The organism is Actinomycetospora lutea, from assembly GCF_028737205.1.
GTDB classification, from domain to species: Bacteria; Actinomycetota; Actinomycetes; order Mycobacteriales; family Pseudonocardiaceae; genus Actinomycetospora; species Actinomycetospora lutea.
The window spans coordinates 1-57,671 of the sequence record NZ_JAQZAL010000020.1 but is presented as its reverse complement, the minus strand read 5'-3'; the positions used below and the strand labels follow the sequence as shown (position 1 = coordinate 57,671).

Annotated in this window: 46 protein-coding genes, 3 tRNA genes and 2 pseudogenes (1 of these 51 running past the window's edge); 25 read left to right on the top strand and 26 right to left on the bottom strand. The window is 72.2% G+C overall.

The window, feature by feature from the left end; translation table 11 throughout:
• The 4 genes in view from PHK61_RS21190 to PHK61_RS21175 are tightly spaced (at most 11 nt apart) and all read right to left on the bottom strand, a layout consistent with a single transcriptional unit that may run on beyond the window.
• Positions 1-472: the 5' portion of a decaprenylphospho-beta-D-erythro-pentofuranosid-2-ulose 2-reductase gene (locus PHK61_RS21190; protein ID WP_274283004.1), read on the bottom strand. 284 nt of this gene lie to the left of the window's left edge; the window shows 472 of its 756 coding nt (coding positions 1-472); the start codon lies at positions 470-472; its stop codon lies beyond the left edge, outside the window.
• Positions 473-480: 8 nt separating this feature from the next.
• Positions 481-1,851, bottom strand: a complete 1,371-nt coding sequence (locus tag PHK61_RS21185) for a decaprenylphosphoryl-beta-D-ribose oxidase (protein WP_274283003.1) — start codon at positions 1,849-1,851, stop codon at positions 481-483.
• 11 nt (positions 1,852-1,862) lie between these two features.
• Positions 1,863-4,937 (bottom strand): arabinosyltransferase domain-containing protein, encoded by a 3,075-nt coding sequence (locus PHK61_RS21180; protein WP_274283002.1) that lies wholly within the window; start codon positions 4,935-4,937, stop codon positions 1,863-1,865.
• Positions 4,921-8,085: an arabinosyltransferase domain-containing protein gene (locus PHK61_RS21175; protein WP_274283001.1), complete on the bottom strand. Its 3,165-nt coding sequence runs from the start codon at positions 8,083-8,085 to the stop codon at positions 4,921-4,923. The genes PHK61_RS21180 and PHK61_RS21175 overlap by 17 nt, the downstream gene beginning before the upstream one ends.
• Positions 8,086-8,195: 110 nt before the next feature.
• On the opposite strand from PHK61_RS21175, the gene PHK61_RS21170 reads away from it, so the two are divergent.
• Both PHK61_RS21170 and PHK61_RS21165 read left to right on the top strand, forming a co-directional pair.
• Positions 8,196-8,648: a GtrA family protein gene (locus PHK61_RS21170; protein WP_274283000.1), complete on the top strand. Its 453-nt coding sequence runs from the start codon at positions 8,196-8,198 to the stop codon at positions 8,646-8,648.
• 42 nt (positions 8,649-8,690) lie between these two features.
• Positions 8,691-9,680, top strand: a complete 990-nt coding sequence (locus tag PHK61_RS21165) for a glycosyltransferase (RefSeq protein WP_274282999.1) — start codon at positions 8,691-8,693, stop codon at positions 9,678-9,680.
• A 144-nt stretch (positions 9,681-9,824) separates the two neighbouring features.
• Here the strand turns inward: PHK61_RS21165 and PHK61_RS21160 are convergent, their stop codons facing one another.
• From PHK61_RS21160 to PHK61_RS21140, 5 genes are all read right to left on the bottom strand, one after another.
• The gene (locus tag PHK61_RS21160) at positions 9,825-13,403 is read right to left on the bottom strand and encodes an arabinosyltransferase domain-containing protein (protein ID WP_274282998.1); all 3,579 of its coding nucleotides are present in this window, start codon (positions 13,401-13,403) and stop codon (positions 9,825-9,827) included.
• Between the two features lie 69 nt (positions 13,404-13,472).
• Positions 13,473-14,393, bottom strand: a complete 921-nt coding sequence (gene glfT1, locus PHK61_RS21155) for a galactofuranosyltransferase GlfT1 (protein WP_274282997.1) — start codon at positions 14,391-14,393, stop codon at positions 13,473-13,475.
• Positions 14,390-15,187, bottom strand: a complete 798-nt coding sequence (gene wzt, locus PHK61_RS21150; RefSeq protein ID WP_274282996.1) for a galactan export ABC transporter ATP-binding subunit Wzt/RfbE — start codon at positions 15,185-15,187, stop codon at positions 14,390-14,392. Before wzt ends, glfT1 begins: the two co-directional genes overlap by 4 nt.
• A 22-nt stretch (positions 15,188-15,209) precedes the next feature.
• Complete coding sequence (gene wzm, locus PHK61_RS21145; protein ID WP_274282995.1) at positions 15,210-16,148, bottom strand: galactan export ABC transporter permease subunit Wzm/RfbD; 939 nt, start codon at positions 16,146-16,148, stop codon at positions 15,210-15,212.
• Positions 16,149-16,240: 92 nt separating this feature from the next.
• Positions 16,241-16,807, bottom strand: a complete 567-nt coding sequence (locus tag PHK61_RS21140) for a bacterial proteasome activator family protein (RefSeq protein ID WP_274282994.1) — start codon at positions 16,805-16,807, stop codon at positions 16,241-16,243.
• Between the two features lie 118 nt (positions 16,808-16,925).
• Here PHK61_RS21140 and PHK61_RS21135 point away from each other — a divergent pair, with 118 nt between their 5' ends.
• Complete coding sequence (locus tag PHK61_RS21135) at positions 16,926-18,143, top strand: cysteine desulfurase-like protein (RefSeq protein WP_274282993.1); 1,218 nt, start codon at positions 16,926-16,928, stop codon at positions 18,141-18,143.
• A gap of 213 nt (positions 18,144-18,356) precedes the next feature.
• On the opposite strand, the gene PHK61_RS21130 is transcribed toward PHK61_RS21135, so the two are convergent.
• On the bottom strand, positions 18,357-19,367 hold the full coding sequence (locus PHK61_RS21130; RefSeq protein WP_274282992.1) for an NAD(P)H-quinone oxidoreductase: 1,011 nt from the start codon (positions 19,365-19,367) through the stop codon (positions 18,357-18,359).
• Between the two features lie 78 nt (positions 19,368-19,445).
• On the opposite strand from PHK61_RS21130, the gene PHK61_RS21125 reads away from it, so the two are divergent.
• The gene (locus tag PHK61_RS21125) at positions 19,446-19,913 is read left to right on the top strand and encodes a MarR family winged helix-turn-helix transcriptional regulator (protein ID WP_274282991.1); all 468 of its coding nucleotides are present in this window, start codon (positions 19,446-19,448) and stop codon (positions 19,911-19,913) included.
• Between the two features lie 21 nt (positions 19,914-19,934).
• Positions 19,935-20,019, top strand: a tRNA-Ser gene (locus tag PHK61_RS21120).
• Between the two features lie 73 nt (positions 20,020-20,092).
• On the opposite strand, the gene PHK61_RS21115 is transcribed toward PHK61_RS21120, so the two are convergent.
• Genes PHK61_RS21115 through PHK61_RS21085 form a run of 7 tightly spaced genes read right to left on the bottom strand, consistent with a single transcriptional unit; the run spans position 20,093 to position 23,942 of the window.
• Positions 20,093-21,250 (bottom strand): tyrosine-type recombinase/integrase, encoded by a 1,158-nt coding sequence (locus tag PHK61_RS21115; RefSeq protein WP_274282990.1) that lies wholly within the window; start codon positions 21,248-21,250, stop codon positions 20,093-20,095.
• Complete coding sequence (locus PHK61_RS21110) at positions 21,247-21,429, bottom strand: helix-turn-helix domain-containing protein (RefSeq protein ID WP_274282989.1); 183 nt, start codon at positions 21,427-21,429, stop codon at positions 21,247-21,249. The genes PHK61_RS21115 and PHK61_RS21110 overlap by 4 nt, the downstream gene beginning before the upstream one ends.
• Before the next feature lie 3 nt (positions 21,430-21,432).
• Positions 21,433-21,780, bottom strand: a complete 348-nt coding sequence (locus PHK61_RS21105) for a hypothetical protein (protein ID WP_274282988.1) — start codon at positions 21,778-21,780, stop codon at positions 21,433-21,435.
• Positions 21,777-22,007: a hypothetical protein gene (locus tag PHK61_RS21100; protein WP_274282987.1), complete on the bottom strand. Its 231-nt coding sequence runs from the start codon at positions 22,005-22,007 to the stop codon at positions 21,777-21,779. Before PHK61_RS21100 ends, PHK61_RS21105 begins: the two co-directional genes overlap by 4 nt.
• The gene (locus PHK61_RS21095; RefSeq protein ID WP_274282986.1) at positions 22,004-23,257 is read right to left on the bottom strand and encodes a hypothetical protein; all 1,254 of its coding nucleotides are present in this window, start codon (positions 23,255-23,257) and stop codon (positions 22,004-22,006) included. The genes PHK61_RS21100 and PHK61_RS21095 overlap by 4 nt, the downstream gene beginning before the upstream one ends.
• The gene (locus PHK61_RS21090; protein WP_274282985.1) at positions 23,254-23,532 is read right to left on the bottom strand and encodes a hypothetical protein; all 279 of its coding nucleotides are present in this window, start codon (positions 23,530-23,532) and stop codon (positions 23,254-23,256) included. The genes PHK61_RS21095 and PHK61_RS21090 overlap by 4 nt, the downstream gene beginning before the upstream one ends.
• Entirely contained in the window at positions 23,532-23,942 is a 411-nt protein-coding gene (locus tag PHK61_RS21085; RefSeq protein ID WP_274282984.1) for a hypothetical protein, read from the bottom strand. The genes PHK61_RS21090 and PHK61_RS21085 overlap by 1 nt, the downstream gene beginning before the upstream one ends.
• Positions 23,943-24,076: 134 nt before the next feature.
• Between PHK61_RS21085 and PHK61_RS21080 the strand changes: the two genes are divergently transcribed.
• From PHK61_RS21080 to PHK61_RS21070, 3 genes are all read left to right on the top strand, one after another.
• Complete coding sequence (locus tag PHK61_RS21080; protein WP_274282983.1) at positions 24,077-25,297, top strand: helix-turn-helix domain-containing protein; 1,221 nt, start codon at positions 24,077-24,079, stop codon at positions 25,295-25,297.
• Between the two features lie 32 nt (positions 25,298-25,329).
• Positions 25,330-25,809 (top strand): NUDIX domain-containing protein, encoded by a 480-nt coding sequence (locus tag PHK61_RS21075; RefSeq protein WP_274282982.1) that lies wholly within the window; start codon positions 25,330-25,332, stop codon positions 25,807-25,809.
• 178 nt (positions 25,810-25,987) lie between these two features.
• Complete coding sequence (locus PHK61_RS21070) at positions 25,988-26,701, top strand: glycerophosphodiester phosphodiesterase family protein (RefSeq protein WP_274282981.1); 714 nt, start codon at positions 25,988-25,990, stop codon at positions 26,699-26,701.
• Between the two features lie 2,961 nt (positions 26,702-29,662).
• On the opposite strand, the gene PHK61_RS21065 is transcribed toward PHK61_RS21070, so the two are convergent.
• Positions 29,663-30,841: a hypothetical protein gene (locus tag PHK61_RS21065; protein ID WP_274282980.1), complete on the bottom strand. Its 1,179-nt coding sequence runs from the start codon at positions 30,839-30,841 to the stop codon at positions 29,663-29,665.
• 2,638 nt (positions 30,842-33,479) lie between these two features.
• Between PHK61_RS21065 and PHK61_RS21060 the strand changes: the two genes are divergently transcribed.
• The 3 genes from PHK61_RS21060 to PHK61_RS21050 all read left to right on the top strand — a co-directional run bounded on the left by PHK61_RS21060 (position 33,480) and on the right by PHK61_RS21050 (position 35,017).
• Positions 33,480-33,764 (top strand): hypothetical protein, encoded by a 285-nt coding sequence (locus PHK61_RS21060; RefSeq protein WP_274282979.1) that lies wholly within the window; start codon positions 33,480-33,482, stop codon positions 33,762-33,764.
• A gap of 157 nt (positions 33,765-33,921) precedes the next feature.
• A complete protein-coding gene (locus PHK61_RS21055) occupies positions 33,922-34,209 on the top strand; it encodes a hypothetical protein (protein ID WP_274282978.1) in 288 nt (95 codons plus the stop codon).
• A 508-nt stretch (positions 34,210-34,717) separates the two neighbouring features.
• Positions 34,718-35,017, top strand: coding sequence for a hypothetical protein (locus PHK61_RS21050; protein ID WP_274282977.1), 300 nt, complete (start codon positions 34,718-34,720; stop codon positions 35,015-35,017).
• Between the two features lie 8 nt (positions 35,018-35,025).
• Here PHK61_RS21050 and PHK61_RS21045 read toward each other — a convergent pair whose 3' ends face one another.
• Both PHK61_RS21045 and PHK61_RS21040 read right to left on the bottom strand, forming a co-directional pair.
• Positions 35,026-35,271, bottom strand: a complete 246-nt coding sequence (locus tag PHK61_RS21045) for a hypothetical protein (RefSeq protein WP_274282976.1) — start codon at positions 35,269-35,271, stop codon at positions 35,026-35,028.
• A gap of 58 nt (positions 35,272-35,329) precedes the next feature.
• Complete coding sequence (locus PHK61_RS21040; RefSeq protein ID WP_274282975.1) at positions 35,330-36,007, bottom strand: DUF1990 family protein; 678 nt, start codon at positions 36,005-36,007, stop codon at positions 35,330-35,332.
• 83 nt (positions 36,008-36,090) lie between these two features.
• Between PHK61_RS21040 and PHK61_RS21035 the strand changes: the two genes are divergently transcribed.
• The gene (locus PHK61_RS21035; RefSeq protein ID WP_274282974.1) at positions 36,091-36,813 is read left to right on the top strand and encodes a DUF1990 family protein; all 723 of its coding nucleotides are present in this window, start codon (positions 36,091-36,093) and stop codon (positions 36,811-36,813) included.
• A gap of 63 nt (positions 36,814-36,876) precedes the next feature.
• Positions 36,877-37,839, top strand: a pseudogene (locus PHK61_RS21030) (acyltransferase family protein); the annotation flags it as partial.
• 65 nt (positions 37,840-37,904) lie between these two features.
• Here the strand turns inward: PHK61_RS21030 and hisC are convergent.
• Positions 37,905-38,957 carry a histidinol-phosphate transaminase gene (gene hisC / locus PHK61_RS21025; RefSeq protein ID WP_274282973.1) on the bottom strand — a complete coding sequence of 351 codons (1,053 nt, stop codon included), beginning with the start codon at positions 38,955-38,957 and terminating at the stop codon, positions 37,905-37,907.
• A 98-nt stretch (positions 38,958-39,055) separates the two neighbouring features.
• Between hisC and PHK61_RS21020 the strand changes: the two genes are divergently transcribed.
• Together PHK61_RS21020 and PHK61_RS21015 are read left to right on the top strand one after the other, a co-directional pair.
• Entirely contained in the window at positions 39,056-39,808 is a 753-nt protein-coding gene (locus PHK61_RS21020) for a dienelactone hydrolase family protein (RefSeq protein WP_274282972.1), read from the top strand.
• Between the two features lie 24 nt (positions 39,809-39,832).
• Positions 39,833-41,584, top strand: coding sequence for a phosphatidylglycerol lysyltransferase domain-containing protein (locus PHK61_RS21015; RefSeq protein WP_274282971.1), 1,752 nt, complete (start codon positions 39,833-39,835; stop codon positions 41,582-41,584).
• Positions 41,585-41,710: 126 nt separating this feature from the next.
• Here the strand turns inward: PHK61_RS21015 and PHK61_RS21010 are convergent.
• A pseudogene (locus PHK61_RS21010) lies at positions 41,711-42,743 on the bottom strand (zinc-dependent alcohol dehydrogenase family protein).
• Positions 42,744-42,901: 158 nt separating this feature from the next.
• On the opposite strand from PHK61_RS21010, the gene PHK61_RS21005 reads away from it, so the two are divergent.
• The 5 genes from PHK61_RS21005 (at position 42,902) to PHK61_RS20985 (ending at position 46,152) form a co-directional block, all read left to right on the top strand.
• A tRNA-Ser gene (locus tag PHK61_RS21005) sits at positions 42,902-42,991 on the top strand.
• 42 nt (positions 42,992-43,033) lie between these two features.
• A tRNA-Arg gene (locus tag PHK61_RS21000) sits at positions 43,034-43,106 on the top strand.
• Positions 43,107-43,208: 102 nt separating this feature from the next.
• Positions 43,209-43,505: a hypothetical protein gene (locus PHK61_RS20995; RefSeq protein WP_274282970.1), complete on the top strand. Its 297-nt coding sequence runs from the start codon at positions 43,209-43,211 to the stop codon at positions 43,503-43,505.
• Between the two features lie 443 nt (positions 43,506-43,948).
• Positions 43,949-45,172, top strand: coding sequence for an aromatic ring-hydroxylating dioxygenase subunit alpha (locus PHK61_RS20990; RefSeq protein WP_274282969.1), 1,224 nt, complete (start codon positions 43,949-43,951; stop codon positions 45,170-45,172).
• Positions 45,169-46,152 (top strand): PDR/VanB family oxidoreductase, encoded by a 984-nt coding sequence (locus tag PHK61_RS20985; RefSeq protein WP_274282968.1) that lies wholly within the window; start codon positions 45,169-45,171, stop codon positions 46,150-46,152. Before PHK61_RS20990 ends, PHK61_RS20985 begins: the two co-directional genes overlap by 4 nt.
• A 580-nt stretch (positions 46,153-46,732) precedes the next feature.
• Here PHK61_RS20985 and PHK61_RS20980 read toward each other — a convergent pair.
• Positions 46,733-48,073, bottom strand: a complete 1,341-nt coding sequence (locus PHK61_RS20980; protein WP_274282967.1) for an MFS transporter — start codon at positions 48,071-48,073, stop codon at positions 46,733-46,735.
• Between the two features lie 164 nt (positions 48,074-48,237).
• Between PHK61_RS20980 and PHK61_RS20975 the strand changes: the two genes are divergently transcribed.
• From PHK61_RS20975 to PHK61_RS20955, 5 genes are all read left to right on the top strand, one after another.
• Positions 48,238-48,426, top strand: a complete 189-nt coding sequence (locus tag PHK61_RS20975; protein WP_274282966.1) for a hypothetical protein — start codon at positions 48,238-48,240, stop codon at positions 48,424-48,426.
• Positions 48,427-48,527: 101 nt separating this feature from the next.
• Positions 48,528-48,896, top strand: coding sequence for a histone-like nucleoid-structuring protein Lsr2 (locus PHK61_RS20970; RefSeq protein WP_274282965.1), 369 nt, complete (start codon positions 48,528-48,530; stop codon positions 48,894-48,896).
• A 103-nt stretch (positions 48,897-48,999) separates the two neighbouring features.
• Entirely contained in the window at positions 49,000-50,424 is a 1,425-nt protein-coding gene (locus PHK61_RS20965) for an amidase (protein ID WP_274282964.1), read from the top strand.
• 367 nt (positions 50,425-50,791) lie between these two features.
• Positions 50,792-51,727, top strand: a complete 936-nt coding sequence (locus tag PHK61_RS20960; protein WP_274282963.1) for an ABC transporter substrate-binding protein — start codon at positions 50,792-50,794, stop codon at positions 51,725-51,727.
• An 857-nt stretch (positions 51,728-52,584) separates the two neighbouring features.
• Positions 52,585-54,585 carry a SpoIIE family protein phosphatase gene (locus tag PHK61_RS20955; protein WP_274282962.1) on the top strand — a complete coding sequence of 667 codons (2,001 nt, stop codon included), beginning with the start codon at positions 52,585-52,587 and terminating at the stop codon, positions 54,583-54,585.
• Between the two features lie 550 nt (positions 54,586-55,135).
• On the opposite strand, the gene PHK61_RS20950 is transcribed toward PHK61_RS20955, so the two are convergent.
• The 3 genes from PHK61_RS20950 to PHK61_RS20940 form a co-directional block, all read right to left on the bottom strand.
• Entirely contained in the window at positions 55,136-55,855 is a 720-nt protein-coding gene (locus PHK61_RS20950; protein WP_274283073.1) for a 3-keto-5-aminohexanoate cleavage protein, read from the bottom strand.
• A 351-nt stretch (positions 55,856-56,206) separates the two neighbouring features.
• Positions 56,207-57,016 carry an IS21-like element helper ATPase IstB gene (gene istB, locus PHK61_RS20945; protein ID WP_274282961.1) on the bottom strand — a complete coding sequence of 270 codons (810 nt, stop codon included), beginning with the start codon at positions 57,014-57,016 and terminating at the stop codon, positions 56,207-56,209.
• Positions 57,016-57,671 (bottom strand): Mu transposase domain-containing protein (locus PHK61_RS20940; RefSeq protein WP_420791420.1); only part of this gene is annotated, 656 nt, incomplete at its 5' end. The genes istB and PHK61_RS20940, both read right to left, overlap by 1 nt.

Below are 57,671 nucleotides of genomic sequence, written 5' to 3'. Positions count from 1 at the left end.
CGTAGACGAAGTTCGACCGGCGGGCCCGCTCGGCGGCGACGGACGACAGCGCGACGAGGTGCCCGTGGCCCTGGCGGCGGAACTCGGTGGCCAGCGCGACGCCGACCGACACGGCGGCGACGTAGTTGACCTCGGCGAGCTCGACGGCGGCGTCGATGTCCTGCCAGGCCTTCTCCTGGTCGCCGAGCACGCCGAACGCGACGAGGGCGATGTCGATGTCGCCGCCGGCGAACGCCTTGCGCACGGCCTCGGTGTGCACGGCGGCGTCGCGGGCGTCGAACTCGACGGTCTCGACGGTGGCCCCGGCCCGGGTGAGGCGGGCGGCGGCGTCGGCGAGCCGCAGCGACTGGCGCCCGGCGAGCACGACCCGCACCGGCCCGCCGGCGAGGTAGCGCTCGGCGGTCGCGAGGCCGATCTCCGAGGTGCCGCCGAGCAGCAGCAGGGACGAGGGGTGGCCGACGGCGTCGATCATGGTTCTCCTCAGGGAGTGAGGCGGAGGCGGCGCGACATGTCCGACGCGAACACCCCGTCGGGGTCGGCGGCGTCGCGGACCTTGCGCCACTCGTCCAGCCGCGGGTACATGGCGGCGAAGGTGTCGTGGTCGGTGCGCGAGTCCTTGGCGGTGTAGAGGCGCCCGCCCATGGCCAGCACGCGTTCGTCGAGGGACCGGCAGAACTCCCCGAGCCCCTCGACGATCGGGAAGTCGACGCAGATGTTCCAGCCCGGCATCGGGAAGGACAGCGGCGCACGGTTGCCCTCGCCGAACTTCTTGAACACGTTGAGGAACGAGACGTGCCCGGACTCGGCGATGTCGCGGATGATCGCCCGGAACTCGGCCTCGGCGTCCAGCGGGACGATGAACTGGTACTGCAGGAAGCCCTTCGAGCCGTAGGCCCGGTTCCAGTCCCCGAACAGGTCCAGCGGGTGGTAGAAGGCGGTCAGGTTCTGGATCTGGCCGCGCTTGTTCTTCGTCTTGCGGTAGTACAGCTCGCCGATCGCCGAGAACGTCAGCTTGTTGGCCAGCCCGTTCGGGAAGACGTCGGGCAGGTCGAGCAGGGTCGGCGCGTCGAACTTCAGCGGGTCGCGCCGCAGCGTCGCGGGCAGCTCGTCGAGCCGCGCGAGCGAGCCGCGGCCCAGGGCCGCGCGGCCCAGCCCCGCGCCGGTGGAGATCGAGTCGAACCACGCCGAGGAGTAGTCGTAGGCCTCGTCGGAGCCGTCGGAGAACCGCTCGATCGTCTCGTCGAGGTCCGCCGTGCGCTCGGTGTCGGCGACGAAGTAGGCCGTCTCGGTGGGCGTCATGCGGATCGTCGCGCGCAGGATGACCCCGGTCAGGCCGATGCCCCCGACGGTGGCCCAGAACAGCTCGGCCTCCGGGCCCTCGGGCTCGAGCCGGCGCACCTCGCCCGAGGCGAGCAGCAGGTCCATCGACACGACGTGGTCGCCGAAGCTGCCGTTCGAGTGGTGGTTCTTGCCGTGGATGTCGTTGGCGATCGCGCCGCCGATGGTGACCTGGCGCGTGCCCGGCAGGACCGGCACCCAGAGGCCGAACGGCAGCGCCACGCGCATGAGCCGGTCGAGCGAGACCCCGGCGTCGAGGTCGACGAGCCCGGTGGCCGCGTCGACCGCGTGGATGCGGTCGCGCGCCGTCATGTCGAGGACGAGACCGCCGGCGTTCTGGGCGGTGTCCCCGTAGGAGCGCCCGAGACCACGGGCGATGACGCCGCGCCCGCCGGCCGTGGCGACGGCTTCCGCCAGCCGGTCGGTGGAGACGACCTCGTCGCCGGAGAGCACGGTGGCCCGCGAGGGGGCGGTGCGTGCCCACCCGGCGAGCGTCTTCTGGGTGCGCGACATCCCGGGCGAGTCTAGGGGGTGTCCAGAACGGGGACGCTCGCGCGTCCCTGCCTGCTCCAGCCGGCCACTGTCTCCGCGCCCACCTGCGGCGACAGGGTGCTCAACTCCAGCCGCGGCACCCACCGCGCGAGCCCGACCGCGTCGCGCGTCGGGTCGCCGTCGAGGTACACCGGCACGCGGATCTCGTCGACGAGCAGGCGGGGGGTGAGGAACGGGCCGCCGGTGGTCGGGCTGACCGCGATCTCGCCCGCGTCGGAGAGCCCCGGCGGGGTGACCCGCCACGGCGGGACGCCCGCGGTGCCCCCGGTGAGCGGCGGTGGGCGCAGGCATCCGAACGCGAACGCGACCGGCCAGTCGACCAGCGCGGTGCTGCCCGGCGGGACGACCGCGTCGAACGGCACCGTGCGCGGCACGCGCGGGACGCTGACCGCGAGCGGCAGGTCGGGCGACGCGCCGGCCGGGGTGGCCGTGCGCGCCTCGTCGGCGTCGCGCGCCGCGCTGGTGGCCCGGACCCGCACGAGCGTCGTGCCCTCGGGGGCGAGGGCGCGCAGGTCGCGCGGCGCGGTGCCGTCCCGCGACCCGGCGGGCGACGCGGTCACGGGGGCGCCGGACGGGGACGCCGCGAACTCGAGCGCGAGGGTGCCGCGCGCGAGGCTCCCGCTCGCGGTCACGACGACCGGTGCCTCGCGGCGCTGCGCGTCCGGGGGCAGCGCGAACCAGCCCGAGCGCAGCTCCGCGGCGCCCTCGGACACGCCGGCCGGCGCCGCCCACCCCGGCAGCGCGACGCCGCCGGCGGTCAGGGGCACCGCCGGTGCCCGCGTCCCCGTGGGCGCGAAGGAGGGCCCCGACGCCGGCAGTGCCGCCACGCCGCCCCCGAGGAGGCCGGCCGCCGGGTCCGTCTCGACCGCGAGGTCCGACGCCATCCCGCAGGGGTCGCCGCGCAGGGCGGCCAGCGCGTCCGAGCCGTAGCTGAACGTCCCGAGACGGTCGGCGGTGACCTTGAGGAACGACCCGCCCTCGAGCGCGACCACCGCGACGACGAGCACGAGCGCCAGCGCCCCCGGCGCCAGGACGCGGGCGGCGCGGCGTGGCAGGGCACCGCGCACGGCGACGAGCACGGCGAGGACCAGCGTCCCGACCATCGTCACCGGCAGCGTGATGTTCGCCAGTGGCACCCGCGCGACCTGCGGCGGGATGTCGTTCCAGAACACGCCCCACGCCGCGGCCCACGCCCACTGGTTGTTGCCGATGAGCACGAGCGTGGTGACCAGCCCGAGCCCGCCGAGCACGACCACGAGCGCGGGGCCCCGCAGCCGGTCCGCCCGCTCCACCACCCGCGGCGACCACAGCAGCACGAACAGCGTGAGCACCATCGTCCCGACGCCCGCGAGCTCGCCGAAGTGCAGCGTCCACTTCGTCGGGCTGACCACGAGCAGCACCGGGGCCAGCGCCACCAGCGCGAGCAGCCGGCGTGCGGGGGGCACGGCCACCGAGGTCGGCGCCCGGTGCAGCGCCCACACCACCGCCGGCAGTGCGAGCAGCGTCAGCAGCACCGCGAGCCGCGCCCCGATCCCGCCCTGCACGTCGCCGGGCACGAGCAGCGTCGTGTAGCGGGAGAGCTCGTTCCACCACGGCGACCCCCCGCCGATCACCTGGCGCACGCGGGTGGCCTCGAGCAGGCCCGCGAGCGACTGGTCGGCGGTCATCGGCAGCACGGCGACCGCGAGACCGGCGACGACGACGAGCGCGCGCGTCCACCCCTCGCGCACGCCGAGCCCCGCGCGCGAGAGCGCCGGCAGGGCGACGAGCAGCGGCGCGAGCCCGAGCAGCGCGCCCGGGGTCAGGGCGACGGTGAACCCGGCGAGCACCGCGGCGGCGAGCAGGGGCAGCAGCGCGCGCGTCGCGACGGCGCGCTCGGTGCACACCCACACCGCAAGCACGCCGAGCGCGAGCCACGGCTCGGGGCGCAGCGAGAGCCCGAACGGCGCCCACCAGGCGAAGAAGGCAGCGGCCGCCACCCACGTCGCCCCGCGCCCGCGCAGCGCCCGACCGAGGCGGGGCAGGCCGTGACGGCGCAGCAGCGCCCAGAGCAGCAGGCCCAGGACGGTCGCGGGCACCCGGAGCCACGGGACCGACGCCGTCCCGTCCGGCGCGAGCGACGCCCACGCCCGGGTCACCTCGTAGAACCAGCTGAACGGCGCCTCGGGCGCGTTGAGCCAGCGGTAGACGTTGCCGGTGAACCCGCTCTCGCTCCGGGAGCGCAGGATGCCGGCGATGTAGCCGTCGTCGACGGTGGCCGGGCCGATCAGGGCCCAGCCGACCAGACCGAGCGCGACGACGCCGTCGACCGGGCGCGGGCCGGGACGCCGCGGCGGGTAACGGATCGTCCAGCTCCGCTGCGCTGCGTGTCCGTACCGGAACGGCCGCCCGTCCCGCCGCCACACCGCGACGACCATCCCGGCGAGGCCCAGCAGGACGCCGACCCCGAGCAGGGTCTTGAGCACGCTCGGCGTCGTCTGGAAGCGCGTGTCGGTCCGCAGCGACACCGACAGCCCGTCGGCGGTCGGCGTCCCGGCCACGAGGGCGGCGACGACCGGCCGCACGTCCCCCTGCCGGACCGCGACCGTGCGCCCGTCGAGGGCCACCTCGGTGCGCTCGGGCGAGGACGTCACCGTGAGCGTGCACGGACCGGCGGGCGGGGGCACCGTCGCGAGCGTCTCGCCGTTGCTGCTCACGACCACCCCGTCCGGCCCGGGCCGCACCGTGAGCCCCCCGACCGGCGCCGGCGGGGTGCCGGGCGGGGTGGTGGCGAGGGTGGCCGCCCCGGGCGGCGTGGCGGCCAGCGCCGCGCAGCTCACGGCGGCGTCGAGGCGCACCGGTTGGTAGGGCATGAGCGGCAGGGACGCCGCCGGTGCGCCCTGCGGCCACGTGAAGGTGACGACGGGCTGCACCACGGGCGCGAGCGGGAACGCGATCGCGCACAGCAGCGTCAGGACCGCCGAGGCCAGCAGCAGGGTGGGGCGCCGGGAGCGGACCGGTGGGTCCGCCGTCGTCTCCGGCGCCCGCGGCTCAGCCGAGGTACTCACGACCGGAGTAGGCCTCCGACGCGAGCGTCGCGAACCGCTCGAGGCCGCCCCGCGACACCTGGTCGATCCGCAGGTCGTAGCCGTCGGTGGGGTGGTCGTAGACGATCCGGTCGACGTTGCCCCACGCCAGGGTGGGCACGCCGCCGTCGGGCACCGCCGAGAACGGGCGGACCGTGGCCCACGTCCGTTCCGACTGGACCATCGTGCCGCCCCAGGACTCGTAGGTCGGGTTCGTCAGGATGAACTCCGGGGTGTTCTCGGCGGCGGACAGGCGCAGGGTCGGGGTCGGGGCGATGCCGTGCTTGACCGCGACCTGGTCGACACAGGGCCAGAACACCGCCGAGAGCTGGTCGGCGAACGCCCCGCCCGCGACCTGCTCGGGCGGGCGGTCCTCGGCGCTCGCGAGGGTCATGACCGGCTGCATCCGGGCCAGGTGCGGCGACGCGACGGCGAGCGAGCTGTCGGGGCCGGCGACCCGGTCCTCGACGACCAGGCGCACCGCGGTGGGCCGGCTGCCCGGCAGCTGTACGGGGATCTCCTGCCACTGCCGGGCGGTGAAGCCGGGGGCCGGGGTGACGGCGACCGACTCCGCCTCGACCGGGGCGCGCGGGTCGCCGGAGGCGAACTGCACGACGATCCGCTGGCGGTCGGGCTCGTTGCCGGCGACCGGGACGATCACGTGGGTCGGCGCGCCCTCCCCGGCCGGGTCGACCGCGGGCAGGGGGTACCAGCCGGTGGTCACCGACCCGAGGCCCGTGACCCCGCCCGGCGACGACGTCGGGTCGGCGCCCGGCGGGAGCTCGACCTCGTCGTGCCACAGCGCGCCCGCCCCGGGCGCGGGCACCGGCGCCGGGTCGTCGGCGGCCAGCGCGAAGTCGCCGGTGCGGGTGTCCGGCGTGGTCGGCGCCCCGACGTCCTGCCCGGCTCGTGCCATCACCGTCGCGGCCTCGCCCAGCCCGCAGCCGCGCCCGGTGAGGGCCTGAGCCTGGCTGCCGGCGACGGTCCAGCCGGCGCCCTGGTTCAGCGGGGCGACGACCATGACCCCGACCATCAGCGCCACGAGCGCGCCGGTGGCCACCACGAGCACCGCGCGCTCCGGGGTCACCCCGAACGTGCGGCCCCCCGCGCGCCGCCGCCAGGCCAGCCACAGCCCGGCGAGCGCGGCGAGGATCAGCCACCACCACACGTCGCGCAGGTAGAAGTCGCCCCAGTGCGGCGCGAAGCTCTCGAGGTCGAGCATCGAGATCTGGGTGTCGAGGTGGTCCCCGAACGGCTGGCCGCGGTCGCTGTAGGGCTTCCAGGTGTTGGGCCCCGCGAAGCCCAGCACGGTCGCGCCGCTGATGAGCACGACCGACGCGCCGGTCACCAGCGCCCCGGCGCGGCGGGTCAGCGGCGAGCGCAGCAGCGTCAGGGCCAGCAGGATCGTGGCCGGCGCCGCGATGGCCCCGAAGTGGTTCACCCACTTCGTCGGCCCCAGCGCGAGCAGCCCGAGCGCGACGGCGACGGTGACCGCGGCGCCGAGCGTCGCGTCGCGCACCCGCCCGGCGGCCGGGCCGCGGCTGCCGCGACCGCTGCCGATCGACACGACGACCAGCAGCACCACGGTGAGCAGCACCGGCAGGCGGCGTCCCCACGTCCCGGTCTCGATCAGGGTCCGGTAGTGCGCCCACTCCTCGTACCAGGGGAAGGTCAGGTAGTACCAGCTGTGGACGTCGGTGGCCTCGATGACGTCGCCGAGGGTCGCGTCGCCGAAGCCGATCGGGATGGCGATCGTGCCCGCCGCGATCACCGCGCCCGCCGCGCCGAGCCGCGAGCGCCACCCGCGGGCCGCGAGCCATCGCCACAGCCACGGCAGCGCGACCACCACCGGCGCGGCCGCGACCAGCCCCGACGGCGACACGGTGACCGCGAGCGCCGCCAGCGCCGTCGCCGGCACCAGCGGGCCGACCGCCTCACGCCGCCGGGCCACCTCGGCGAGCACGAGCACCGCCGCGGACAGGGGGACGATGACGACCTCGGGACGCAGCGCCATCCCGTAGGGCAGCCACCACGCGAGGTGGGCGAGCAGCAGCGCCCAGGCGACCCCGGGCAGGCGCCCGCCCCGCCCGAGGATCGTCGCCAGCAGGACCCGCAGCAGCGCCCACGTCAGCAGCCCGAGCAGCAGCGGGAGCAGGCGCATCCAGAGCAGACCCCACCCCGGCAGCCCGATCGCCTCGCCGAGGTGGCCCCAGATCGCCATGAGGTACTGCGAGAGCACGAACGGGTTCTCCGTCGTGTTGAACATGTAGATCTGGTTGCCGATGTAGCCCGTCGGCGTCGCGTTGCGGGCCATCAGCAGGTACCACGAGTCGTCGTTCTGCAGCGGCCCGACCACCACCCAGGCCGCCGAGACGACCCCGACGACGGCGTCCGCCGGGTGGGGGCGGGGCCACTCGAGCCCCGGCCCGCGTCCGCGCCACCGCCGGGTCGCCATCCAGATCGTCGCGACGAGCGCGAGCGCGTGGAGCACCAGCAGCGTCATCTTGAGCCCGCTGGGCACCGAGGAGTAGCGGTCGTCGGTGTGCACGGTCGCCGCCAGCCCCGGCGTGCCCGGCGCGTCGGTGGCGAGCTCGGCGACCTGCGGCACCAGGGCCCCCGGCCGCTCGGCGAGCACCTCCCCGTCGCGCTCGACCCGCGTGCCCTGCTGGTCGGCGACGACCCGGTAGGTGCAGTCGCCGAGGGGGAGGATCTCGGAGACCAGGGTGTCGCCCGAGCTGGTGACGATCACGCGCCCGCCGCTGGTGCCCACGGTCAGGCCCCGGCCCGGCGCGCCCGCCGACGGGGGCTGGGTGCGCAGCGCGTCGCCGCCGGGGCGCAGCGCCGCGCACGGCACGTCGGCGGTGAGCGAGAGCGGGCGGTAGGGCGTCAGCGGCAGGCTCGTCGACGACGCCGGCTGCCCGGCCTTCGGCCAGGTGACGACGGGGTCGTCGGCGAGGACCGGGGCCAGCGGGATCGCGAGCCCCAGCAGCACGGTGATCGCGCCGAGCGCGGCGAGCCACCAGCCCGCGGCCCGCGAACCGCCCCGCCGGGGCGGGCCGGTCGACTCGTCGTGGTGCTCCTCGCCGGGGGCCGGGTCGGCCCGGCCCTCCTGCGCTGCCACCACGGCCATGGGTGTCGACGATATCGACGCCCCTGCGCCACACCCCGAGGAGGTCACCGACGGGGCCGTCCCGACGGGGGCAGCGCCGCCGCGCTGTGTGCCCCTCGTACGCTCGACCCATGACCGCGACCGGGTCCGACACCGGGACCGACTCGGGCGAGCGACCCGCGCCGCTCGGCCTCAAGGCCCAGCTCGTCCGTTTCGTCGCGATCGGTGCCGTCGCCGCGGGCGTCGACCTCGGCGTCTACGCGGGCCTGCTGGCGCTCGGTGTCTGGGCGCCGCTGGCCAAGGCGATCTCGTTCATCCTCGGCACCACGACGGCCTACCTGCTCAACCGCCGCTTCACCTTCGCGTCCTCGTCCGGCGGCGCGGGCAGGTTCCTCGGCTTCGTCCTGCTCTACGGCTCGACGTTCGCGGTCAACGTCGGCGTCGCGTCGCTGGTGCTGCACGTCATGGACGCGCCGTCGGTCAACCCCGGCCCGCTCGCGGGCTTCCTCTCCTGGTTCATCGCCCAGGCCTGCGCGACGACGATCAACTTCGTCGTCATGCGCACCGTGATCTTCCGCGACTGACCCCTGCACACGCTGCGGATCGTCCCGGACCTGCGGAGCTCCGTGGTCGAGGCGATGCCCGACGGCCAGGCGCTGCTCCACACCTCGCGGCGTGACGACGCCGACGCCGCGCTGGTCGCCGCGCCCGGCGTGGCGCCCTTCACCTGGCGTCGGCTGCTGCGCGCGCTGCGCCACCCCGACCTGGAGATCCTCGAGGTCGCCGAGCCGCTCTGGCTGGGGGAGTGGCGGCGCGCCCTGCGCTACATCGCGCTGGCCAAGGCCATGCGGGTCGTGCGCCGGCGGCCGGTGGCGATCGCGACCTACGCCATCGAGAACCTCGACGCCGGCGAGCGCCTGCGCCGCCGGCCGGCCCGGCTCGCCCTGGGCGTGTCGCTGCTGAGCGTGGACACGGTCGTCTTCGGGACGACAGGCGCGTACGACAACTATCGGCGGACCTTCGGGTGGGCGCTGCGCCGCGCCCGCCACACGGTCCTGACCCCGCGGCTCGACGAGTGCACGGTGTGCGCCCCGAGCGGTGCGCCCCGCGAGCGCACGGTGCTGTTCCTCGGCACGCCGAGCGAGCGCAAGGGCTTCCCGGTGCTGCTGGAGGCGTGGGAGCGCGTCGGCGGGGCGGAGCGCGGCTGGCGCCTGGTGGTCGCCGACCCGAGCGGGGCCGACGAGCACGACCTGCCCGCGGGGGTCTCGGTCACGGTCGACCCGCCGCGCGCCGTCGTGCACCAGCTGCTGCGCGCCAGCGCCGTGGTCGCCATGCCGTCGGTGCGCGTCCCGGGCTGGCGCGAGCAGATCGGGCTGCCGCTGGTCGAGGGCCTGACCCACGGCTGCCGCGTCGTGACGACCACCGAGACCGGCCTCGCCGACGACCTGCGCGAGCACCCCGGCGTCGAGCTGACGACCCCGGGCGACCCGGCGAGCCTCGCCGAGGGCCTGAGCCGCGCCATGGAGGGCCCGGCGACGGTCGTCCCGGGCCGGCGCGGGCACACCAAGAGCGACGTCGTCGCGTGGTGGCGGGCGGCCTGCACCCTGCGCCGCTGAACGGAGCGGGACCTCGCGCGCGGGAGCTCGCGCGCGGGGGACCTCGCGGGCGGTGGAGCGAGGGTCACCCTCGCTGCCTGGGACGCAGCGAACGTGACACTCGCTGCCCGAGGCGAGCGGCGCAGCGAGCGCCGGACGACGGGGTCAGCGCGACGGCGACGGCGTGCCCGGCGGCGGGTCGCCGATGGGGCCCGGGGTGAACGTGCCCCACACCGTGCGCTGGCCGTGCGTCACGGTCGGCGCGGCGGCGTCCGGGACGTAGGGGTCGAGGCGCTCGACGATGCCCCAGTCGCGCCAGGGCTGGCCCTCGAGGTAGGTCGGCAGCTCGGTGCGCCGCTCCAGGATCTCGATCCATCCCAGCGGCCCGCCGGCGTTGGCCGACGACCAGTTCACGCCGCCGGGACGCAGCTGGCTCGCGTCGGCGATGATGCGGTAGCGCGCGACCTCGGCGATGCCGTCGCGCACGTCGAACGGCCGCAGGCACGGGCTCGCGAACTGCACGGGCCACTCGAGGTAGCCGGGGTTCTCCGGGCCGAGGATCTCGGTCAGCGGCACGAGCTGCGGGCCGCGCATCGGCGCGATCGCGAGCCAGCCGTCGGGACCGAGCGCGCGGTCCTGGGCGATCAGGCGCACCTCGTCGGCCTCCGCGCCGACCCCGCCGGCGAGGTTCAGCCGGATCTCGCGCCACCCCGGCTCGCCGAAGCGCCCGTCGTCGACCGGCTGCTGCCCGAGGACCTGCACGCGGCCGTCGGGCAGCCGGTCGGCGTACTGGATGGTGAGGAAGTTCCCGCCGTTGAGCCGCCCGGCGACGGTGAGCACGAGCGGCGTGGTGCCGTTGCGCAGGTCGTCGTTCAGCGAGTACCAGTCGGTGCGCAGGACCCCGGTCCCGGTGCCGTTCGCGTCGTACGAGCCCAGCGCCTCGTCGGCGAGCCCGTTGCGCAGCGAGTACTCGAAGCCCGACACCCCGGTGCCGCCGCCGACCGGCGGGCTGGCGCCGGCGCGCGAGAAGCCGCTGTTGGCGGGCTGCGGCTCGACGAGCTGCGCGTCGGGCGCCGACGCCGGGATGGTGTTCGCGGGCAGCGGGGCGGGCGTCGCGCTGGTGGACGCGCCGCCGGGTGCGGTGGACGTGGTCGGCGGGGTGGTGGTGGTCGTCCCGCCGCCGTCGGTGCCGGTGCTCGTGTCGCTGCCCGCCGAGCCCGCGGCGCCGTCGGTCGTGCCGGCGCCGGCGGACGGCGTCGGGGTCGCGGGCGCGACGGTCGGCAGCACCCCGGGTGCCGACGGCGCGAGACCGGTCGGCGGGGGCGCGGCGGGCAGGACGCCCGCCAGCGTCGAGCCCTCGACGCGGACGGCGTCGGCGAGGCCGCAGGAGCCGCCGAAGGGGTGCTCGACGACGTCGCCGCCCAGCGAGAAGCTGCCCTCCTGGGCCTGGATGCCGTCGGTCATCGAGATCATCTCGAAGACGAGGAGGCCGGCGCAGACCAGCGCGATCGGCGCCGAGCCGAGCCGCAGGGCCCGGGCGCGGCGCTCGACGGTGGAGCCGCCGGAGGTGCGCCGCAGCTTGCCGAGGGCCTCGCGCGGCGGGCGCAGGGCGTTGCCGACCGCGGACGAGACCGCCGGGGGCAGGGTCCGCGCCGTGGGCGGCGGGGGCGTCCCGAGCTCCTCGGGCCGCGGCACCCCGCGGATGTGCTCGATGCCGGCCCAGATCAGCAGGAGCACCGAGACGCCGAGGAGCAGCGTGTACACCGGCCAGGGCTCGGTGAGGCCGTAGCCGAACGGCCAGCCGTCCCAGAAGACCGGGCCGCCGTTGAACGGCACGCCCCAGTTGTTCGTGTACCACCACGTGTTCGGGCCGGTCGCCGCCAGCGCGAGCACCGCGAACAGCGCGGCCAGGAACAGCAGCCGGTTGCGCCGCGAGCGCAGGACGTCCGACGAGGTCGCCAGCGCCGTCAGCGCGGCCATGCCGGCCCCGAGGGCGGCGAACGCGCCGAAGTGGTGGGTCCACTTCGTGGGGGTCAGGGCGAGCACCGCGAAGGCGATGACCGACGAGCCGATGAGCCGCTGCGACGGCCCGAGCGCCGCGCCGGCGATCTTGTCGCGGCGCAGCAGCACGACGATGCAGACGCCGATGGCGAGGATCAGCAGCAGCACCGGGAAGCGCCGGGGGAGCGAGCCGTCGGCGGCCGTCCCGAACAGCGACTGGTAGCGCACGACCTCCTGGAACCAGCTCCAGTTGGGGCCGAGCAGGGTGCGCAGGCGGGTCGCCTCCCACACCGCGGCCCACGTCTGGTCGGCGTAGATCGCGACGAGCACGAGCAGCCCGGCGGCCATCACCGGCGCGAGGACGGGCAGCCAGCCACCGAAGCGGACCCGCTCCATGAGCAGCTTCCACAGCGGGCGCGCGGCGGCGAGGAACGGAGCGACCGCGATGAAGCCGGTGGGGGTCGCCGCCACCGCGAACGCCGCCGCGAGCAGCCCGAGCGCGACCGGGGCGAGCCGGCGCGTGGCGACCCCGCGCTCGACCGCGCAGAACGCCAGCAGGGCGGAGATGACGACTACGGGCTCGGGGCGCAGCCCGTTGTTGTAGGGCAGCCAGAACGCGAGGAACACCATCGCCGCGGCCCACGCCGCCGCCTTCGACCGGCGGACCTGCTGGCCCAGGCGCGGCAGCATCTCGCGGCTGATGAGGAGCCAGGAGACGATCCCCATCGCCAGCGAGGGCACCCGCAGCCAGAGCACCGAGTCGTCGATGCGGATCCATTGCGCGTAGAGCTCGTAGAACCAGCCGAACGGCGCCTCGGGGACGTTGAACCAGCGGTAGTAGTTGCCGATGTAGCCCGCCGACTCCCGGGCCCGCGCGATGCCGAGGATGTAGCCGTCGTCGGAGGTCTGGCTGCCGATGACGGCCCAGACGCCGAGCACCGCGGTGACCACGACGTCGCGCCCGGTGGGCCACCACCAGCGCTTGGGGGCGAGGCGGGGTGCGCGGCGCCCGGCGCGCACGTCGAGGGCGTGCAGCGCCCACACCCCGCCCGCCACGGCGAGCACCGCGAGGACGCCGGCGAGCACCTTGAGCGTCGTCGGCGAGGTCTCGAAGCGGGTGTCGGGCGTGATCGACACCGAGACGCCCGCGACGTCGTCCTGGCCGTCGTCGAGGTCGGAGTAGATGCCGACGACCTGCGGGCGCGCGTCGAACGGCAGCCGGATCTCCTGGCCGATGCCGAGGTCGACGAGGGTCGAGCCGGCGTCCGAGACGATCCGCACCGTGCAGTCGCCAGGCGGCACGGCGGCGTTGGCCATCTGCTGGCCGCGGTCGTTGAGGACGAGCTGGCCGTTCTCGACGGTCAGGCGCATGCCGACCTGCGCGCCCGGGTCGGACAGCGGCGGGTAGGTGGAGAGGACGGTCGCCGTCCCGGTGCTGCGCGCGTCGAGGTCCTGGACGGCCCGGCACGGCACGGTGACGCTCATCGTCTCGGGGCGGTAGGCCACCAACGGGGCGTCCACCGGACGGGTGCCGGTGGTCGCGCTCGGCCACGTGATCGTCGAGGTGTCCTGGACCACGGGCAGGAACGGGAACAGCAGCGCCAGCCCGGTGCCGAGCAGGCCGAGACCGACCGCGAGCCAGCGCAGCCAGCGGGGACCGCGGGTCGGGCGTCCCCCGTCCGGGGTCTCGGACACGCCCGCACCCGGGCGTTCCGGGCTGACGGCCTGTTCCGAGGTCAGCACGCTGCGAGGCTAGTCGGGCGCCCGGAGCGTCCAGTGAGGTGGATCCGTTCTGCGGCGGTGGGCGGGCCGTCAGCGGCGGTGGAAGCGCTCGCGGCGACCGAGGCGCACCAGCGCGAGCCACTCCCGCAGGGCGGCCGGGTCGCGGCGCGAGACGAGGAAGTACCAGGCGAAGCGCAGGTGCTCGATCGCCCCGAACCGCCGCAGGCCCGGCTGGGCGAGCAGGTACCCGCGGTTGCGGTAGGTGTAGTAGCGCTTGGCGGCGTCGCCCGGGTCCTGGGCGTGCAGGCGCCCGCCGAGCATCGGCTTGAACTCCGCCGAGCCGTCCGGGTGCAGGTAGGCGGTGGTCAGGCAGATGCCGTAGGGCAGACCGGAGCGGGCGAGGCGTCGGTGCACCTCGACCTCGTCGCCGCGCACGAACAGCCGCAGGTCCGGGACGCCGACGACGTCGAGCGTCTCCGCGCGGAACAGGGCGCCGTTGAACAGGTGCGCGATGCCGGGCATCAGCTCGTCGTCGCCGCCGTGTTCGCTGTTGTGGCGCGCGAGCTCGCTGCGTCGGTGCATCCAGCGCAGCCCCTGGCGTAGGGGGAAGGCGAGGCGGTCCGGGTCGGTGATGTCGGCGATCACCGGCGAGACCTCCGCGAGGCCGCGCCGCCGGGCGACGTCGAGCAGGGTCGCCAGCACGTGCTCGTCGGCCGGGCGCCCGTCGTCGTCGGCGAGCCAGAGCCAGTCGGTGCCGCGGGCGAGCGCGGTGAGCATGCCGAGCGCGTAGCCGCCGGCACCCCCGAGGTTGTGGTGCGAGGGCAGGTAGGTGACGGGCAGCCCGCAGTTCTCGACGACCGCGCGGGTCTCGTCGTCGGGCCCGTTGTCGACGACGACGAGGTGGTCCGGCCGCCGCGTCTGCTTCGCGATCACCGCCAGGCCGTCGACGAGCAGGTCCGCGCGGTGGCGGGTGACGACGACGGCGGTGACCGTCTCGCTGTCGCTGCTCACCCGGGCGTGCTCGCGCTGTCGAGGCGCTGGAGGATCTCCGGGCTGAGGTTCTCGAACACGTCGCGGCCCTTGTAGTGGCTGACCACCTGGCGCAGCGGGCCCTGCTCGCGGATGACGCCGCTGTCCATCCAGATCGCGGTGTCGCACAGCTCGACGAGGAACTCGTCGGAGTGCGAGGCGAACACGAGCATCCCGGAGCGCCCGACGAGGTCGCGCAGGCGGTCGCGGGCCTTCTCGAGGAACGCCGCGTCCACCGCGCCGATCCCCTCGTCGAGGATGAGGATCTCGGGGTCGATCGAGGTGACGACGCCGAGCGCGAGGCGCACGCGCATGCCGGTGGAGTAGGTGCGCAGCGGCATGTTCAGGTAGTCGCCGAGCTCGGTGAACTCGGCGATCTCGTCGACCCGGCGCTCCATCTCGCGGCGGTTCATGCCGAGGAACAGGCCGCGGATGATGATGTTCTCGTAGCCGGAGATCTCCGGGTCCATGCCGACCGCCAGGTCGAAGACCGGGGCCACGCGCCCGCGGATGCTCGCCCGGCCCCGGGTCGGCTCGTAGATGCCCGCGAGCAGGCGCAGCAGCGTCGACTTGCCGGCGCCGTTGTGCCCGACGAGCCCGACGCGGGCGCCCTGGCCCAGCGAGAGGTCGATGTCGCGCAGGGCCTCCACCACGGGGACCTTCTGGTCGCTGATCCGCCCGCCCGCGCGGCCCAGGACGGACTTCTTCAGCGACCTGTTCTTGGCGTCGAAGATCGGGAACTCGACGCTGGCCCCGCGGACCTCGATGCTGACCATCAGATCTTCTCCATGGCTGCGCTCACACCCAGTACGCGACGCGGGAGCGGTAGTTGCGCAGGGCGACCAGCGCGAGCGTCCAGCCGATGACGGTGATCCCGCCGGCGACCGCCCAGTGCGTCCAGCTCTGCACCTGACCCACGAGCGGGGCCCGGAAGATCTCGATGAAGTGGTAGAAGGGGTTCAGCTTCGCCAGGAACTCGATGATCGCCTTGGCGCTGCCGGGCGCGCCGCCGGTGAGCAGGTCGGTCGTCCAGATGATCGGCGTCATCGTGAAGAACAGCTGCATGAAGCTGCCGACGACCGGCGGGATGTCGCGGAAGCGCGCCGAGATGATCCCGAACAGCAGCGTGACCCACAGGCCGTTGACGACGATCAGCAGGAAGGCCGGGATCGCCAGCAGCGCCCACCAGCTCAGGCCGGGGTGCACGATCGCGGCCGGGTTGTTGTTGACCATCGTGTACGGCTGGTCGAGCTGCTGGAAGAAGATCGCCAGCACGATGACGTAGACGACGACGTTGTGGGCGAAGAACAGCACCTGCCGCCACACGGTGCGGAAGACGTAGATCATCAATGGCGCCGGCAGGAAGCGGATGAGGCCCTCGTTGGCGATGAAGGTCTCGGTGCCCTCCAGCACGCAGGCGCTGATGAAGTACCAGATCATGAAGCCGACGGTCACGTACGGCATGAACGTGCCGATCGGCTGGCCGAACAGCTGCGAGTAGAGCCCGCCGAGCGCCGCCGCGGTGACCGCCATGCTGATGGTGATCCACAGTGGGCCGATGACCGAGCGCCGGTAGCGCTGTTTGATGTCCTGCCAGCCGAGGTGGCCCCACAGCTCGCGCTGCGCGACCGCGGCCCGGATGTCGGCGAACGCACGCCCCCAACTGCGCGGGGACGGCGCGTCGTCGACGGGCGCCGGTTCGTCGGCGTCCTGGCGCGCGAGTGCTGGGACGGCCACGACGGATGAGCCTACCTGCGCGGGTGGTCGCTCCTCGCGGACCGGCTCGCGGGCTCCCCCGTCCGGTGCGGCTCCGCCGGGCCGCGGGTCGGTCAGAGGTACTGGCCCGTCGCGCCGGGCGAGCTCCCCGAGCCGCCGGAGCCGGCCGGCAGGCCCCGGCGCATCTGCTCGAGCTGCACCTTCGCCGCCATCTGCTGGGCGACGAGCGCGGTCTGGATGCCGTGGAACAGGCCCTCGAGCCAGCCGACGAGCTGCGCCTGGGCGATCCGCAGCTCGCCCGCCGACGGGGGCTGGTCGGCGGCGAACGGCTCGACGAGCCGGGTGAGCTCCTCGCGCAGGTCGGGCGAGAGCGCGGACTCGAGCTCGCGCAGCGACGAGGCGTGGATCTCGCGCAGCCGCCCGCGGCTCGCGTCGTCGAGGTCGGTGCCGCGGACCTCCTCGAGGAGCTGCTTGATCATCATGCCGATGCGCATGACCTTCGCCGGCTCCTCGACGCCCGCGGAGGGGTCCTCGGGGCCGTCCTCGGCGGTGGTCTCGCCGGTGGTCTGCGGGGTCTCGGCGGCGTCGTCGGCGTCGCCCGGGACCCGGACCGTGCCGACCGGCTGCCCGTCCGGTCCGACGATCATGACCTGGTCACCGGGGGTGGGGGTCTCGCTCATGGGTCCATCCTCCACCCGGCCGTACCCCGCACCCGCCCGGCGCCCGCCCACCGCCTGCCGCCGTCACCTGAGCCGACCGCCGTCGCTGCCCGCAGGGCCGCTCCGTACCCTCGCGAGCATGGCGTTCGACGTCGCTCGGGTCAGGGGCCTGGTGCCCGCCCTGGGTGACGGGTGGGCGCACCTGGACGGCCCGACGGGCATGCAGGTGCCCGAGCAGGTCGCCACCGCGGTCTCCTCGGCGCTGCGCGCGCCGGTCTCGCGCCCGGGCGGGGTGTTCCCGGCCTCGCAGCGCGGCGGCGCCATCATCGAGGCCGCGCGGCGGGCCGTCGCCGACCTCGTGGGCGCCGATCCGAAGGGCGTCGTCCTCGGACCCGGCCCCGCCCCGCTGCTCGAGCGGCTCGCCGACGCCCTGAGCGCCGACTGGGCGCTCGGCGACGAGGTCGTCGTCTCCCGCCTCGACGACACCGCGAACGTCGCGCCGTGGCATCGCGCCGCCCAGCGCACGGGCGGGCGGCTGCGCACCGCTGAGATCGACGTGGAGACCTGTGAGCTGCCGAGCTGGCAGTTCGACGAGCTGGTGGGCGACCGCACGCGCGTCGTCACCGTCACCGCCGCGTGCCCGGCGATCGGCACGCGCACCGAGGTCGCGGCGATCGCCCGCAAGGTGCACGCGCTGCCCCAGCCGGGCGCCGGGATCGAGCCGCTGATGGTCGTCGACGCCACCGCCGCGGCGCCCTTCCTGCCCCTGGACCTCGACACCATGGGCGCCGACATCATGGTGCTCTCCGCGGCGGCGTGGGGCGGTCCGCCGGTCGGGGCGCTGGTGTTCCGCAACCCCGAGCTGCTCGACCGCCTGCCCGCCGTCTCGCTCGACGCGTCGGCGAAGGGGCCCGAGCGCCTCGAGATCGGCGACGCCCCCTACGCCCTGCTCGCCGGGCTCGTCGCGTCGATCGACTACCTCGGCGACCTCGACGACAACGCCGACGGGCCCCGCCGCGAGCGCGTGCTCACGTCGATGAGCTCGGTGCGCAGCCACCAGGACGAGCTCACCGCCTACCTCGTCTCCGAGCTGCGCTACCTGCCCGGGGTCATGGTCATCGGCGAGCCACCGCGCCGGATCCCGGTCGTCGCCTTCACCGTCGCCGGCCGCACCGCGCGCGAGGTCGCCGAACGCGTCGCCGAGCACGGCGTCTGCGTGGTCACCGACACCGGCGACAGCGGCGCGCTCGAGGTCCTCGGCGGCGCCGAGGTCGGCGGCGTCGTGCGCGTCGGCCTCGCGCACTACACCACCCGCGCCGAGATCGACACGCTCGTCAACGCCCTCGCCCGCCTCTAGACAGCCTCGAGACAGCGCGCCGTGCCGGTGCGAGCGATGCGGCATCGCTGGCGTGTGACGCCAGGATCGCCACATCCTCGGTGCGCGACACGCCGGGGAGTGGGCGCACGCGGAACCACGGGCTCGCCGCCTACCCACGCCGGGAGATCACCAGGTCGACATGCACCTCGGAAGCGTCCGCGGAGGTGCCTGCCGACCAGCTGATCTCCGCGCTCAGCCCGCCAGCACCCCGTCCTCGTCGCGCACGACGAGCACGAGCTTGCCGATGACGCCGCCCTCGTCGAGCGCCGCGTGCGCGCGGGAGGCCTCGGCCACCGGGACGTACCGGTGGATCACGGGACGGACCCGGCCCTGCTCGATCAGCGGCCAGACGTCCTCGCGGGTGGCGGCGACGATCGCGCCCTTGCCGTCGGGGCCCTCGACCTCCCGGCCGCGCAGCGTGGTGGCGCTGATCGACAGGCGGCGGCCGAGCATCGAGGCGAGGTTGATCTCGGTCTTCGCGCCGCCCATCAGACCGATGATCACCAGGCGCCCGCCGATGGCGAGCGCGCTGAGGTTGGCCGTGAGCATCGAGGCGCCCATGTTGTCGAGGATGACGTCGACGCCGCGGTCGTCGGTCGCGCTCGCGACCTCGGTGGGCAGGTCGTCGTGGTAGTCGATGGCGACGTCGGCGCCCAGGTCGAGGCAGGTCTGCAGGCGCTCGGGCGAGCCGGCGGTCGCGAGGACGCGCGCGCCGAGCGCCTTGCCGATCTGGATCGCGTGGGTGCCGATGCCCCCGGTCCCGCCGTGGACGAGCAGCGTCTCGCCCTCCCGGAGGTGTCCGGTCATCGCGAGGTTCGACCACACCGTGCAGGCCACCTCGGGCAGCCCGCCCGCGTCGGTCAGCGACACCCCGTCGGGCACCGGCAGCAGCTGCGCCGCCGGCACCGCGACCCTCTCCGCGTAGCCGCCGCCGGCCAGCAGCGCGCAGACCTCGTCGCCGACCGACCAGCCGGTGACCCCCGGGCCGAGCGACGCGATGCGCCCGGAGCACTCGAGGCCGGGCACCTCGGAGGCGCCCGGGGGCGGCGGGTAGTTGCCCTGGCGCTGCATGACGTCGGCGCGGTTGACCGCCGACGCGACGACGTCGACGACGACCTCGCCGGGCCCCGGCTCCGGGTCGGGGTGCTCGACCCACTCGAGGACCTCGGGGCCACCGGACTCGCGGATGGTGATGGCGTACACGGCGCGGAACGCTATCGGCGGCGCCCGGCACCCGCGCGTTCCGTACCGCGCGTACGCCCCGACCATTATCGTGGCGTGATGGCCGAGCAGGAGCCGCGCTGGCTCGACCCCGTCGAGTGGCACGCGTGGCGCAACTACATCGCAGGTCAGGCCCTCCTCGCCGGGCGGCTCAACCGCGAGCTCTCCGACCGGCACGGCCTCTCCCTGGCCGACTACGAGATCCTCGTGCGCCTCTCCGAGCAGGAGGACCACCGGATGCGGATGAGCCTGCTGGCCGAGGAGGTCGTCGCCTCGAAGTCGCGGCTCTCCCACCAGGTGTCGCGCCTCGAGGTCGACGACCTCGTGCGCCGCGAGCTCTGCCCCTCCGACGGTCGCGGCGTCTTCGCGGTCCTCACCGAGCACGGGTTCGACGTGCTCCAGCGCGCCGCGCCCGACCATCTCGAGGGCGTGCGCGCCCACTTCGTCGACCTCCTGGACGACCACGAGCGCAAGGTCGTCGGCGACGTCTTCGAGCGCGTCGTGACCAAGCTGCGCGCCGACTCCTGACCGGCGCTTACCCTGGCCCGCGGAAGCGTGGCAGAGCGGCCGATTGCATCCGCCTTGAAAGCGGACGTCACGCAAGTGACCGGGGGTTCGAATCCCCCCGCTTCCGCAGGTGAGACCGGCGCGGACGATCTTCACGGTCGCTCCATGATCCAGTGACAGCGGTCGATGACAGCAACGGGTCACTCCTCGGGCTGGTCCGCGGTGGGCGTACCGAGCTGGTCGTCGAGCAGGCCGAGGGCCTCGCGCTGGCTGTCGAGGCTGACGTGGCCGTAGACGTTCATGGTCATCTCGATGGCCGAGTGGCCGACGATCTCCATGACGATCCGGGGGTTCACCCCGAGCGAGAGCAGCAGCGTCACGCAGGTGTGGCGCATGTCGTGGAGACGGACCCGGCGGAAGCCGTGCTTAGCGCACAGCTCCACGAACAGCCGGGACACGTAGGACGGCTCCAGCGGCGTCCCGACGCCGGTGGTGAACACGTACTCAGTGTCTTGCCAGCGCAGCCGGCCCGCGTTGGCCCGTTCCTTGGCCTGCCGGTCGCCGTGGGTGCGCAGCACGTGGACGCAGATCGGCGGCAACGGCACGGTGCGCGTCGAGCGACGTGTCTTGGTCGGTAGCTCCCGCAGCTCGCCCTCCACGCGCTGGAGCCCGCGCGTGATCCTGAGCGTGCCGGCGTCGAGGTCGACGTCCGACCAGTGCAGCCCGATCGCCTCGGACCGCCGCAGCCCCAACACGATCAGCACGACCCACAGGGCGTAGAGCCGGTGATCGGCGACCGCGGTCAGGAAGCGGCGCGCCTCGTCGGGGCTGAACGGGGGCGGTGTCGTTCCCGTCGCCGGAGTTGCGATCTTCACGCCGCGCGCGACGTTGCGGGTGACCAGCTCCTCCCGGAATGCGTGCTGGAGTGCCGCGCGCAGCGTCGAGTGAATCCACTGCACGGTGCGCGGAGTGACGCCGGCCTTCCGCAGCTTCTCGACCATCAGCCGGACATCGCGCACCGACAACGCCGTGAGCTGCTTCGAGCCGATCAGCGGCACGAGGTGCAGCCGGACGTTGGCCTCGTAGCTCGCCCACGTGTGCGGTCGGATATGGTGCCGGGCGTGCTCGAGCCACTCGCCGAGGAACGCGGCGACGGTCAGCCGGGTCGGGCCGGCGGGGACGCCCTGGTCGTTGGCCGCCTGGAGCTTGCCGATCTTCCGCAGGACGTCCTTCTCGTCCTTGCCGTAGACGTAGCGGCGCTCGATCTTGCCGGTGTGGGTGCGGACGTAGGCGGCGCCCGACCAGCGGCCGTCCTTGCGCTGCCAGGCGCTCCCGTCGCCGTTGCTGTTGCGGGTCACGCGGCGGCCTCCTCGATCAGCCGGCTGGCGTACTCCCGCACGGCCTCGGCGTGGACGCGGCGCAGCCGGCCGATCTTGACCGACACGAGGTCGCCGTTGCGGATGAGGTCGTAGACCTTGGCCCGACCGACGTGCAGGGCCTCGGCGACCTCCTCGGGGGTGAGGAACACCCGTTCCATGAATCAGTCCTCCGTGACGTGCCGGCCGAGGTGGCCGAGGTGGTTGTGGGCGGTGGTGGCGTGGGCGCCGGCGGCGTCGAGGTCGGCGACAACGCGCGCCAGGGCGTGGCCGGCCTCGGCGATGGCCCCGGCGGGCTCGCGGCCGCGGTCGTCGAAGTGCTCGGCGGGGTCGGCGCGCTGGGTGCTGCGGACCAGGAACCCGACGAGCTGCGGGAGCCGGCGCAGCAGCTCGTCGAGGGCGCCGACAACGTCGTAGGCGTCGGTGACAGTCAGCGGCGGGCCGTGGGTGGCGTGGTTGGCGAGCGCGACGCTGGCCGACGCGCCGGCGAGGTGGCGGGCGAGATCGGTCACGGCCGCTCTCCGTTCTGCGGGACGTCAGCGGCGCGGTCGGTGGCGGCGCCGAGCTGGTGGGCGAACTCGCCGGCGCTGCTCGACACGGCGGGCCCGAGCGTCGGGGAGGCGGCGAAGAGCAGGACGAGGGTCACGACCCCCGAGACCAGCGCCGGGGCGGCCTTGTGGCTCTTGACCAGCAGCGCGGTCACGAGCGCAGCGATGATGACGATTGCTGTCAGGTTCACGGCTGTACCCGCCGTCCGTGCTGCTGGACGCGGTCGACGTACTCGCCGTAGTCGCCGAGGTAGGGGACGCGGATGCGCTGACAGTCCCTGCCAAGTCCGGACAGGTAGGTGATGCCGGGCGCGGCGTTGGCGTGCTCGGGTCCGAGCGCTCGGGCGTCGGTGCCGTGGAGCATCTCCAGGGAGTCGGCCGGCACCCGGAACGAGAGCCGCAGCGCGAACTGGTCGCGGGCGTAGCCGCCGCCGACGGCGGTGGCCTCGAACCGCTGGGCCAGCATCAGGACCCGGAAAGCGGCCTTGCGGCCTTCGGAGAGCAACCGCAGGACCGCAGTGCGGATGCGCTCCGCGACCGGCACTCCTTCGCCGCGCTTGGGCTTGGGCAGCGAGTCGGCGGCGCGCAGCAGCCCCGGTGCTTCCTCGAGCACCACGAGCACCGTTGGGGTGGCCGGGGTGGGCTCGATCTTGTCCCGACGCGGCGGGATGGTCGCGAGCCGGCGGTCCATCTCGGCGACCAGGTCCTCGAGCAGCACCGCGTGCGCCTCGAGGTGGTGGGTACCGGTGACCTGGTGGGCTCGGTGGGCGGTGCCGTCCCAGGCGCGGCCGAGCAGGAGCCCGGTGATGTCCGAGCCGGCCACGAGGACGTCGGGGGCGGCGGCGAGCTGGGAGAGCAGCCCGTAGCAGAGCGCGGACTTGCCCGAGCCGTTCTGGCCCTGCACCGCGATGTGGCCGGCGTCGGCGATCGCGTCCCCGAGGGTGATGCCGTCCTCGGTGCGCCCGAGGATCACCGGCTCCGATCCGGACGCGACGGCGAGCGACGGAAGGCCGAAGCTGTCGCGCAGGGGATCGTGGTTGAGCACTATCAGTCGGACCCACCGGCTGGCGAGGGTCTCGACGCGGAGGCCGTGCCCGCCGAGAGAGTGGGCAAGGCGTGGCCCGTTCTCACGGCTGGTGAAGTCGCCGGGTTCCTGGCCGGCCATCAGCTCGACGGTCAGCGTGATAGGCGGCCCGCCGTGCACGGCGCCGACGCGCGGGGTGCGCACGGTCAGCCCGGCGGCGACGGAGACGTACTGGCACAGCCGCAGGGCGGTGCAGGCTTCGCGGAACTCGGCGGTGATGCCCTGGGCGAAGACGTGGTGCGCGGCCCACGCGTCGCGTTCGGCGCGGCGGGCCCGCCAACGTGCGACGAAGCCCGGTGGGCGGCGGTGCCCGGCGGCGGGTGGGCCGGTGCGGTCGAGGGTTCGTGTGGTGGTCATGACCGGCTGCTCCGGTGGGTGCGGGCCCGCCGGCGGCGGGTGCGGGAGGGGGAGGCGGCGACCTGGACCTGGGTGACCTCCCAGGTCGAGGAGCCGCAGGCGGGGCAGCGCTCGAGGGAGAGCTGCACGACCCCGTCGCCGGAGTCGTCGCCGATGGGGGCGGGGGTCCACTGCTCGACGCAGCCGGCCGCGCGGCAGGTCAGGACCAGCTCGTCGAGCAGCGCGGCGGTGCGGACCTGCACCCGCGAGCGAGGTGGGCGGGCGGGGGCGGCCATCAGGCGGCCGCCGTCTCGTCGCCGCTGGGCTTGCGGGCCGGGCGGACGCCGGCCCCGCCGGCGGGGCGGATGGCGGTGGCGGAGAAGGACACCTCGATGCCCTTGGCGCCGTTGCGCGCCGGCCGCACGCGGGCGGAGAGGTCGTCGAAGGTGACTTCGCTGTAGGGCGGCAGCTCGGGGGCCTCGTGGCTGACGATGCGGACGCCGTGCAGCTCGGGACGTCCGTCGCGGCCGGTGTCGAACAGGCAGTCGTAGATGCGCACCGGCGCGCCGGTGGCCTCGTCGATCAGAGGCTGTCCGCTGGACCGTCGGCCGTTGGGGCCGTCCTCCCAGCGCTCGAGGGTCTGGTTGTGCCCGGTGGCGATGGCCTTCATCCGGGCTTCGTTGATGGGCGCGTTCAGCTCGTACATCGGGGTTCTCCTGGCGGATTCGGCACCCGCGTGTCGGGGTGTGCCACTACCGTCGGGGCGGTCCGAGCGATTGACCCGGAAGAAAATTCCGGGGTCGTCGAGCTGGGCGAGAGGACGGTCTTGCCATGCGCGGGATGACCGAGTCACTGACCATCGGCGAGCGGGTGGCGTTCTACCGCCGGCGCCGTGGACTTTCCCAGGAAGTCGTCGCCGGTCTCGTCGGGCGCACCGAGGACTGGCTGAGCAAGATCGAGAACAACCGCGCCGAGCTGGATCGGCTCTCGGTGATCCGCAAGTTCGCCGACGTTCTCGACGTCTCCCTGGGCGACCTTCTCGGCGAGCCGACCTTCTTGGACTGGACCGCCGACAGTGGCACCGCGACCGTCACTGCGCTGCGAACGGCGCTGATGGACTATCGCCAGCTCAACCCGATCCTGCGCCGTACTGGAGCTACCGCAGAGCCGCCGGCGATCGTGGACCTCGAGCGCGACGTGGCAGACGTGTTCGACGCCTACCAGGCCGCCCGCTTCGGGTTCGTGACTGCGCGAACCTCGCTACTGCTGGCGGACGCCCTCCTGGCCGTGGACACCCACGAGGGCGCCGAGCTCGAGCGCGCGCACGCGCTGCTGGCCCTGTCGTACCAGGTGTCGGCGTCGACGCTGACCAAGCTGGGCGAGTGCGATCTGGCGTGGATGGCGGCGGACCGGGGCCTGACCGCGGCCCAGCGGGCCGGCGACGTCACGGTCATGGGGTCGCTGTTCCGCTCGGTCGTCCACTCCCTGCTCGCGACCGGTCGGTACGACGCCGCGGCTCAGCTCACTTCCGACGGCTCGGATTTCCTCAGCGGCTCGCTCGGCTCGGCCGATGCCGGCCTGTGGTCTGTCTATGGGTCGCTGTTCCTCGCCGGCGCTATGGCCTCCTCACGCATGGAGGACCGCGGCCTGACGCGCGACTTCCTCGAGAATGCCCAGCGTGCAGCCGGCTATCTCGGCACCGACGGCAACCACCTCTGGACCGCCTTCGGCCCGACCAACGTGGCGATCCACCGGGTGGCGACCGCCATGGAGCTGGGCGACGTCCAGGTCGCGATCGACCTTGGGCCGCGAATCGACACCACCGCCCTGCCCACTGAGCGTCGCGTCCGCCACGCCCTCGAGACTGCCCGCGCTCTCTCGACGTCCAACCGCCGAGACGAGGCCCTGGCGACGGTGCTCGGCGCGGAGCGCCTGGCCCCGGAGCAGGTCCGGCACCACTTCATCAGCCGCCAGCTCGTCTTATCGTGGATGAAGAACCCCCGTGGCACCGTCAGCGCAGAGCTGGGCGCCCTCGCCCACCGCCTCCGGCTCGCCGCCTGACCGGCCCAGGGCGGGCCCGTACCCTCGGCTCCATGTCGTCGCCAGAGGACAGCTTCGCCACCCCGCGGGTCGCCGCCGGGGCACTCTTCATTGACGCTGAAGGTCGGGTGCTACTCGTCCACCCGACCTACAAGGACACGTGGGACATCCCGGGCGGCTACGTCGAGCGCGGCGAGTCTCCCGCCGCAGCGTGCCAGCGCGAGGTCCTCGAGGAACTTGGAATCGATAGGACGCCGATCGGTCTTGCTGCAGTTGATTGGGCGCCGCACGAGCGCGAGGGTGACAAGCTTCTTTTCATCTTCGAATGCGGTGTTCTCGGGGATGATCAAGATCGCATCAGGCTTCAGCCAGAGGAGCTGGACGGGTGGCGCTGGGTCCGGGAGCCCGAACTCGACGAGTACCTCATCCAGCGCCTAGCGCGCCGTGTCCGGGCTGTTGTCTCCCGGCGGACAAGTCTGAGCCTCTACTTGGAGCACGGAACATCTCCGCTGACGCGGACATCACTAGCCTAGACAGCTACCTCGGGTCGCCGGACTGTCCCGCGACGATCTGGCGTAACAGGGCGCGAGCGACGGACGATGGAGGCGACGTGACGTAGCGCTCGCCAGGCAGCGCGCACAGCGATAGTTCCTGATGCTCCAAGTATGGTGGAGGACGGCAATGAATCAAGATTCGGCCTGGCTTGTAGACGTGCCCATCGCCCACCGCGGCCTTCATGGCGAAGGGCAGCCAGAGAATAGTGTCGGCGCCTTCGTTGCGGCCAGCAAAGCTGGATACGCAATCGAGTTAGATGTGCACAAGACGCGCGACGACAAGCTTGTCGTAATCCACGATGACGACACTGAGAGGTTGACCGGAACGAAGCTCCGAGTCACTGAAGCCGATGCGAGGTCGCTCACCGACCTGCACTTGGATGGGACCGAGTATCGCATTCCTCTACTTGGGGAAGCCCTTGAAGCGTCTGGGAATTCGCCGGTTCTAGTCGAAGTGAAGTCCGGTTCTGACGCAGCGCGGATCGGTCCGCTCTTGCTCGAAGGGCTATCTAGGGCTGTCGGCCCCGTCGCTGTCCAGTCATTCGATCCTCGCATCGTCCTGTGGCTGCGACGAAACGGCTGCAACGTGCCCATCGGTCAACTGAGCGGCTCATTCAAAGGTGAGAACTTGCCGCTTGTACAGCGAGTTCTCCTCCGGATGATGATCCTGAACACCGTGTCCCGACCCGATTTCATTGCCTTTGACATTCGCAATTCTCGGGACGCTTTTCTCTGGCTATGGCGGACGCTGCTTCGGGTTCCCGTCCTGCTCTGGACGGTCCGGTCAGAACAGGAAGTCAAGTTGGCTCGCGCCCGAGGCGCGAATATCATCTTTGAAGGCATCGAGCCGTCGCCGGAGCGCGAGACCTAGGCTGCTCGTCCGGCGCTATCGCCGCGACGGGGCTACCGCAATAAGCGCGGCGAATTCACGGGGGGAGCAAGATGGGCAGCGCCCTGCTCAATATCGGGCTGAACTTGGTAGCGGTATTCTTGGTGTTTCTCTGCCGCCTTCTCGGGGTTGATCTCTACAGCAAGTTTTGGCGCGTGTCACGTCTCCTAGTCTACTCAGTACGATCAGCCCTCGGGCGCAAGACGCTTCTCCTTTACACGGACGCCCCGGACGGGATGAGAACCACCCACAACCTAGGATCAGCCCTCCAGCGATCGCTGCGAGATCGAGGTGTGCGCTGCTCGGTAAAATCCCTTCGGAGCGGCGTCGATCTGGCACGATGCCCGTTCTATTCCTTCCAGGTAATGGCGGTACTGGTCCTCATTACCGATGTCACACAGCTTTGCGCGAGGGAAAGCGACCGCAAGGCAGTGCAACGGAGACTAGAGAAGTATGCCCGGAGCGGCGGGTGCTTAGTTCTCGGCCACGACGTCATCTATAGGCGTAGCCGAAACGAGATTCTGGAGAGCCTAGCCGGTTGTTCGCTGAATCGATTTAAACAGCTCTTCGAGTCAGTAGATTATGTGAGAGTCGAAGAGGGATCGCGTCTCACCGATCACGCTCAATTGCTAAACGAGCTGCCTTCCCACATGCAGCTAGGTGACAATGAAGTCGTTATTGGTCGTTGGATGGATGATGTTGATTTCCTCTACGTATGGAAGGAGGATCAAACGGTACCACTAGTGACTCGGAGACGGGTTGGTGACGGGCGCGTCTTCTGGACAAATAGCGGAGATACGACAAAGGATGGCCCGCCTCGCGCGCTGGCTCGCCCAGAGGATGACTACATATCATTGCTGACGACACTAATGGTCCACCACTAGAGCCCCACCCCCCTTATGTTCTGTTCGCATTCGCGAGGTGCGGATCGGCTATGATGACGTGCGCCTCGACTGCTACCGCTCCAACGTCGAACTCCGCCGCCACCATAAGACGCACGGCTGCACTCACGTTCGGACCGTCGACACATCGTGAGGCCGCAGGCCACCTCTCTTAACGCGTCACAGCTAAAGCCTCGGCGCGGAACTCAGAGCACTCGCGACCGTACTAGTCTAGACGTGCCTCAATGTTCTTCCAGTGCTCATTCAGCTCTGGCGCCGCTGCCTTAGTCAGGCTGTTCGTAATATCGCGATCTGCGAGCTTCAGGATCGAGTTGAACAGCCACACCAGTCGGCAGAAGCGAGCGCCAGCGAGCGATATTGCTAGTTCGAAAAGGAATCTCACCGAGAGCGGGTCGGTTTCCCCATCGAGTACCTGGCAAGCTACGCATAAGACTGCGCCAAGGCCCGCTCCCGTGAGCAGTGCCCTCCAGTTTCGACGGAGCTCATCCGGATACAGTCTCCGAGCCGCGACTGCTCTGCTTCCGCCAGCCGACAGGTATACTGCCACCGCTATCGAACTTAGGCCCCCAAGAATCGATATAAGCGTGGCGCCAGCCCCGTAGGCGGACAGTCGCTGGGTAAGACTTGCCCAGCGTAAGAAGTCGCCTCCCCAGAAGTGAATCGTCAAAATATGCAGGGCCGGAAGCAAGACGGCCACGACGTAATCTAACCACGGTGCTTCAGACCAGACGCAACGATGGCGTCGACTTTGCTTCGTATAGTTGACTCTTGCGTTGGGGGACTATTAGCCATCTTGCTCGTCGACCGCCGACCTGAGCTCGTCCTCGTGCTGAGAAGACACATCTAGCATGGCAGAGACCGCGGAGGCGATCTTGATTGACTCACCATCGTCGTTCACGGCCGGTACGCGACGTTTAGCCGTGATCTTGTGCTCGACAAACTCTGCGATCTGCCGGTGCTCATCACCTTCGATTCCGTACAAGAGCCTAGCACTCGCTCGTTAGGCCGCGCCTGGCATAACATCACTCAGGTCCTGTAGGTCCGCCAGGAGCTCTTGCCGCTGGGAGTCCCTGCTCCGTCCCTTAGGAATCGAAATGATCATGGTGACGTTTGCGTCACCGTACTCCTCGCTAATTCGATGCAGGGCTCTAGCGAGGCGCCCCTGGCGTTTGGCCAAGGCCTGAGTGCTGGTCGTTCCAACGCGATTTCGAGCCGGCTAGCGCCGCTCGCGGTTCCCAGTCGATCAACTTCAGCTCGCGACATGAGCGGGCGCACGATTAGGCGACGGTCCGGGAAGAACTTTAGGCCATTGAGCCATTCCTCTAGCCCCTTATGGGACGGCGATGAAGTCGATCCTCGCATCGAGGCTACCACATTTCCGAATGGCAAGAAGCTGAACACTGACGTGTCTAGGTAACCGCGAGACGCGAAATCTTCCAACTCGGTCCATTCACCGGTCTCCCAGTCTACGCTCGAGAACCACTCCCCCTGCTCTTTCACGCGATGGAGTAGGAGGTGATCCTGTTCGGCGTATGTCGCGGTGTTGCCGATCTGACGATCTATTCCGTCCCATGTTCGAGTACTCAGGTCAGCCCTCGAGAGCCTCGAGAGCATCTCGTCCCACGGAAGGTGCGCCATCCTGCTCTGGACCGCTTGTTCCGACTGGACGATCTCGTAGAACGAAATTGTGCGCTCTCGCACTCGACGCAAAGTCGCCATGCTCGCTCTTTCCCCCTGTAACAAAGGTGCTAGCGCTAGTCCAGTGGGCACGGTACGCGATAACTGGCACGGGAGCTTTCTGCGCCCTGCGTGTCGCCGACTTATATCGCGTGCGCAACGAGATGTCCCTAAGTCGATCAGTGGATGCACTGTTTCCTCCTCTGTCCTCGCGCCGTGGGCTTGCCGCCCCTGCGCGCCAAGGTTGTCGGTGTCGTCGAACGTGTGTTCGATAGTGGCACGGTCCCCCGACAGGGCTGCGGCGGCAGGAGGTCCAACTGGCTTCGGGTGCCGCAGGCGTTGACGGCCTCGCGAAGCAGGCTCGTTAGCCCCGTGGCGGGCGGCGACCGTCAAACGCTCGCGTGTACCCGAGTCCATGTTCGTCGAGCCAGCGGCTGGCGGCCCTGAGCCCGCCCCGTTCAGCGATCTCAAGCAACTGCGGCTCGTAGCGATTCGCTTCGAGCCAGCTCCAGGTGGCCACCTCGAGCGCGAGCCGCGCATCCGCCTCCTGATCTTCGTCGGCGATCTCCTCGTCGGTGGCTTCACAGCCAAGGCCGGCGAAAGCGCGCAGGTCACGCTGGCCGCGGGACCAAGTGAGCTGGCGGCGGCCGTCGGAGGCTTCCTCCCATTCCCACCACCGAGCCATCGCGATCGCTTCGTAGGTGTCCGCAGCGTCGGCGAGGAGCTGCATGGGCGTACGGCCGCCGTGGCTGCGCCCCTTCTTGCCAGCGGCACCGGTGACTTCGTGGGCCATCTTGGTGAAGTAGTCGGCCAGGTCGCCGTCGCCGAGCTGGGCCTTGCGCAGGTCCCAGCCGTGTTCGTCGGAGGCGTCGAACCCCTTGCGCTCCAGGGCGCGGCGCCAGCGGCCGAACATGCGCGCCCCGACGCTGGCGGCGACGAGCTCGGCGGAGACGTCGTCGGCGAAGCACAGCAGCGCGTGGACGTGGACGTGCCAGCCGTTGGCGCCGTCGGTGACCTCCACGACCCGCGCCCAGCCGAGCAGGCCGCCGAACATGGTGGAGTCCTTGACCCAGGTTGAGCCGCTCGTGACGGCGGCCCAGGCGTAGCCGAGGACGTCCCAGCAGCCCTCTCTGGCCTTGATCCCGGCGAGTTCGATCTCCTCGGCCTCGCCGGCGCGCTCGTCGACGTCCCACCCGTTGGCCTCAGCCACCTCGCGATCAGCACGGCGCTCCTCGAGTAGATCGCGGCGCCGGCGGTCGACGGTCGACAGCCCGAGGCGGTCACCGCGGGCGTGGCGCATCGTCAAGGTGAGCATGAACGCCGAGCCGCCCCGCTCGTGGACCGCGCGCATCACCGCCGACAGGTCGTCGGCGCGGCGGGTGGCGACCTTGACCGCGCACACCGGACAGGTCCACACCGACCCGCAGTGCTTGAGCCCCCCGTAGGCCGCCGAGCGGGTGCCGTCCTTGTTCGTGATCACCCCGAGCGTCGGGCCGGCGTCCGGGCCGCCGATCTTGTGGCCGCACTGCTGCACTCGCTTCAACTGCGAGACGCGGCGGAGCTGGCGGCGGCGGGCCCAGCGGTCACGGCGACGGGAATGGGCACGCTCTTGGCGCTTGTTCTCGACGGACTCGGCGCCCTTGCCCGCACCACCAGCACGCCCCGGACCGCGACGGTCGGGGGTGTGGTCCTCGCGGCGGCGCCGTCCGGGTCGAAGAGCTGTTACCCCTTTACCGAGAACCCGCCCGCTCACCGGGCACCACCAGCGGTCAGAGCCGGCGCTGGCGCGCCGGCGTGGCCCGGCCCTGCCGGGCCACGCCTCCCCGCACCCCCAATGACTGCGTCGGGGGCGGGGCGGCGGACCCGGGCGGGCCAGCCCACCACGACCACGACAGCGACGACCTGAACCACGGCGGGCACCGGCAGCAGCACGAGGCTCGGCCTCCGGCGGCCAGGCGCTCCGCCCTGGACCAGGGCACCGACCTCAGGAGAGCCCACCCGTGCGACGAGCTCGGGGCAGTGTTGGTGGTCGGGGCGGGGCCTCACCCACGACGACGCGCCCGAGGGCTGCCAGACCGCCCGCACAGCCGCAAGCGCCACCCAGCAGCACACGAGCCGGCCCTCGACGACAGGGGCGCTTGCACCCGCACGAGCGGCCCGGCAGGGCAGAGCCCGCGCCGCCGAGGGAGAGACCCCGAAGCTCGGCCTCATGGCGCTAGCCAGAAGAGCCGGGGGCCGCGCAGTAACGCGCAGTTGGTTCAGCGCGACTGGTAGCCCATGGAGAACCTCCCGCTCCCCGTCCTCCTGCTGATTCCAATCGTTGGACTTACCTTGGGGGCCTTCGGCGCCCTCTTTCTGGTTGGCCTCCTGCACCCGTCGTCGCGTAAGAAGCGTGAGTACCAAGAAGTCCTGCAACACGGCTCGGGCACGATGAGCCTCGCAGAGGCGCGCGAGGTTACGAGTTTGGTCCACTCGGGGCAGGTTCAGCTCATAGATGCCGCGGACCACGCGCACTACCAGGACGCTGTTGCGCTCCTCAGGCAGCACGAGAGAGGCTGAGGTCAGCGCGGCTAGCTTTGCCCGGTTTCGGCTTTCTCGCTCGCGAGACCGTCGAGCTTCCGAAGGAAGGTTCAAGCAGCATCGCGGCTCCCTTCCTCTGTGGTAGCCGAAAGTCAAGCGGTGCCGACGGCGGAAAAAGCTCGAGAACGAACCACAGCGCCACGCTTCGAGTGCGCCCCACAGGACCGCGTCCCCGCGCTCGTACGCGTGTTCCATAGACGCGCACTGAGGTGGCGGGCAGTCTTCCGCAAAATGCGGACCCTCAGGACGTGGCGCGCCTTCGGTCAGCAGGGGCGGCGGCTCAGCCTCTGGGACGTCGCTCGTGGCCGGACGTGAGTTGATCTGACAGCGAAGTGTGACAGCAGCGCCGCTGTCACCGAGGGGGTTCGAGAGGGTCCGCGCACGAGAGCTTCCGCAGCTCAGAGGCCAGATCGGACGATGCCGAGGCGTCTTGAAAGCGGACGTCACGCAAGTGACCGGGGGTTCGAATCCCCCCGCTTCCGCAGGTGAGACCGGCGCGGACGATCTCGGCAGCTCCTCGCCGATCCGGTGACAGCGGCGGATCCGGCAGGGCCGTGCTCGCGCGGCCGAGGCAGGGACGCAGAGCTCCGGGCCCTCCGATTCCGCGACGGGTCGCAGCGTCGGCCGACTCAGTGAGGATTCACTCACCATTGTTCGATATCGGCAGAAGCCGGCGAAAAGGGGCGGTCGCGGCTGCTCGGCGGCAGGATCGCAACGGCAACCGGGCGTTGCCAGTGGTGCCTTCGGCGGCCACTCCGATCGAATTTTATCTGACCATCGATATGTCGAGTACGGAGAGCACTCCCCACTTCACCGTCGGTTGCTCCCGGCTATCCTGTCCTATTCAACGAGTGACTCCGGAGAAAGCGAGCTGTTCTCCTCTCTTGACTTGACGACGAGGTGGGCCGGGAACACTCTCGAACTCGGCTGTCCGAGCAACCCTGGAGGAGGAACAATGGCCACAATTCGACGTAGTGTCGTCGCGGCCGCGTTGATCGCGGCGGCGACCCTCGGTACCGCTGCGCCGGCACTCGCCAGCCCTTCCCCGCCGACCAACGGCGGCAACGGTGCTGGGCAGAGCGGTCAGTGCACGGGGCCGGCCGATGGCCGACCGGCGTCCTGCCAGTCGTCGAAGTAGGTGCTCGGCCGCGGATCTCGACCGACTCTGAGGCAACCCCCCTGCGATCAGGGCGGTACGGGCTGCGGCCTCCCCGGGAGTCCCGGGTCGCTCCGGCGACCCGGGACTTTCCCATGGGGTGTCGGCGCAAGGAATCGCGATTCCGACGGAGCCCCCGGCGGGTGTGTTCGGGAGCGGATCAGACGACTTCCCGCGACGCGAAAGTCCTCGGACCGGCTCCATCCCGACCGGATTGCGCATTCTCCGGAAGCGTCGAGTGTCGATGGCCCGCGCGCGGACGAGAAGAGCGCCTTCGAGGACGACGATCTCCGCGACGCCCCGGTCTGCAACGTTTGGGTGAACGGGCCGGTCGGGCACTCCGGGACTTCGGGCTTCTCCACGGTCGGCCCTCCGGAGCCGACCGCCGGCGTGGTCCCTGGGCTCGCGCCCATCACCTGGTCGCCCGTGGCGGCGGCCGCGAGGAGTGCTCCTGAACAGCCGCATCGACGCGGAGCTGCTGCGGATCACCGCGGACGCGGTGCTGCGCAACCTCGACCGTCTGGCCGGCGAAGGCCTCCGCCGCGACGGCGTCGAACAGGTCACCGCGCACGCGCTCGCCCTGACCTCCGACGTCCTCGACCTGGACGACCGGCCCGACCGGCAGCGCCTGCACGGCCGCGGCCTGTGGGAACTGCTCGAGGTCCTCCGCGGTCCCGTCTCCACCACGCTGCTCTCCCGGCTCGACGAGGCCCTCGGCGACGCGCCGTGACCCACGTCGGCCGGTGCGGGAGCCGGCGGGCGAGATCACGGACACACGCGCCCGAGGACCCGGGCCCGACGCCCGAAGGGCACGATGGGGCGATCGGTCCACCCGCGGTGCCGGCGTCCCCGGTTGTCCAGCAGACGGCACCCGCGAAGGAATGTTGATGCAGCAGCGCGACACCGCGTCCCCCGATCCCCCCACGGTGCTGGCACGCGCCCGCGCCGCCGCGTTCGAGGCGGAACGGCTGGCGGAGCTCGCCCTGCACACACGGGCCGAGGCCATGATCGCGTTGGCCCGCGCCGAGTCGGTGCCGCTCCCGCCGGTCGTCGAGGCCCGCCTGCACCTCCTCCTGAGCCGGCCCGGGCGCGCGCAGGTGCGCCCCTCGAACAGTGCGATCGCTGCCCGTCCCGAGGATCTCGATTCGGTCGTCGATTCCGTCGAGTTCCGTTGACCGCTGCCGACGGCGGGGCGCACCATCGAGACGGCCCTGTCCGGACGGGTTGACAGAACAGACGACGGTCGGGGCTGTCGGGGGCGTGCGTCATCGGCGCGCGCCCTCTTCCTGTATTGCTGGTGTTCGCTGGGATGTGGAGAACCGGGTGGGGGACAGCGCTCGCGCGTCGGTGGCGACGGACCGGTCACGGGCCGAGGCGCTGCCGGGTTCGCAGGCCGCTGTCCAGCGAGGATGCCTCTGCTCGGTGCTCGCCAACGCCGCCTACCGGACCGGTGCCGCGGATCTCCCGCTCGTCGACGCCGACTGTCCCCTGCACGTGCCGGGGCCGGGCGCGTCGGCGTGAGCAGGGGCCCGCACGAGAATTGACCGCGCAGTTCGGGAGTCGCTTTTCCGACACGACTCGCCGGGGCGCCGGGAAAGCGTCGGGGCCCCGCGCCGGGAAATGCGGCGACGTCTCCCCACGGTGATCGCTAGCGTGCCGTGCCGTGCCGTGCCGTGCCGTGCCGTGGACGACGGCACCGATCGGCGCACCCTGCTGCGCGACCAGCTCGCCCTCACCCGGCAGCTCGCGGAGATCGTCTGGCCCGGGGCGGCCGCGGGCGTCGACGAGCTCCGGCGGCTGCTCGATCGTTGGGACGCGTTCCTCGCCTCGCGCACGGAGGCCGAGCTCGACGCCGGCGGTGTCGTGACGTTCCCTTTCGACGACGGCCGTCCGCTGGTGGCGATCGCCGGGTGGGCGAACGTCGAGCTGACGAAGAACGTCGCCGAGATGGGGGTGCTGCGCCGGCTGGCCGAGGCGGGCTGAGAGGCCCGTCAGTCCGGGCGCTCGTCCTCGTCCGGGTCCTGCTGGCGGATGCTGTCGAGGATGTCGTCGATCTCGGTGCGGTGGCGCGGCGGCCGCACGCGGCGGCTCTCGAAGGCGAGGTGCTGGAACTGCGGCGCGAGCGCGCGCCACACCTCCTTCTTCATCGCCTCGTCGACCGCGTCGCCGAGCGCCGGGTCCGGCGCGGGGTCGTCAGCGGGCTCGTGGGCGGGCTCGCCGCCCTCGGGTGTGGACATCCGCGCCTCCGTGCCGGGGACACCAGGATGCCCCCTGCTCGCGGTGGTGAAGCCGGATTCAGTCGGTCGGCGCGAGCACGATGTCGCCTTGACCGATCCGCCGCGGCTCCGGGCGCTTCCCGCCGGCCGACACCTCGGCGACGAGGCGGGCCAGGCGCCGACCGGCCAGGCGGTAGAAGCGGGTCTGCGTCCAGCGCCCGAACACCCCGAACCCGAGCGCGATGACGGGGTTGGGGATCGTCGCCCGGCTCGAGACGCCGGTCATGACGAACTCGACGCGGCCGGTGTCAAGGTTCTTGACCACCTCGTAGAGCAGCCGCCCGCGCTCGAGGTGGTGCTCGAGCGTGCGGTAGCTCCAGCCCCAGGAGCGCTCGCGGGTGCCGTCGGCGCGGTCGCGGACCTCGTCCACCTCGGCGTCCACGCGCACGCCCATCGGGAAGCGCAGGACGAGGAAGCGCCCCTCGAGCAGCATGTCGCGGCCGACGAGCGGGGCGTCGGCGTGGAAGTACGCGTGCATGATCATGGGCTCGGCGAACTCGTAGTCGTGCACCATCCGGCACGCGAGGTCGAACGGGCCGTCGGGCACGGGCTCGCCGGGCTCCTCGTCGCCGAGCAGGTGGCGCACGCGGTCGTGGTGCCAGCCGCGCCCGTCGGTCTCGGCGGGGTCGTAGTTGAGCCCGTACGCGGCGATCTCGCGCAGGCCGCGGTCCGGATCGGGGTGGGCCGTGAACCTCACGCGGTGCCTCTCGATCGGCGGGACGGGCGGGAGCCGGACGGACCGGCGCATGCTGTCATCGCCGGACGGCTACCCAGCACCCCGTGTCGCCACGACCGCTGTTCTCCCGTCGCCCGCCGCTCGGACGCCTCCGGCGCGGCTGGGGTGCCCTGATCACGACCGGGCGTCACCTGCGCACCCTGCCGGTCCTCGACCGTGCCCAGGAGGACGGCGACGGCACCGACCTGCCCGCCCCCTGGCCCATCACCCTCGTCGACAAGCGCACCAAGACGATCGAGCAGGGGCACGGGCCGCTGTTCCACCGCACGTTCACCGTGCGGGCCGTCGACGCGCGGCACGGTGCCGCCCACCTGATCGGGATCCTCTCCCGCGACCTCGACCGCGGTGCGCCGCCGCACGTGGTGACCTTCGCCCGCGAGCGCGGTGAGCCCGGCCGCATGCTCGTCGGCGACGAGTACCGCGTCTACATGCCGGCGCCCTGGGACGGGCCGGTGCGGGTGCTCGCCCGCACCGAGACGTCGTTCCGCTTCGGCACGCTCGACGGCCACCTCGAGGCCGGCGAGATCGAGTTCCGGGCCGCCGACGTCGGGGAGGGGACCGTCGACTTCACGATCGAGGTGTGGTCCCGGGCGGGTGACCGCGTCGCGGAGCTCCTCTACGGGCGCCTCGGCGTCGGTCGCGAGATCCAGGCGAGCCTCTGGGTGCAGTTCTGCCTCGGCGCGGTGGAGCTGCTGGAGGGCCGTCGCGAGGGCCACGTGCGGGAGATCACCCGTCGGGTACCGGCCCCTGACCTGGACCGCCGCTGAGTTCAGGTCCGCCGCGGCCGCACATCAGCGTCCTCTCAGGAACCGTTCCTAGCGTCCGGCACGGTGAACGGGACACGGCAGCTGAGCTGGGACGTCGTGCGCGTCGTCGCGGTGGCGAGCGTGGTGCTCCAGCACGCCACGTACTCGGTCATCGGCGTCATGCCGTGGATGCCCCGGCTGCCGTTCGTCTGGCCGATCCAGGCCGGCGCGAACACGCTGATGGTGATCTCGGCGTTCTTCGTGTGCCGGACGCTCGCGACCCGCCCGCCGGGCCGGTGGTGGGTCGACCGGCTGGCCCGGCTGCTGCCCGCCTACGTCGTCGCCGTGCTCGTGACCTACCTGCTCACGCTCTACGCGTCGCGGTTCGGGTACTGGCGCCCCAGCGGCGTCGACCTCATCGGCAACCTCCTGCTGGTGCAGGGCTGGGACGAGCGCGTCACGTACATCGACCACTCGTACTGGACCCTGCCCGCCCAGCTCGCGATGTTCACCCTCGCCGCCGCGGCCGCCGCCTACCTCGGCCGCGGCTTCTGGCGGCGGAGCTGGACACTGCCGGCGCTGGCCTGGGGGATCATCGTCGTCCCCGCCCTGATGCTGCTGCTCGGCGCGGCGGACGGCGTGCTGAGCAGCGTCTTCCACGGCCTCGTCATGTTCCGCTGGCAGGTGTTCGGCATCGGGCTCGCCGTGTGGCTGTGGTCCCGCGGGCGCATCCACGGCGGCCACCTCGTCACGCTGGTGCTCGCGGGCCTCGCCGCCGAGAACCTCCACACCCCCGACCTGCCCTCGGTGCTCGTGCTGGCGCTCGCGGTCGTGGGCATCGCCGCCGCCGGGGCCGGGCGCGACTGGAGCGTGCTGCGGGTGGGCCGGCTGCCGCGCGTGATCACCTGGCTCGCCGGGATCTCCTACGGCATCTACCTGATGAACCAACAGATCGGCTACTTCGTCGCCTGGGGCCTGCGCGACCGCTTCGGGATCGACGGGTGGCTGCGGCTGGTCGCCGTCGTCGCCGTCGCGGTGCTGCTCGGGTGGCTGCTGACCGTGCTCGTCGAGCGGCCCGCGCACCGGTGGCTGGTGCGCCGCCCCTCGCAGGCTCAGCGGCTGAACGAGCCCGCGGCCGCGAGGAAGAGGTCGACCTCCTCGGGCGTGCCGGCGCTGACCCGGACCCCGTCGCCGGCGAACGCGCGCACGACGACCTTGTTCTCGAGCGCGTGCTCGGAGAACTCCACCGCCCGCTCGCCCAGCGGCAGCCAGACGAAGTTGGTCTGCGACGGGGGCACCTCGTACCCCAGCGAGCGCAGCTCGGAGGCCATCCGCCCGACCTCGGCGACCGCGCCCGCGCAGTCGGCGTACAGCTCGTCGAGGTGGTCGAGCGCGGCGAGCGCCCCCGCCTGCGCCGCCGACGAGACCCCGAAGGGCACCGCGACCCCGCGCAGCGCGGCCGCGAGCTCGGCCGGCCCGACGGCGTAGCCCACGCGCAGCCCGGCGAGCCGGTGGGCCTTGGAGAAGGTCCGCAGCACGCAGATGTTGTCGTACTCCTCGGCCAGCGCGAGCCCGTCGGGCACGGCCGGGTCGGAGACGAACTCGCGGTAGGCCTCGTCGAGCACCACGAGGACGTCGCTCGGGACGCGGTCGAGGAAGGCCCGCAGCGACGACTCGTCGACGGCGGTGCCCGTCGGGTTGTTCGGGTTGCAGACGAACACCAGCCGCGTGCGCGGCGTGACCGCCTCGGCCATCGCGTCGAGGTCGTGGACGTGGCCCGCGGTCAGCGGCACCCGCACGGCCTGCGCGTGGCCCGCCAGCGCGACGATCGGGTAGGCCTCGAACGACCGCCAGGCGAAGACGACCTCGTCGCCGGGCGCGCAGACCGACTGCACCAGCTGGCCGCACAGCGCCACCGAGCCGGTGCCGACGGCGATCCGCGCCGGGTCGACGCCGTGGTGCTCGGCGAGGCGGGCGGTCAGCGTCGTCACGGCGATGTCGGGGTAGCGGTTGCCCGCCTCGACGGCGCGGTGGATCGCGGCCAGCACCGCGGGCAGGGGCGGCAGCGGCATCTCGTTGCTCGCGAGCTTCACGGCCCCGGGCACGGTGCGGCCGGCAACGTAGGTGGGGAGGGCGGCGAGGTCGTCACGCAGGCGCACGGGCACGGTCACCACGGTAAACGCCCGGTGGCGTGCTCCGCCCCGACGCCGGTGGTCCTCCGGGCGCCCGGCACGTTGGCCCCCCGACGTGGAAGGCTGAACGCATGACGGGGACCCACACCGAGACCATCCCTCTGGTCGACGAGACCCAGCTGCGGGTGACGATCGCCGAGCCGGACGGGGCGGTGCGCGGTGGTGTGGTCGTCCTGCACGAGTCGCGGGGGATCACCTCGCGCACCCAGGCCATCGTCGCGGCCCTCGCGGGGGAGGGGTGGCTCGCGGTCGCGCCCCACCTCTACCACCGTGACGACCCCGGCATCGACGAGCGGACCGGCGACGACGAGGCCGTCGACCGCGCCGTCGCCACGATCTCGGGCGAGTCGGTGCTCGCCGACTCCGACGCCGCCTTCGGGATCCTCGCCGACCGCGGGATCGGGTCCGACCGCATGGGCGTCGTCGGCTTCGACCTCGGCGCCACGGCCGCGCTCGTCGTCGCCGCGCAGCGGTCGCTCGGCGCGGTCGTGACGGTGTCGGCGGCGGGCGTCTCGACGTCGCTGACGTCGGGGCTGCCGGCGCTGGTCGACGTGGTCGGGGAGCTCACCTGTCCGTGGCTGGGGCTCTACGGCGAGCAGGGCGACCCCGTCGACCCCGCCGACGTCGACCGTCTCCGCGAGGCCGCGCACGCCTCGGGCCGGGTCGTCGACGTCGTCGTCTACCCCTCCCGTGAGCACCGGTTCGACGCCGACGAGCGCGCGGCGGAGCAGCCGGATCCCCTCGAGGAGGGGAACTCGGAGGAAGCCACCAAGATGGAGGCGCGCAGCCGGGTACTCAACTGGTTGGATACCCATCTGCGCTGAAGCGCGGACGCTGCCGGAGGCCACATGACGTCGGGGGTGCGGGCTGATCGCCCCACGACGGCCGCCGTCGAGGGTCGCTTCGCCCGGTTCCGGGGGCGCCGTGTCGCCCGGGTGGTGACGTGGGCCGCGCGCGTCGCGGGCCTGCTGACGGTGCTCTCGCTCCTCACGCCCCTGCTGCGGCGGCGCCTGCAGCCGGCGACGTGGTTCGGCCTGCCGCCCGAGGCCACGCTGGTCGGCGCGGTCGTCGTCGCGACCCTCGGCGTCGGGCTGATGATGCTGGCGACGGGCCTGCGGCGCCGAAAACGGCGGGCCTGGCAGCTCGCCGTCGTGGCCTGCGTGGTGCTGATCGTCTCGCACCTCGTGGGCCGCCACGCCCTGGTGCCGACGATCGTGGTCGCCCTCCTGCTCCTCGGGCTGCTGCTGACCCGCCGCGAGTTCACGGCCCTGCCCGACCCCGTCGGGCGCCTCGCCGCCGTGCGGGTCGTGGTCCAGATGCTGCTCGGCGGCTTCGCCACCGTCTTCCTGCTGCTGCTCGTCCGACCCTCGCTCCTGGCCGGCGTACCGAGCGTCGAGGACAAGCTCGCGCAGGCGGGGCTCTCGCTGGTCGGGGTCAGCGGGCCCGTGCAGTTCCGGGCCGGCTGGTTCGACGACCTCACCGCCGTCCTCGGCCTCTCCTTCGGCATCGCCGCCCTCGTGCTCGGCGGCTACTTCCTGCTGCGCTCCTCGGAGCCCCGCCCGATGCTGGGCGAGGCCGAGGGCAACCGCATCCGCGAGCTGCTCGCCCGCCACGGCCGCGCCGACTCGCTGGGCTACTTCGCGCTGCGCCGCGACAAGTCGGTGGTGTTCTCGCCGTCGGGCAAGGCGGCGGTGGCCTACCGGGTGGTGGCCGGGGTGGCGCTGGCGTCCGGCGACCCGCTCGGCGACCTCGAGGCCTGGCCCGGCGCGATCACGGAGTTCCTCGCGGTCTGTCGCCGCTACGGCTGGGTGCCCGCGGTGCTCGGCTGCTCGGAGGCCGGGGCGCGCGTGTGGCTGCGCGAGGGCGGGCTCGACGCCCTCGAGCTCGGTGACGAGGCGGTCGTCGACGTCGCCACCTTCTCGCTGCAGGGCCGCTCGATGCGCACCGTGCGCCAGGCCGTCTCGCGGATCCAGCGTGCCGGCTACGAGACCAGCGCGCGCCGGGTGCGCGACGTGCCGGTCGAGGAGCTCGGGCAGCTCCGGGAGCTCGTGTCACATTGGCGCGGCGGGCCGGCCGAGCGCGGGTTCTCGATGGCGCTCTCGCGGATCGCCGACGGGGAGTCCGACCCCGACGCGGTGCTCGTCGTCGCGACCGCGGAGGGCGCGGTGCGGGGGCTGCTGCAGTTCGTGCCGTGGGGCAGCGACGGGCTCTCGCTCGACCTCATGATCCGCGACCCCGCGGTGCCCGACAACGGGCTCAACGAGCTGCTCATCGCCGACCTGCTCGGCGCCTGCCGCGGGCTGGGCGTCGACCGGGTGTCCCTGAACTTCGCGGTCTTCCGCTCGGCGCTCGAGCGCGGCGAGAAGATCGGCGCGGGACCCGTCGCGCGGCTGTGGGCGCGCCTGCTGCGCACGGCGTCGCGGTGGTGGCAGATCGAGACCCTCTACCGGTTCAACGCCCGCTTCGGGCCGGTGTGGGTGCCGCGGTTCCTGGTGTTCGACGCCGTCCGCGACCTGCCGCGCATCGCCGTCGCCGCCTTCGAGGCCGAGGGGTACGGCGGCCGCCCGCCGGCGCTCCTGCGCTTCCTGCGCCGGACCTGACCGCGTCCCGACCGACCGTGTCCCGCCGACCGCGTCCCCGCGCAGCGCGTCCGGGCGCAGCGAGGGACGCCCTCGCTGCCTGGTGGGCAGCCAAGGCGTCCCTCGCCCGGTGACGCGGGGGTGGACTCAGGGCCGCACGAGCACCTTGAGCGCCTCGCGGTCGTTCATCGCCCGGTAGCCGCTCGGAGTCTCGGCGAGCGGGATCTCGCGGTCGAACACCTTGCCCGGCTCGATCCGCCCGTCGAGCACGTCGGGCAGGAGCTCGTACATGTTCGCCTGCGTCGGGGCGATGCCACCGGCAACGGTCACGTTCTTCATGAACTTCTGCGCCAGGTTCGGCAGCTCGCCGCTCTGCGGCACGCCGACGATCCCGACGTGGCCGCCGGGCTTGGTGAGGTTGATCGCCGAGGTCAGCGACTGCTCGTAGCCCACGGCCTCGATCGCCGAGTGCACGCCGTCGGTGCCGAGCAGGTCGCGGACCTTCTGCTCGCCCTCCTCGCCGCGCTCGGCGACGACGTCGGTGGCGCCGAACTCGCGGCCCAGGTCGGTGCGGTCCTTGTGCCGGCCCATCAGCACGATCCGCTCGGCGCCGAGACGCCTGGCGGCCAGCACCGCGAGCAGCCCGACCGCACCGTCGCCGATCACCGCGACGTCCTTGCCGGGCCCGACCTGCGCCGACACCGCGGCGTGGTGGCCGGTGCCGAAGACGTCGGACAGGGTCAGCAGGCTCGGCATGAGCGCCGAGTCGTGCGGCACATTCAGCGTCGTCAGCGACGCGTCGGCGTACGGGACGCGGGCGGCCTCGCCCTGCCCGCCGTCGGTCTCGGCGGCCCCACGCGCTGCCGTTCGGGCAGGCGCTGGTGAGGCCGGCCCGGCAGTACTCGCACGTGCCGTCGGCGTAGTAGAACGGCGCGACGACCAGGTCGCCCTTCTGGATGCGGCTCACGTCGGAGCCGGTCTCCTCGACCACGCCGATGAACTCGTGGCCGATGCGGTCGCCGTGCTCGGTCTGCTCGCGGCTCTTGTAGGGCCAGAGGTCGCTGCCGCAGATGCACGAGTGCGTGATGCGCACGATCGCGTCGGTGGCGTGCTGCAGGGTCGGGTCCGGCACGTCCTCGACACGGATGTCGCCGGCTCCATAGATCAGGGTCGCCTTCACGGCGGGTGTCCTCCTCGTGGCGGGTTCGGTTGTGGGCTACCCGCCCTCCGGGGGCGCATGCGGCACCGTGCCCACGTCACGCCGGGCCGGGGGGTGGCGGGCAACGGTCGGGACGCCGGTGTGTACTGTTTGACCACGGAGGCCCCAGGGGGACCTCGGGAGGCTTCGCCTAGTCTGGTCTATGGCGCCGCACTGCTAATGCGGTTGGGAGTTCGGCTCCCTCCCGGGTTCAAATCCCGGAGCCTCCGCAGCTGCGGCCCGGACAGGGGCGGGGCTTACAACGAGATACTGCGCCCGTAGCTCAACGGATAGAGCATCTGACTACGGATCAGAAGGTTAGGGGTTCGAATCCCTTCGGGCGCGCGCCGGTCGAGGCAGCTCAGAGGGGTCGCAGCAGCGCTGCGGCCCCTCTGTTCATGATCGCTGGTCGACGGTCCGATCCACGAGCGTTGCTACGTTGCCGCCATGACCGAGGCCGCTGCACCGCGTCAGCGCGGGAGCGGCAGGCGCCTCCGGGACCGATGGCAGGTGCGGGTTTCCGCCGGCATCGATCGGCCCGGCAACGTCCGCTCCGAGCCAGTACTTCAGGTCGGCGTGGGACAGCAGGTACTCGCGGCCCTCCGCTGCGAGCCCGACCGCGTCGGGCAGCACGGTCAGCGGGGACCGCGCGGCGATGTCGATCGCGACGTCGACCTCCCGACGTCGACGATCGCGTCGACGATCTCCTCGGCGGCGAGTGTGAATCGCTCGGCCAGCCGGTGAGGCCGTGGGGCTTCAGCACCCGGTTCATCGTTCGCCGTGCGCGGGTGTGCCTGGGCGCGGCGGCGTCGAGCTGCACGCTCGGCGGGCGGCCATGTCTCGTCGCGCCGGATGGCGCCCAGCCCGGGTGCCGACCGCCGACGACCATGTCGCCGGCTTGCGGAACATCGACGCCCTTGCGGAACATCGACGCCACCGCGTCGTGCCGCGGCCCACTCACCGGGCGGGCAGCCACCCACCGGGCACTCCCGGATCGCGGCGTCGACCGGCAGGGGGTCGGCGAGAATGTCGAGGGCGAACGGGGTCACGGTGAGCTCCACACCACCCGGCACTGACACCGTCGGCGGCGAGCATCGGACATCGATCTCCCGGATGCCGGGAGGGGCGTGGCGGTCGGTCGGCGGACGTCCGCACCGTGGCGTGACCGCCACCCACGAGGAGCTGTCGTGACCGCCGCCCACCCCACATCCCCGACGCCTCTACGCTCCGCGCCCGAGACCTTCGCCCGCCGGGAGTGGCCTCGCGCCGCCTGGTACGCCGCCGCCTATGACGTCGAGGTGGGCGCGCACCTGCTGCCGCGCACGGTCGCCGGGGCGTCGCTCGTGCTGTTCCGGACCCCGTCCGGGGAGGCCCGGGCGCTCGAGAACGCCTGCTGGCACCGGCTGCTGCCGCTGTCGGAGGGGAAGCTGCTGGGCGACGAGGTGATGTGCGGCTACCACGGCCTGCGCTACGACGCCGACGGCCGCTGCACCTTCATGCCCTCGCAGAAGACGGTGAACCCGTCGGCCCGCGTGCGCTCCTACCCTGTGGTGGAGCGGCACCGCTTCGTCTGGGTGTGGACCGGGGATCCCGCGGACGCCGACCCGGCCACGATCCCCGATCTGCACTGGAACGACGACCCGGCATGGGCCGGCGATGGCCGGCTCATCCACGTCGACTGCAACTACAAGCTGATCGTCGACAACCTCATGGATCTCACGCACGAGACCTTCGTGCACGGCGGGAGCATCGGGCACCGGTCGGTGGCCGAGTCGCCCTTCGAGGTCACCCACGGCAAGGACGTCGTGACGGTGACCCGCTGGATGATCGACGTCGAGGCACCTCCGTTCTGGGCGCGGCAACTGGAGTGGCGGGGGGCGCCCGCGGGCAACGTCGACCGCTGGCAGATCATCCACTTCACCCCGCCCGGGACGATCGCGATCGACGTGGGCGTCGCCCCCACCGGGACGGGCGCACCCGACGGTGACCGGTCGCAGGGCGTCAACGGGTTCGTCCTCAACACGATGACCCCGGAGTCGGCCACGTCCACGCACTACTTCTGGGCCTTCGCGCGGAACTACGCCCTCACCGACCAGCGGATCACCACGCTGCTGCGCGACGGCGTTGCGGGCGTGTTCGCCGAGGACGAGGAGGTGCTCGCGGCACAGCAACGGGCCATCGACGCGCACCCCGACAAGGAGTTCTACAACCTCAACATCGACGGCGGTGCCATGTGGGCCCGCCGCATGATCGACCTGATGCTCGCCGCCGAGGACGACTCCTACGCCGCGGCGGGAGCGCGGGCCGAGCGCGACATCGCCGAGCACCACCGGGACGACCGGGGCGACGGTGCCGAGCGCGAGGTCGCGCGGGCCCGGGCGGAGGCCGAGCGCGCGCGGAGCGGGTCGTGAGCAGCACCTTCGTGCCCGCGACCGTCCGGGCGGTGCGGGCCGTGGCCGACGACGTCCGGCAGGTAGAGCTCGTGCCCGACGACGGCGTCCGTGGCTACCCGCCGGGCAGCCATCTGGACCTCGCGCTGGAGGTCGACGGGCTGCCGGTGGCGCGCTCGTACTCCGTGGTCGGCGCGGCCCCCGAGGACGGCGCGTACCGGATCGCGGTGAAGCTGCTGCCCGACAGTCGCGGCGGCTCGCGCCGGGTGCACGCGCTGGCCACGGGCGATCGTGTCGAGCTGCGCCACCCCACCAGCCACTTCGAGCTCGACCCGCGACGACCGGAGTACCTGCTCGTCGCCGGCGGCATCGGCATCACGCCGCTGGTGGGCATGGCCGAGGTACTCGCCCGCCGGCGGGAACGGACCGGGGCTCCGGTGCGCCTCGCCTACGCCGGACACCGGCGCGCAGCGATGCCCTTCGTCGACCACCTGCGCGGGTTGCTCGGCGACGGCCTGGTCACCGCCGCCGGCGAGGACGGGGAGCGCCTCGACCTCGTCGCCGAGATCGCGGGCCTGCACCCCGACGGCGAGGTCTACGTCTGCGGCCCGCCGCGCCTGACCGACGCGGTACGGGCCTGCTGGACCGATCAGGGACGCCCGGCGAAGCGGCTACGCACCGAGACCTTCGGCACCGCCGGGCGCCACCCGACGACGGCCTTCGACGTTGAGGTGCGCGACCACGGGCTCACCGTCCACGTTCCGCGCGACCGCACGCTGCTCGGCGCGCTACGCGACGCCGGCGTGGACATGGTGTGGGACTGCCTGCGCGGGGAGTGCGGGCTCTGCACCGTATCGGTTCTCGACCGCGGGGACACCGTCCTGGACCACCGCGACGTCTTCCTCCACGCCGACGAGCAGGAATCGTCGACGCGGCTCTGCGCCTGCGTGTCCCGCGCGGTGGGCGGCCAGCTCTCGATCGATACCGGCTACCGACCGTAGCCCGTCTGCGGGAGTGCCCGCTCCGGCGGGCTTCCTCTCGTCGCCCGGCCGGTGTGGGTGTGGCGAGCCGAGGTCCGAGAGGCCGTCGTGCTCATCGGCCGGGACCTCGCGATGCGGCGCCGCAGGGCGATCACCGCCTCCCGCCCACGATCCATGCTTCAGCGCCTCGATGCTCGGTCCCATCAACTGGGCGAGCTGCTCGACGACCTGTCTACGCGCGCTTCGAGGCCGAGGGGTCGAGCAACGGCTCCTCCTCGTGTTCGTCATCGCGCGGCCCGTCGTCCGGACCGTTCTCGCTCGCCAAGCGGCACGTCTGATGGGGAGGCCCGTGCCCGTTGGCCTGGGCGGGCAAAGCAGCCGAGTCGACGTGACGATCGACCGTGAGGTCGTGAGGGACCGGGAGTACACGTTCAGCGTTGAACACTGACTTGTCTCACGGGCTCGCAGAGCAGGGCGTCGGGGGCCCACCCCCGACGAGACGACAAGGTGCTCGGATGATAAGAAGATCTGGTGGAGGCTGCGGGGTGCCCCAGGTTCCGCGGAGTCGCGTGGCTGGACCGACGACGGGGTCGCCGCGCGGTCAAGCCGATGCGCGGGCGGCGGCCGTCATGTCGACGCTGCGCGTCTCGGGCAGCGCCGCGGCACACGACACGCTGACCAAGGCCAGGATGCAGAGCATGATCCCGATGGCGAATGGCCCGAAGGCGGCAGCGAGCGGGGCCGCGATCAGGGGTGGCACCGCACCCCCGAGGATCGCGGAGAGATTGTAGGCCGCGCCGGCTCCGGTGTAGCGGTGCCGGGTTTCGAAGAGCTCGGGCAGCAGGGCCCCTGCCGGGCCGTATTGCACGCCCACGATCGCGAGGGTCACCACGAGCCCGAGCCCGAACGCCCACGCGGTGCCGATGCCGAGCACCGGGAACAGCAGCAGCCCCCACGCCACCGCGACCGCGTTGGCACCCACGACGAGGCGCTTGCGCCCCACGCGATCGGAGAGCCACCCGCAGACGATCGTGGTCGCGCCGAAGGCGATCCCGGCGACGATGCCCATCGTCAGGACCGCCGGGCGGCTGAGCCCGGCGCCTGACGGGCTGGTCCCGAAGCTGGTGAGGTAGGCGGTCCCCATGTAGAAGAACGCGAAGAGCGCGATCCCCGAGCCGCCGCCGAGCAGGATCGCCCGCCCCTGATTGCGGATCGCGGAGAGAAGCGGCGTGGTGCCCAGCAGCGCGGACGCCTCCGGCCCGCCGCGGGCCTGCTGGAAGACCGGCGTCTCGCTGATCTTGAGGCGGACGTAGAGACCCGCGCCCACCAGGACGATGCTGAGCAGGAACGGGATCCGCCAGCCGTAGTCGAGGAAGACCTGGTCGGCGTCGCCGAGGGTGAGCCCCGTGACGAGGAAGGTGCCGCTGGCGAGGGCGAACGCGATCGGTGCCCCGAGCTGAGGGAAGATCGCGTAGAGGCCCCGCTTGCCCGGCGGGGCGTACTCGGCGGTGAGCAGCACCGCGCCGGCCCACTCTCCGCCCACCGCGAAGCCCTGCGCGAAACGGAGCACGACCAGCGCGACCGGCGCCGCCGCCCCGATCGTGGACGCGCCGGGGAGCAACCCGATGGCCACTGTCGCGGTCCCCATCACGAGCAGCGTCACGACCAGCGTTCGCTTGCGCCCGATGCGGTCACCGAAGTGTCCGAAGAACAGCGCCCCGACCGGCCGGGCCACGAACGCCACAGCGAACGTCGCGAAGGACGCCACGGTGCCGGCGGTCGCCCCCAGGGCCGGGAAGAAGATCTTTGGGAAGACCAGCGCCGCGGCCGTCCCGTAGATGAAGAAGTCGTAGAACTCGATCGTGGTCCCGACTGCGCTGGCGAATGCGACGCGCTGCAACGTCTTCCGATCGGCCGACCCGTTCTTCGGGACCTCGGTCATCGTCATCTCCCCACGTCGGCGGCCACCCCGCCCGGTGAGACTAGCGAGCTGTGACCCGCGTCACGACCCGACGGGTGGGGGCGACCGCTGCGCCGCCACCGGCCCAAGCGATGGCTGACATCGAGGCGTGCCGGAACCCTCGAGCACGCACGCTTGGTCGCGGGATGGCCGACCGCACTGCCGCGCGGAGGCTGGACAACGGCGACGTCGAAATCGCTCCCGAGCGGAGCGCCGTTCAGGGCGCCGGGCCGGCACCGCAAATCACGGCAGTCTTCGGCGCAGTCCCGCTCGGTATCCCCGCGGCGGACGTGCGGTTGCGCTGTATCGGCCGTGCCGGCATCGATCTCACCTGAGGTGCCGCCTCCGTTCGGAAGGGTCAAATCGGCGACTGTAGCGATTTCGGGTTCAGTGGTTCCGCTTGACTCCCAGCAATTTTTCCGGAGCATCTCCGGGCATGGCACAGAAGACGGTCGTGTCCCTCATCGACGACCTGGACGGCACCGAAGCAAACGAGACCGTTGAGTACGCTCTTGACGGCGCCACCTACGAGATCGACCTCAACGAGGAGAACGCCGAACAGCTGCGCGAAATCTTCGCTCCCTACATCTCGGCCGCCCGGCGCACCGGTGGCCGGCGCTCGAGGGGTGGCCGCTCAGGCTCCGGTTCCTCTTCGAGCAGCTCGTCCGGAACGGGCGTCGTCGGCCGAAGCAGGGAGGCCATGAAGGCCATCCGAGACTGGGCGAAGAGTGAAGGCTGGGCGGTCAGTGACCGTGGCCGCCTCCCCGGCAACGTCGTCGAGGCGTACGACGCAGCTCACAAGTAGGTACTCCCGCCCTGGGTCGGGACGGGCTCGCCTACCGCCACCTCAACGATCTCCAGCACAGTTCTCCAGTTATCTCGGCTCACGGCCGATTACGCTTGATCCGATGACGGCTCTGTGGGACCACGATGCGATCACGCTGGCCGGGATGCTGCGTGGTCGGGAGGTCTCGGCGCGTGAGGTGATCGCTGCGCACATCGAGCGGGTCGAGGCGGTCGATGGAGCCGTGAATGCGGTGGTGACCCGGTGCTTTGAGCAAGCCATGGCGAAGGCGGCGGCCGCGGACCAGGCGCTGGCCCGGGGTCATGCGCCGGGTTTGCTGCACGGGCTACCGGTCGCGCACAAGGACCTCATCGACACCGCAGGGGTGCGCACTACCTACGGATCCCCACTGTTCGCCGAGCATGTGCCCGATCGCGACGATCTGGTGGTGAGCCGGATGGCTGGCGCCGGGGCGATCAGTCTGGGCAAGACCAATACCCCGGAGTTCGGCGCGGGCTCGCACACCGTGAACCGGGTGTTCGGTGCGACCCGCAATCCGTACGACTTGAGCCGTAGTGCGGGCGGGAGCAGCGGCGGGGCGGCCGCGGCGCTGGCGGCGCGGATGGTGTGTCTGGCCGACGGGAGCGACCTCGGGGGGTCGCTGCGAAACCCGGCCAGCTTCTGCAACGTCGTGGGCTTGCGGCCGTCGCCGGGCCGGGTGCCCACCTGGCCGGTCACCGACCCGGCTGACACCCTGAGCGTCCAGGGGCCGATGGCTCGAACCGTTGCGGACACGGCTCTGCTGCTCGCCGTCCTGTCCGGTCCTGACCCCCGGGCCACCCTCGCGCTCGACACGCCGCCGCCCGCGCTGGCCGCTCCGGCCGACGTGACCCGAGTGCTGGCGCAGGACCTGCAGGGGGTTCGCGTGGCCTGGAGCGCGGACCTGGGTCTGCCGGTCGAGCCCGAGGTGAGGGCCGCGCTGGCGCCTGCCCGTGCGGTACTGGCCGACGTTGGCTGCCAGATCAGGGATGCGGCACCTGACCTGACCGGCGGGGACGAGGTGTTCCGGACCTGGCGGGCGCTGCGCTTCGTGACGGCGTTCGAGCCGTTGCTGCGTGCCCACCCCGGCGCCCTCGGCCCGAACGTGACATGGAACATCGAGCGCGGCCAGGAGCTGACCGTCGCCGACCTCAGCCGGGCCACCACCTTGTGGGCGACGTTGGCCGAGCGGGTCAGCGCGTTCTTCGCCGACTTCGATGTGCTCGCCTGCCCGGTGAGCCAGGTAGCCCCGTTCGACGTGGATCTGGACTGGGTGCACCAGATCGCTGGAGTGCCGCAGCAGTCCTACCTGGACTGGATGAGATCGGCGTACCTGATTTCGGCCACCGGGCTGCCCGCGATCTCGGTGCCCGCCGGGTTCACCACCGAAGGTCTGCCCGTAGGACTGCAACTGGTCGGCGGCCGCCGGGCCGACTGGCACCTGCTCGCGGTCGCCGCCGCGGTCGAGAATCCGAGACCCCAGCGCCCCGCGGCGTCCCCGAGCCGCTAACCCCCGGCACCGTCAGGCCTGCATGACCGGTGGGACCGCGGTTGGTGCTGAGGCCGAGCTGGGGGTCCTGCCCGCCCCTCGGGAGCTCGCACCTGCGTCCTGCCCCATCCGGGCTGACGGCCACCGCTGACCGCGCTGCGGGCGGGAAGGCCGCCGGACAGGCGTGGGTCTTCTTCGCGCTCTGAAGGTCCCTTGGCTCCGGAGACCAACGATCATGGCCGTAGGTCGTGGGGAAGTGACGGGCTGCCGGTGACCCTCAGACCGGGACTGTGCGGGGGCGTCCTCCCTCGCACGTGTTCCGCCTCGATCCGCGGGTGACGGTGGCGGAGGTGGCGCGGGCGGGCGCACGCTGACGGTACGTCCGCCGGTGGCGAGAGGGGCGATCAGCGTGGTGTTCCGGATTCAGCCGCACGTCCGGCTGCACGAGTGGGTCGCCGAGGAGCACGGCTTCTTCGCTGCCGAGGGGCTGGAGTACGCCTTCGACGCGGCCGGGTTCGCGGGCGGGACCAGCAGCGTGGCCCGCGAGGACGACGCGCCGCTCGACGTGCGCAGCGGGGCCCTCGAGGACATGGCGGCGGGGCGTTCCGCCGAGGTCTCGTGCGCCTGCCACTGGGCGGTCAACGCGGCCGCCACCGAGCACCACGGCAGGATGTACGGCAACGCCTACTCGGTCTGCCCTGCCGGCATCTACGTCGCCCCGGATCGGGGGCTTCGGGAGCCCCGCGACCTGGCGGGGGTCGAGGTGGGCGTGGGTTACCACTCGGGCAGCCACTATTCGGCCCTGCAAGGCCTCGAGCCGTTCCTCCCGCGCGGCGACATCCGTCTGGGCTTCGTCGGCCGGCCCTTCGAGCGGGTTCGACTGCTGCTCGAGGGCACGGTGTCCGCGGTGAACGTGTGGGGCGCCGGGGCGTACGTGCTCGAGCAGCGCGGGTTCGCCAAGCTCGTCGACACGACGTTCGTGATGGGCTTCTTCCTGTCGCCGAGCGCGGACCCCCAGGATGTCGAGCGCTACTTCCGTGCCCTCCTGCGCGCTCAGCAGGAAATCGATCTCGAGCCGAAGCACTACACCCATTACTGGGCGCGGGAGGTGCCCGAGGATCTCCTCGCGCTGGTGGACGTGCGGCGATTCGGTCCCGGCGAGCGCGTCGTGCCCCAGCCCTATACATCGGAGATGTTCGAGCGGGCACACGCGTGGATGCAGACCTGGGACCTGCTCGATCCCGAGGCCGCCGCCGGCGCCCGCTACGAAGACGTCGTTCTGCGGGCACCGACTTTCCCCGGTCCGCATGAGCACGCTCGGTAGATCACCACCGCGGGGGTCGCCTGCGCAGGTCGCATGCGCACGAAGCACGCGATGGCACGGATGTCAGCCGGGTTCCGCTTCGGTGAGACGCCTTCGGGCATGGTCCACGCCTTGGTCAACCCACCAACACGCACAGTTCCAGGTACCCACCATGAGGTTCTGGCCCTCGCCCTTGACCGGTTGTCGAGCTCCTCGCCGATGGGTTCCGTGCGCACGCCCTCCCCGAGCGGTTGGGTGTCGTGCTCACCCGCGTCAACAACGCAGCTGAGCACTACATCTAGTCCCCGGAGCTGGCACACCTCGCCGACGATCAGTGGGGGTTTGCGCGGATTGCCGCCGTGTTGCGCCCGGCCGGTACCGCTCGGACGAGCTGTCCGGGCGGGAGACCGGGCCGATCGCTGGAGTTGGTCGGCGAGCTTGGTGATGGCCTGGCCCACGCGATGATTTCCGGGACGCTGCGGCGCCCATCGGGGCTCGACGATGACGATGGCCCGCCGAGCGCACCGAACACCGTCGCCATGGCGAGCGCGCTGCTGCCGGCGCCGAGGGGCAGCGATCCGGTAGGCGCCATCGCCGGCGTCGCCGCCCTCGGGCTGCGGGCTCTCGGCCACGATACGGCACGGCTCGCGGCCGGCCTGCGGCGTCGTCGGCCCTGCCACCGCGGTCGTTCCGGGACGGAGGACGTCGTCGGGGCGCCGCGCGTGCGACGGCCACGTCAGTAGGGTTCACCCCGCGGCATGGCGTGCAGCTCGGGGAGGGCGCACGCTGGGCGCCGGGTCGTCGGGCGAAGACGAGGAGGTTCAGCACGTGTGTGCTGCCTCGCTCCACCATGGAGCGGTCCTCGAGCGGGGCTCTCGGTGAGCGAGTCGTGGTTGGGCGACGGCTTCGTGGCGGCGCTCGATCGGGAGCTGCAGCTGGTCGAGGACGCCGACGAGATCATGATCGTCGCGGCGCAGCGTCTCGGCGAGTATGTCGGAGCCGACCGGTGCGCCTACGCGCAGGTCGAGGCCGACGAGGATCACTTCGTCATGTCCGGGGACTGGGCCTCGGGGCTGCCGCACCTGACTGGGCGGTTCGCGATGTCCCAGTTCGGCGCGGAGGCGCTGTCGTCGATGCGCCGGGGTGAGGCGTGGGTCGTCGAGGACGCCGAGATCGACCCGCGCCTCACCGACGACCAGCGCGCGGTCTACACCGCCACCGGGATCCACGCCGTGGTCTGTGTCCCGCTGACCAAGCAGCGCCGGTTCGTCGCCGCGATGGCGGTGCACCAGGCGCACCCGCGGCGCTGGGCGCCGAGGGAGATCGACCTGACGGTGACGGTGGCCAGCCGCTGCTGGGAGTCGCTGGCGCGGGCGCGGGCCGTGCGCAGCGCCCGGGGCAGCGAGGACCGGTTCCGGCTGCTGTTCGAGCGGGCGACCGACGGTATCTGGCTCGCCGATCAGGACGGCCGGTTCCTCGATGTGAACCCGGCGGCGTGCGCCATGGTCGGGCTGACGCGCGAGGAGCACGTGCGTCGGCAGGTGCAGGACCTGGTGCGCGCGGAGGACCAGGGCAGTCTGGGGCTGCTGAAGGAACGCTTGCGCCGGGGCGAGGCGGTCAACGAGACCTGGGAGATGTGCCACGCGGCCGGCGGAACGGTGGCCATCGAGCTGAGCATCTGGTTCACCCCCGACGGTCTGTGGCAGGCGATCGGGCGCGACGTCACCGCGCGTCGGCGCGCCGAGGTCGAGCGCGAGCGGCTCTACCTGGTCGAGCACGACGTGGCCCAGACCCTGCAGCGCAGTCTGCTGCCCCGCGCCGCGCCGGCGCTGGCGCGGCTCAGCACGGCGACCCGCTATCTCCCGGCCAGCGCCGAGGCCCAGGCCGGCGGGGACTGGTACGACCTGATGGTGATCGGGGAGGCTTCCGTGGCGTTGGCAGTAGGCGACGTCGTCGGGCACGGCCCGCGGGCCGCCGCTGTGATGGGGCAGCTGCGCAGCGCCCTGTCCGCCTACCTGCTCGAGGGACATCCGCCGGCCGAGGCGCTCGAGCGGCTCGACCGCTTCGCCGCCGGCGTCGAGGGCGCCTTGGGCAGTACCTGCGCGTGCCTCACCCTCGACTGGGAGACCGGCCTGCTGACCTGGGCGCTCGCGGGGCACCTCCCGCTGCTGCTCATCGATGACGACGGCGTCCGCTTCCCGAGCGGGGGCGAGGGCACCATGCTCGGCGTGCGCGAGCGCGCCGCTGCCTACCGGTCGGCCAGCCTCGCCCTGGCGCCCGGCTCGTCGGTGCTGCTCTACACCGACGGCCTCGTCGAGCGGCGTGGGGAGTCGCTGGACGAGGGCCTCGACCGGCTGCGGCACACGGCCGTCCAGGTGGGGCACCGACACCCCGAGGACCTCCTGAGTGGTCTGGTCGACGCCGCGGCCAACGGTGGCGGTGGCGGCTCCGGAGCCGGCGATGACATCGCGCTGGTCATGGTCCGGTGGATTCCCGAGCCCTTGCGTCTGCGGCTTCCGGCCACCCCCGCATCACTGCGGACCTCGCGGCAGCAGGTGACGAGGTGGGCCGCGCGGGCTGGGGTCGCTCAGGGCCATGCCGACGATCTCCACCTGGCCATCGGCGAGGCGGTCACCAACGCCATCGAGCACGCCTACACGGACGCGGACGGAGAGGTCTCGCTCGAGGTCGCCCGCACGCACTCCGGTACGGTGCGGGTCACGGTCAGCGATGAGGGCCGCTGGCGACCGCCACCGAGCGATCCCGGCCACCGCGGCCGCGGCCTGGTGCTCATCCGCGAGATCGCCGACGACGTCGAGATCCAGTGTCGCGCCGGCGGCACCAAGGTGACCTTCCTGGTACCGGACCCGGAGAGCTGACTCCGATATCGACAGCACACCTCGGCGGGTCGCGGTCGGGTTATGCCAAGATCCAGTCGAGCGAGGCCCCAGAGGTCCAGGTCAGCAGTCGCCGCGAGGTCGCGTCCGTATTCGCGTCGACACGAAGGGGCACGCGTTGACGGCGGCGACGCAGCAGGTGGAGCCGTAACCCGTGGAGACCGGCCGCAGGGAGTCCTGCTGAACGGACGCCGCGATGGTCTCGCGCCAGTCGCGTTCTCCCGAGGCAAGGTCGAGCCCGGCGAGAACCGTCGAGCAGGCCGCGGCCCACGAGACCGAGGAGGAGACAGGACGCCGCGTCCGCACGGACTACGCAGTCGACGGACACATCCCGCCACTGGCGCCCGCGTCGCCGACGTTTGCTGCTGAGCCCGTCACGTCGCGACTCGTGGGGTGCCCTGCCGACCGCCGGCGGACGACCGCTGGAAGCGACGTCCGCGCGACTCGCCGAGGGCCCCTGGTGCTCCTGGGCATCACTGGTCGCCCCATTGTTCAGAGCGCCATCCGAGATCAAGAATGATCGGACAGGTCTTCAGCGCGTGAGTGCGTAACGCACGAGCTCCTCGTTGCTCACGGCCCGCCTGATGCCACCTGGGCATTCGAGGGTGTCCTCGAAGCCGATCCGCGTGTCGAGGTTCATGCGCTGCGCGTAGTCAAGGACGGGCCAGGCCCCGGCGTCCTCGCCGTGCAGGAGGATCGGAGTGGGCATGGGGCCGAGCGCCTTGAGGATGCGCATCGCCTCGGCGACCGCCAGGCGGGGATCGGTCACGGTCACTTCGGCCAGGATCCGGGCCGTGCCTCGGGGTAGACCGGTCCGCTTGAGCTGTACGGCGTCCCCGGAGGTCCAGACTCCGAGCTCCACCCCGATGCCCACCGCGTCGAGGGCCGCGCACACCCGCTGCCACCCGCGTTCGTGGACGTTGACCGAGGCGAGGTCGGGGCGGGCGTGGGTGGGCAGCCGCCCCCACTGTTCGATGATTTCGGTGCGTGCGACGGGGTCGGGCTCGACCCATCGGGCCGTGGTGACCCCGATCTCGGTCTGCGGGGCCATCTCGCGGATCGCGCGGGTCACGGCCCCGACCGTGCTCGGATCGAGGCTCTCGCGCCCGTCGGGGTCGCGAGGATGCACGTGGACGCGCTGCACGCCGAGCGCGGAAACCGCGCGCGCGTCCCGAGCGAGGTGCCGTGGAGTCATCGGCACGGCCGGGTACGCATCAGCTGGGCGGGCACCGTTGGGGCAGCACTGCAGCACCGCAGCCTCCCCTCCTCCGGCCGGCCCCCCGATCCTCGCCAGCTTCGCCCCACTCGTCGATGCAAGCAACGTCTGCAAGCGCGTCTGCCCGGGGGTCGAAGGCTGGGCGAGCACGTCAGCACCTGATGCGCCAGGACCGCGCCCTCGCGGCTGTCTGCGAAGCCACCCCGAAGTCGTCCGCGCAGCAGTCGCCGCTCGCGGGAGGCACCCAAGTGGCCGCGCCCCTGCAGCGCCACCGTGCTGCGGCCACGGCGTCTGCCGAGGCGTGCAGGGAGGGGCTGTCAACGGCAGCTGAACCTGGACCCCCTGGCGACGGCCGAAAATGGACCCCCTGCCAGGTTGTTGATCTAGTTAGTCGTCGGTCTTGCCGGTTGCGGGGACGCGGCCGAGGTCGCGGTCTTTGAGCCGGTAGCTGTCGCCCTTGAGCGAGACGACCTCGGCGTGGTGCACCAGCCGGTCGATCATCGCGGCAGCGACGACGTCGTCGCCGAAGACTTCGCCCCACCGACCGAAGGGCTTGTTGCTGGTGACGATCAGCGAGGCCTGTTCGTAGCGGGACGAGACGAGCTGGAAGAACAGGTTCGCCGCTTCGGCTTCGAACGGGATGTAGCCGACCTCGTCGATGATCAGCAGCGGGACCCGGCCCAGCTTGGTCAGCTCGGCCTGCAGCCGGCCGGCGTGGTGGGCCTCGGCGAGGCGGGCGACCCACTCGGCGGCGGTGGCGAACAGGGTGCGGTGCCCGGCCTGACAGGCCCGGACACCCAGGCCGACCGCGAGGTGGGTCTTGCCGGTGCCGGGCGGCCCGAGGAACACCACGTTCTCGCGGGCGGTGATGAAGTCCAGGGTGCCGAGGTGGGCGAGGGTCTCGCGCTTGAGGGAGCGCTGGTGCTCGACGTCGAAGTCCTCGAGGCTCTTGCGGGCCGGGAAGCGGGCGGCGCGGATGCGGCCCTCGCCGCCGTGGGCTTCGCGGGCGGCGACCTCGCGTTGCAGGCAGGCGGCCAGGAACTCCTCGTGGGTCCAGGACTCGGTGCGGGCGCGCTCGGCGAGGCGCTCTACCGCGGCCGCGAGCGAGGGGGCCTTGAGCGCCCGGGTCAGGTAGGCCAGTTCCGAGGCGATGTTGCGTCCGCTGGTGGGCGCGCTGGAGGACACCTTGGCGGGCATCAGACCGCCTGGCCCATCGCCGGCTCGTCCCCGTCCTCGGTGCTGCTCAGACCGAACATGCGGTCGTAGTCGGCCAGGTCGCGGCAGGCGACCTCCTCGCCGCTGGGAGCCGCGGGCCGCTCGCGGTAGGCCTGCCGCAGCCGGGCCGCGGCGTCGGCGTGGGCGGGGTCGGTGATGCTCTGGTGCCGCGCCCAGCAGCGCCGATGGCGGGCGACCTGCTGCCCGTCGAGGGCTGCGGTGACCTGCTCGAGGTCGGCGCTGACGACGATCCGGCGCCCGACCGCGGTGGGGTGCACCGAGTAGTCGTTGCCGTCGAGGCGGACATAGTGGTCCCGAGGTAGCCGCAGACTGGTCGTCCAGCCCGAGGACGGCGCGACCGGCGGCAGCGCCACCATCGCGGCCCGATCCGCCTTCCACCGTTCGACCGGCCGGGCGCCGAGCCGGCGGTGGTGGCGCTGGTTGGCCCGCGCCAACCACACCCCGAGCTGGCCGTTGAAGTCCGTCGGCGACGCGAAGCGGCGTCCGGGCAGGAACGAGGTCTCCAGGTACTCGTTGGCCCGCTCGACCAGGCCCTTGGCCTCGGGATCGCGCGGTCGGCACAGGATCACCTTGATCCCCAGCGCGCCGCGGAACCCGTGCATGGCCTCGGTCAGCT

Excerpts from the sequence above, each read along its gene's own strand:
- PHK61_RS21185 (WP_274283003.1), bottom strand. The coding sequence starts at position 1,851 with ATGTCGCGCACCCAGAAGACGCTCGCCGGGTGGGCACGCACCGCCCCC.
- PHK61_RS21175 (WP_274283001.1), bottom strand. The coding sequence starts at position 8,085 with ATGGCCGTGGTGGCAGCGCAGGAGGGCCGGGCCGACCCGGCCCCCGGC.
- PHK61_RS21170 (WP_274283000.1), top strand. The coding sequence starts at position 8,196 with ATGACCGCGACCGGGTCCGACACCGGGACCGACTCGGGCGAGCGACCC.
- wzt (WP_274282996.1), bottom strand. The coding sequence starts at position 15,187 with ATGGTCAGCATCGAGGTCCGCGGGGCCAGCGTCGAGTTCCCGATCTTC.
- PHK61_RS21140 (WP_274282994.1), bottom strand. The coding sequence starts at position 16,807 with ATGAGCGAGACCCCCACCCCCGGTGACCAGGTCATGATCGTCGGACCG.
- PHK61_RS21135 (WP_274282993.1), top strand. The coding sequence starts at position 16,926 with ATGGCGTTCGACGTCGCTCGGGTCAGGGGCCTGGTGCCCGCCCTGGGT.
- PHK61_RS21125 (WP_274282991.1), top strand. The coding sequence starts at position 19,446 with ATGGCCGAGCAGGAGCCGCGCTGGCTCGACCCCGTCGAGTGGCACGCG.
- PHK61_RS21110 (WP_274282989.1), bottom strand. The coding sequence starts at position 21,429 with ATGGAACGGGTGTTCCTCACCCCCGAGGAGGTCGCCGAGGCCCTGCAC.
- PHK61_RS21095 (WP_274282986.1), bottom strand. The coding sequence starts at position 23,257 with ATGACCACCACACGAACCCTCGACCGCACCGGCCCACCCGCCGCCGGG.
- PHK61_RS21090 (WP_274282985.1), bottom strand. The coding sequence starts at position 23,532 with ATGGCCGCCCCCGCCCGCCCACCTCGCTCGCGGGTGCAGGTCCGCACC.
- PHK61_RS21085 (WP_274282984.1), bottom strand. The coding sequence starts at position 23,942 with ATGTACGAGCTGAACGCGCCCATCAACGAAGCCCGGATGAAGGCCATC.
- PHK61_RS21080 (WP_274282983.1), top strand. The coding sequence starts at position 24,077 with ATGACCGAGTCACTGACCATCGGCGAGCGGGTGGCGTTCTACCGCCGG.
- PHK61_RS21075 (WP_274282982.1), top strand. The coding sequence starts at position 25,330 with ATGTCGTCGCCAGAGGACAGCTTCGCCACCCCGCGGGTCGCCGCCGGG.
- PHK61_RS21055 (WP_274282978.1), top strand. The coding sequence starts at position 33,922 with ATGCAGCAGCGCGACACCGCGTCCCCCGATCCCCCCACGGTGCTGGCA.
- PHK61_RS21045 (WP_274282976.1), bottom strand. The coding sequence starts at position 35,271 with ATGTCCACACCCGAGGGCGGCGAGCCCGCCCACGAGCCCGCTGACGAC.
- PHK61_RS21020 (WP_274282972.1), top strand. The coding sequence starts at position 39,056 with ATGACGGGGACCCACACCGAGACCATCCCTCTGGTCGACGAGACCCAG.
- PHK61_RS21015 (WP_274282971.1), top strand. The coding sequence starts at position 39,833 with ATGACGTCGGGGGTGCGGGCTGATCGCCCCACGACGGCCGCCGTCGAG.
- PHK61_RS20995 (WP_274282970.1), top strand. The coding sequence starts at position 43,209 with ATGACCGAGGCCGCTGCACCGCGTCAGCGCGGGAGCGGCAGGCGCCTC.
- PHK61_RS20980 (WP_274282967.1), bottom strand. The coding sequence starts at position 48,073 with ATGACCGAGGTCCCGAAGAACGGGTCGGCCGATCGGAAGACGTTGCAG.
- PHK61_RS20975 (WP_274282966.1), top strand. The coding sequence starts at position 48,238 with ATGGCCGACCGCACTGCCGCGCGGAGGCTGGACAACGGCGACGTCGAA.
- PHK61_RS20970 (WP_274282965.1), top strand. The coding sequence starts at position 48,528 with ATGGCACAGAAGACGGTCGTGTCCCTCATCGACGACCTGGACGGCACC.
- PHK61_RS20965 (WP_274282964.1), top strand. The coding sequence starts at position 49,000 with ATGACGGCTCTGTGGGACCACGATGCGATCACGCTGGCCGGGATGCTG.
- istB (WP_274282961.1), bottom strand. The coding sequence starts at position 57,016 with ATGCCCGCCAAGGTGTCCTCCAGCGCGCCCACCAGCGGACGCAACATC.